This window comes from Pseudomonas sp. NPDC088890 (genome assembly GCF_044900155.1).
In the GTDB taxonomy this organism is placed as follows: domain Bacteria; phylum Pseudomonadota; class Gammaproteobacteria; order Pseudomonadales; family Pseudomonadaceae; genus Aquipseudomonas; species Aquipseudomonas urmiensis.
The window spans coordinates 1-56,462 of sequence record NZ_JBJDNG010000002.1; the positions used below are offsets into that span (position 1 = coordinate 1).

The 56,462-nt window shown below is 62.4% G+C and carries 51 protein-coding genes and 1 pseudogene (1 of these 52 running past the window's edge); 20 read left to right on the plus strand and 32 right to left on the minus strand.

Annotation, left to right across the window (positions count from 1 at the left end; all coding sequences use genetic code 11):
- Positions 1-193: 193 nt before the first annotated feature.
- On the minus strand, positions 194-1,057 hold the full coding sequence (locus tag ACI2JX_RS04865) for a universal stress protein (RefSeq protein ID WP_404689526.1): 864 nt from the start codon (positions 1,055-1,057) through the stop codon (positions 194-196).
- A 153-nt stretch (positions 1,058-1,210) separates the two neighbouring features.
- On the opposite strand from ACI2JX_RS04865, the gene ACI2JX_RS04870 reads away from it, so the two are divergent.
- A complete protein-coding gene (locus tag ACI2JX_RS04870) occupies positions 1,211-1,828 on the plus strand; it encodes a tRNA-(ms[2]io[6]A)-hydroxylase (protein ID WP_368973505.1) in 618 nt (205 codons plus the stop codon).
- A 31-nt stretch (positions 1,829-1,859) separates the two neighbouring features.
- On the opposite strand, the gene ACI2JX_RS04875 is transcribed toward ACI2JX_RS04870, so the two are convergent.
- Complete coding sequence (locus ACI2JX_RS04875; protein ID WP_368973504.1) at positions 1,860-2,180, minus strand: YqjD family protein; 321 nt, start codon at positions 2,178-2,180, stop codon at positions 1,860-1,862.
- Positions 2,181-2,311: 131 nt separating this feature from the next.
- On the opposite strand from ACI2JX_RS04875, the gene ACI2JX_RS04880 reads away from it, so the two are divergent.
- Entirely contained in the window at positions 2,312-2,575 is a 264-nt protein-coding gene (locus ACI2JX_RS04880; protein WP_368973503.1) for a hypothetical protein, read from the plus strand.
- A gap of 1 nt (position 2,576) precedes the next feature.
- On the opposite strand, the gene ACI2JX_RS04885 is transcribed toward ACI2JX_RS04880, so the two are convergent.
- Entirely contained in the window at positions 2,577-3,065 is a 489-nt protein-coding gene (locus tag ACI2JX_RS04885; protein ID WP_368973502.1) for an LEA type 2 family protein, read from the minus strand.
- Positions 3,066-3,199: 134 nt separating this feature from the next.
- On the opposite strand from ACI2JX_RS04885, the pseudogene ACI2JX_RS04890 reads away from it, so the two are divergent.
- The 3 genes and pseudogenes from ACI2JX_RS04890 to ACI2JX_RS04900 form a co-directional block, all read left to right on the plus strand.
- Positions 3,200-3,710, plus strand: a pseudogene (locus ACI2JX_RS04890) (RNA polymerase sigma factor); the annotation flags it as partial.
- Positions 3,711-4,592, plus strand: a complete 882-nt coding sequence (locus ACI2JX_RS04895) for a FecR family protein (RefSeq protein ID WP_404689811.1) — start codon at positions 3,711-3,713, stop codon at positions 4,590-4,592. It begins immediately after the preceding pseudogene.
- A 114-nt stretch (positions 4,593-4,706) separates the two neighbouring features.
- Positions 4,707-7,142 carry a TonB-dependent receptor gene (locus ACI2JX_RS04900; RefSeq protein ID WP_404689527.1) on the plus strand — a complete coding sequence of 812 codons (2,436 nt, stop codon included), beginning with the start codon at positions 4,707-4,709 and terminating at the stop codon, positions 7,140-7,142.
- A gap of 108 nt (positions 7,143-7,250) precedes the next feature.
- Here ACI2JX_RS04900 and ACI2JX_RS04905 read toward each other — a convergent pair whose 3' ends face one another.
- Positions 7,251-8,141 carry a LysR family transcriptional regulator gene (locus ACI2JX_RS04905; RefSeq protein ID WP_404689528.1) on the minus strand — a complete coding sequence of 297 codons (891 nt, stop codon included), beginning with the start codon at positions 8,139-8,141 and terminating at the stop codon, positions 7,251-7,253.
- Between the two features lie 101 nt (positions 8,142-8,242).
- Here ACI2JX_RS04905 and ACI2JX_RS04910 point away from each other — a divergent pair, with 101 nt between their 5' ends.
- The 6 genes from ACI2JX_RS04910 (at position 8,243) to ACI2JX_RS04935 (ending at position 13,847) form a co-directional block, all read left to right on the plus strand.
- The gene (locus tag ACI2JX_RS04910; protein WP_404689529.1) at positions 8,243-9,322 is read left to right on the plus strand and encodes a polyamine ABC transporter substrate-binding protein; all 1,080 of its coding nucleotides are present in this window, start codon (positions 8,243-8,245) and stop codon (positions 9,320-9,322) included.
- 27 nt (positions 9,323-9,349) lie between these two features.
- Positions 9,350-10,315 carry an agmatinase gene (gene speB, locus ACI2JX_RS04915; protein ID WP_264235837.1) on the plus strand — a complete coding sequence of 322 codons (966 nt, stop codon included), beginning with the start codon at positions 9,350-9,352 and terminating at the stop codon, positions 10,313-10,315.
- A 199-nt stretch (positions 10,316-10,514) separates the two neighbouring features.
- Entirely contained in the window at positions 10,515-10,832 is a 318-nt protein-coding gene (locus ACI2JX_RS04920; protein ID WP_404689530.1) for a hypothetical protein, read from the plus strand.
- A 24-nt stretch (positions 10,833-10,856) separates the two neighbouring features.
- Positions 10,857-12,008, plus strand: coding sequence for a PQQ-dependent sugar dehydrogenase (locus ACI2JX_RS04925; protein ID WP_404689531.1), 1,152 nt, complete (start codon positions 10,857-10,859; stop codon positions 12,006-12,008).
- Between the two features lie 136 nt (positions 12,009-12,144).
- Positions 12,145-13,251, plus strand: coding sequence for a cell division protein ZapE (gene zapE, locus ACI2JX_RS04930; protein WP_264236050.1), 1,107 nt, complete (start codon positions 12,145-12,147; stop codon positions 13,249-13,251).
- 11 nt (positions 13,252-13,262) lie between these two features.
- Positions 13,263-13,847 (plus strand): DinB family protein, encoded by a 585-nt coding sequence (locus tag ACI2JX_RS04935; protein ID WP_368973494.1) that lies wholly within the window; start codon positions 13,263-13,265, stop codon positions 13,845-13,847.
- 38 nt (positions 13,848-13,885) lie between these two features.
- Here the strand turns inward: ACI2JX_RS04935 and ACI2JX_RS04940 are convergent, their stop codons facing one another.
- The 6 genes from ACI2JX_RS04940 to yegQ form a co-directional block, all read right to left on the minus strand.
- The gene (locus tag ACI2JX_RS04940) at positions 13,886-14,884 is read right to left on the minus strand and encodes an alpha/beta fold hydrolase (RefSeq protein ID WP_264235841.1); all 999 of its coding nucleotides are present in this window, start codon (positions 14,882-14,884) and stop codon (positions 13,886-13,888) included.
- 75 nt (positions 14,885-14,959) lie between these two features.
- Positions 14,960-15,397 carry a YqaA family protein gene (locus ACI2JX_RS04945; RefSeq protein WP_404689532.1) on the minus strand — a complete coding sequence of 146 codons (438 nt, stop codon included), beginning with the start codon at positions 15,395-15,397 and terminating at the stop codon, positions 14,960-14,962.
- 10 nt (positions 15,398-15,407) lie between these two features.
- The gene (locus ACI2JX_RS04950; protein WP_264235843.1) at positions 15,408-15,836 is read right to left on the minus strand and encodes a DUF411 domain-containing protein; all 429 of its coding nucleotides are present in this window, start codon (positions 15,834-15,836) and stop codon (positions 15,408-15,410) included.
- Positions 15,837-15,849: 13 nt separating this feature from the next.
- A complete protein-coding gene (locus ACI2JX_RS04955) occupies positions 15,850-16,743 on the minus strand; it encodes a copper resistance protein B (RefSeq protein WP_404689533.1) in 894 nt (297 codons plus the stop codon).
- Positions 16,736-18,454: a copper resistance system multicopper oxidase gene (locus ACI2JX_RS04960; protein ID WP_404689534.1), complete on the minus strand. Its 1,719-nt coding sequence runs from the start codon at positions 18,452-18,454 to the stop codon at positions 16,736-16,738. The genes ACI2JX_RS04955 and ACI2JX_RS04960 overlap by 8 nt, the downstream gene beginning before the upstream one ends.
- Positions 18,455-18,642: 188 nt before the next feature.
- The gene (gene yegQ / locus ACI2JX_RS04965) at positions 18,643-19,977 is read right to left on the minus strand and encodes a tRNA 5-hydroxyuridine modification protein YegQ (RefSeq protein ID WP_404689535.1); all 1,335 of its coding nucleotides are present in this window, start codon (positions 19,975-19,977) and stop codon (positions 18,643-18,645) included.
- Positions 19,978-20,107: 130 nt separating this feature from the next.
- On the opposite strand from yegQ, the gene ACI2JX_RS04970 reads away from it, so the two are divergent.
- Positions 20,108-21,172 (plus strand): AI-2E family transporter, encoded by a 1,065-nt coding sequence (locus ACI2JX_RS04970; protein WP_264235847.1) that lies wholly within the window; start codon positions 20,108-20,110, stop codon positions 21,170-21,172.
- 43 nt (positions 21,173-21,215) lie between these two features.
- Here ACI2JX_RS04970 and ACI2JX_RS04975 read toward each other — a convergent pair whose 3' ends face one another.
- The 17 genes from ACI2JX_RS04975 to ACI2JX_RS05055 all read right to left on the minus strand — a co-directional run bounded on the left by ACI2JX_RS04975 (position 21,216) and on the right by ACI2JX_RS05055 (position 42,364).
- On the minus strand, positions 21,216-23,279 hold the full coding sequence (locus ACI2JX_RS04975; protein WP_264235848.1) for a TonB-dependent receptor domain-containing protein: 2,064 nt from the start codon (positions 23,277-23,279) through the stop codon (positions 21,216-21,218).
- A 240-nt stretch (positions 23,280-23,519) separates the two neighbouring features.
- Entirely contained in the window at positions 23,520-24,989 is a 1,470-nt protein-coding gene (gene nuoN / locus ACI2JX_RS04980; protein WP_264235849.1) for an NADH-quinone oxidoreductase subunit NuoN, read from the minus strand.
- 7 nt (positions 24,990-24,996) lie between these two features.
- On the minus strand, positions 24,997-26,529 hold the full coding sequence (gene nuoM / locus ACI2JX_RS04985; protein WP_186557158.1) for an NADH-quinone oxidoreductase subunit M: 1,533 nt from the start codon (positions 26,527-26,529) through the stop codon (positions 24,997-24,999).
- A gap of 49 nt (positions 26,530-26,578) precedes the next feature.
- Positions 26,579-28,432, minus strand: a complete 1,854-nt coding sequence (gene nuoL / locus ACI2JX_RS04990) for an NADH-quinone oxidoreductase subunit L (RefSeq protein WP_264235850.1) — start codon at positions 28,430-28,432, stop codon at positions 26,579-26,581.
- Positions 28,429-28,737, minus strand: coding sequence for an NADH-quinone oxidoreductase subunit NuoK (gene nuoK, locus ACI2JX_RS04995; RefSeq protein ID WP_008096201.1), 309 nt, complete (start codon positions 28,735-28,737; stop codon positions 28,429-28,431). Before nuoK ends, nuoL begins: the two co-directional genes overlap by 4 nt.
- A 3-nt stretch (positions 28,738-28,740) precedes the next feature.
- Entirely contained in the window at positions 28,741-29,241 is a 501-nt protein-coding gene (nuoJ, locus tag ACI2JX_RS05000) for an NADH-quinone oxidoreductase subunit J (protein ID WP_186557156.1), read from the minus strand.
- A 10-nt stretch (positions 29,242-29,251) separates the two neighbouring features.
- Positions 29,252-29,800, minus strand: a complete 549-nt coding sequence (gene nuoI / locus ACI2JX_RS05005; protein WP_027592814.1) for an NADH-quinone oxidoreductase subunit NuoI — start codon at positions 29,798-29,800, stop codon at positions 29,252-29,254.
- Between the two features lie 11 nt (positions 29,801-29,811).
- Positions 29,812-30,819, minus strand: coding sequence for an NADH-quinone oxidoreductase subunit NuoH (nuoH, locus tag ACI2JX_RS05010; protein ID WP_186557155.1), 1,008 nt, complete (start codon positions 30,817-30,819; stop codon positions 29,812-29,814).
- Positions 30,816-33,530, minus strand: coding sequence for an NADH-quinone oxidoreductase subunit NuoG (gene nuoG / locus ACI2JX_RS05015; protein ID WP_404689536.1), 2,715 nt, complete (start codon positions 33,528-33,530; stop codon positions 30,816-30,818). Before nuoG ends, nuoH begins: the two co-directional genes overlap by 4 nt.
- 133 nt (positions 33,531-33,663) lie before the next feature.
- Positions 33,664-35,043 carry an NADH-quinone oxidoreductase subunit NuoF gene (gene nuoF, locus ACI2JX_RS05020; RefSeq protein ID WP_186557153.1) on the minus strand — a complete coding sequence of 460 codons (1,380 nt, stop codon included), beginning with the start codon at positions 35,041-35,043 and terminating at the stop codon, positions 33,664-33,666.
- On the minus strand, positions 35,040-35,537 hold the full coding sequence (nuoE, locus tag ACI2JX_RS05025) for an NADH-quinone oxidoreductase subunit NuoE (protein WP_186557152.1): 498 nt from the start codon (positions 35,535-35,537) through the stop codon (positions 35,040-35,042). The genes nuoF and nuoE overlap by 4 nt, the downstream gene beginning before the upstream one ends.
- A gap of 2 nt (positions 35,538-35,539) precedes the next feature.
- On the minus strand, positions 35,540-37,321 hold the full coding sequence (gene nuoC / locus ACI2JX_RS05030; protein WP_404689537.1) for an NADH-quinone oxidoreductase subunit C/D: 1,782 nt from the start codon (positions 37,319-37,321) through the stop codon (positions 35,540-35,542).
- Positions 37,322-37,400: 79 nt separating this feature from the next.
- Entirely contained in the window at positions 37,401-38,078 is a 678-nt protein-coding gene (locus tag ACI2JX_RS05035; RefSeq protein ID WP_012313769.1) for an NADH-quinone oxidoreductase subunit B family protein, read from the minus strand.
- Positions 38,079-38,087: 9 nt separating this feature from the next.
- Positions 38,088-38,501: an NADH-quinone oxidoreductase subunit A gene (locus ACI2JX_RS05040; RefSeq protein ID WP_003251427.1), complete on the minus strand. Its 414-nt coding sequence runs from the start codon at positions 38,499-38,501 to the stop codon at positions 38,088-38,090.
- 381 nt (positions 38,502-38,882) lie between these two features.
- Positions 38,883-39,545 (minus strand): lysoplasmalogenase, encoded by a 663-nt coding sequence (locus ACI2JX_RS05045; protein WP_404689538.1) that lies wholly within the window; start codon positions 39,543-39,545, stop codon positions 38,883-38,885.
- Positions 39,546-39,779: 234 nt separating this feature from the next.
- Positions 39,780-41,105: an isocitrate lyase gene (aceA, locus tag ACI2JX_RS05050; RefSeq protein ID WP_264235855.1), complete on the minus strand. Its 1,326-nt coding sequence runs from the start codon at positions 41,103-41,105 to the stop codon at positions 39,780-39,782.
- 494 nt (positions 41,106-41,599) lie between these two features.
- Positions 41,600-42,364: a secretin N-terminal domain-containing protein gene (locus ACI2JX_RS05055; RefSeq protein WP_404689539.1), complete on the minus strand. Its 765-nt coding sequence runs from the start codon at positions 42,362-42,364 to the stop codon at positions 41,600-41,602.
- Positions 42,365-42,491: 127 nt separating this feature from the next.
- On the opposite strand from ACI2JX_RS05055, the gene ACI2JX_RS05060 reads away from it, so the two are divergent.
- A complete protein-coding gene (locus tag ACI2JX_RS05060) occupies positions 42,492-44,207 on the plus strand; it encodes a S8/S53 family peptidase (RefSeq protein WP_264235857.1) in 1,716 nt (571 codons plus the stop codon).
- Between the two features lie 148 nt (positions 44,208-44,355).
- Positions 44,356-45,798, plus strand: coding sequence for a SulP family inorganic anion transporter (locus ACI2JX_RS05065; protein WP_264235858.1), 1,443 nt, complete (start codon positions 44,356-44,358; stop codon positions 45,796-45,798).
- Positions 45,799-45,869: 71 nt separating this feature from the next.
- On the opposite strand, the gene fusA is transcribed toward ACI2JX_RS05065, so the two are convergent.
- Complete coding sequence (fusA, locus tag ACI2JX_RS05070; RefSeq protein WP_404689540.1) at positions 45,870-47,984, minus strand: elongation factor G; 2,115 nt, start codon at positions 47,982-47,984, stop codon at positions 45,870-45,872.
- Between the two features lie 100 nt (positions 47,985-48,084).
- On the minus strand, positions 48,085-48,513 hold the full coding sequence (locus tag ACI2JX_RS05075; RefSeq protein WP_404689541.1) for a hypothetical protein: 429 nt from the start codon (positions 48,511-48,513) through the stop codon (positions 48,085-48,087).
- A 433-nt stretch (positions 48,514-48,946) separates the two neighbouring features.
- Here ACI2JX_RS05075 and ACI2JX_RS05080 point away from each other — a divergent pair, with 433 nt between their 5' ends.
- Complete coding sequence (locus ACI2JX_RS05080; protein ID WP_186557184.1) at positions 48,947-49,246, plus strand: hypothetical protein; 300 nt, start codon at positions 48,947-48,949, stop codon at positions 49,244-49,246.
- Positions 49,247-49,249: 3 nt separating this feature from the next.
- Here the strand turns inward: ACI2JX_RS05080 and ACI2JX_RS05085 are convergent, their stop codons facing one another.
- Together ACI2JX_RS05085 and gcvA are read right to left on the minus strand one after the other, a co-directional pair.
- The gene (locus ACI2JX_RS05085; RefSeq protein ID WP_368972008.1) at positions 49,250-50,500 is read right to left on the minus strand and encodes an aspartate aminotransferase family protein; all 1,251 of its coding nucleotides are present in this window, start codon (positions 50,498-50,500) and stop codon (positions 49,250-49,252) included.
- Positions 50,501-50,711: 211 nt separating this feature from the next.
- On the minus strand, positions 50,712-51,608 hold the full coding sequence (gene gcvA / locus ACI2JX_RS05090; RefSeq protein ID WP_186557142.1) for a transcriptional regulator GcvA: 897 nt from the start codon (positions 51,606-51,608) through the stop codon (positions 50,712-50,714).
- Between the two features lie 258 nt (positions 51,609-51,866).
- Between gcvA and ACI2JX_RS05095 the strand changes: the two genes are divergently transcribed.
- The 5 genes from ACI2JX_RS05095 (at position 51,867) to ACI2JX_RS05115 (ending at position 56,294) form a co-directional block, all read left to right on the plus strand.
- Positions 51,867-53,273: an amino acid permease gene (locus ACI2JX_RS05095; protein ID WP_264235862.1), complete on the plus strand. Its 1,407-nt coding sequence runs from the start codon at positions 51,867-51,869 to the stop codon at positions 53,271-53,273.
- Between the two features lie 195 nt (positions 53,274-53,468).
- Complete coding sequence (locus ACI2JX_RS05100) at positions 53,469-53,966, plus strand: PaaI family thioesterase (protein ID WP_186557140.1); 498 nt, start codon at positions 53,469-53,471, stop codon at positions 53,964-53,966.
- A gap of 316 nt (positions 53,967-54,282) precedes the next feature.
- A complete protein-coding gene (locus ACI2JX_RS05105; RefSeq protein WP_264235864.1) occupies positions 54,283-54,669 on the plus strand; it encodes a DUF4398 domain-containing protein in 387 nt (128 codons plus the stop codon).
- A 12-nt stretch (positions 54,670-54,681) separates the two neighbouring features.
- Positions 54,682-55,467, plus strand: coding sequence for an OmpA family protein (locus ACI2JX_RS05110; protein WP_368972005.1), 786 nt, complete (start codon positions 54,682-54,684; stop codon positions 55,465-55,467).
- A 131-nt stretch (positions 55,468-55,598) separates the two neighbouring features.
- Positions 55,599-56,294, plus strand: a complete 696-nt coding sequence (locus ACI2JX_RS05115; protein WP_264235867.1) for a glutathione S-transferase N-terminal domain-containing protein — start codon at positions 55,599-55,601, stop codon at positions 56,292-56,294.
- A gap of 76 nt (positions 56,295-56,370) precedes the next feature.
- Here the strand turns inward: ACI2JX_RS05115 and ACI2JX_RS05120 are convergent, their stop codons facing one another.
- Positions 56,371-56,462: the final stretch of an inorganic phosphate transporter gene (locus ACI2JX_RS05120; protein ID WP_264235868.1), read on the minus strand. The gene runs 1,525 nt beyond the window's last position; only the last 92 of its 1,617 coding nucleotides appear in the window; its start codon lies off the right edge, out of view; its stop codon occupies positions 56,371-56,373.

Here is a 56,462-nt window from a genome sequence, read left to right on the forward strand (position 1 = left end):
TAGTGTGGGGTTTCCCCATGTGAGAGTAGGTCATCGTCAAGATTCATTTCGCAAAACCCCTATCTGCGCGAGCAGGTAGGGGTTTTGTCTTTTCCGCCTTCCGCCCAATCAGCCTAATCGATACCAGACTCAGTTGAGGCGAAGCATGCGTGGGAGCGGGCTTGCCCCGCGATAGCACCAGCACAATTACGATTCAGCCCTGAGCGAGCTCTACCAGGTGAGCTATGGCCTCTTCACTTTTAAGCACCAGAACATCCCCCTCCAGCGAATCAAGCACGACCTCGGCCGTATTGCCGATCAAGGCCCCGGAGATGCCCGTCCGGGCAACCGTACCAATCACTGTCACCACCGCATCACAGTGCTTCTCGGTATAGGGAATCAACACATCCGCTGGCCCTTCCGCGATGTGCAAGCGCTCATCACTGATATCGAACTCAGCCTGGAAAGCCTTGCAAGCCTCACGATAGCGCTGCTCAATGGTATCCGAGTTCTGATAAACCGGGTCTGCCGCTGAGAGCATGGGGGAGGGGTGGGCACTGATCACATGCAGTTCACCCTTCGCCAGCGCAGCGATGGCATAGCCATGGTCAATGATGTTGTTATGCAGCAGGCGGTGCGCCTCGTCATGATTGCCTACATCCACTGCCGCCAGGATCACCCCGCCAGTCCAAGGCCGCTCACTCTTGACCATCAGCACCGCAGACGGGCACTGGCGCAGCAGTTTCCAGTCGCTGGGCGTCAGCAATGCCTTTTTCAGCGGGTTGTCTGGCCGATGCTCCTTGATCACCAGATCACACCCTTCGGCTTGCTGCACAGCGATGATCGACTCGTGCAAAGTGTCGTGCCAGGCCTGTTCATGAGTCACGTTGTCGTAGCCGTCATCATGTAGTTGGCTCGCCAGCAGACTTAGCAGCGCACTGTGATCGTGCTTCTTGTCGCACATCAGCAGGTGCAAGCGGGCGCCGGTAACGCCTGCGATCAGTTTCGCCCGGGTGAGGGCGCGGCTATGGGCGTGATCGGGATCAAGTACGACCAGGATGCTACGGACCTGTTGCATGGACATGGGCTCCCCTCGGATGTTTGGCCTGTGCCTGACTATAGTCGGCGTCCCTATCAATGCCGCTTGATGTGTATCAAGCATAGTCGCTGGCGATCGCCGCCACCCCCGGTATAATCGCCGGCCCTGTCGTTGTTGCGTGATTGTGAGCCTATGTCCCTGATTCCCGAAGTCGACGCCTTTCTCGGTTGCCGCACCCCTGACGCCTGGATCGAAGCGGCGCTCGCCGACCAGGAGACCTTACTGATCGATCACAAAAACTGTGAGTTCAAGGCTGCAAGCACCGCGTTGAGCTTGATTGCCAAGTACAACACCCACCTTGATCTGATCAACATGATGTCGCGATTGGCTCGTGAAGAATTGGTCCACCATGAACAGGTGCTGCGCCTGATGAAGCGCCGTGGCGTGCCACTGCGTCCGGTTTCGGCAGGCCGCTATGCCTCGGGTCTACGCCGCCTGGTGCGCGCCCATGAGCCGGTCAAGCTGGTGGATACCTTGGTGGTGGGTGCGTTTATCGAAGCGCGCAGCTGCGAGCGATTCGCTGCCTTGGTGCCGCACCTTGATGAAGAGCTTGGGACCTTCTATCACGGTTTACTCAATAGCGAAGCACGGCATTTTCTGGGCTACCTCAAGCTGGCCCACCAGTACGGCGACGCGGCCGACATCGCTCGCGTCGTGGCGATAGTGCGTGAAGCTGAGGCTGAGTTGATCACTTCCCCAGATCAGGAGTTGCGCTTTCACAGCGGCATTCCGCTGGCCCAGGCGGCCTGAGCCTGATCTAGCGCCAGCGGATCGAACGAGATTAGTGACGACGGCCTAGCAGCAGGCCAATCACCAGTCCGAAGCCGGCCGAGACTGCCACTGTCTGCCAGGGATGGCCGCCAATATAATCCTGCGTAGCATCCACCACCGGTTGCGCCTTGTCGCGCACCGAGCCTGCTGCCTGGCGTGCTTGGCGCAGTTTCAAGCTGATCTGCGCGCGCAGGGTATCGGCTTCTTCGCCCACCAGGGTTGCGCTCTGTTCAAGCAGCTTCTCGGATTCTTCAATCAACGACTGCAATTCGCTGAATACCTGGTCCTTGATCTGATCGCTATCGGTTTGCGTGGCAGTTTTCCTAGCCATGAGCACGTCCTCGTCGATGGGTGGGTTAAAACAATGGATGCCGCAGCGTCTGGAAAGTTGCGCCAACGTTCCGGGCGCGCTCTGCATCAGTGTAAGATAGCGCCCAATTTCAAGCGGTAGGGTAGACCTTCATGAGTTTCAATCTGGCCAACAGAAGCTTCGAGGAACGGGCGCAGATCGAAGGCGAGAAAGCGCGGCTGTTCGAGTATTGGCAAAGTAACCTGGGCAAGGCCAAGGCCGAGGCCGGGCGGTTGATCGCCGAAAAGTCCCGGCGCAAAGGCAAGTGGGCCGAATGGGTACGTGCCGAGCTGGACGCCATGACCCCGGTCGATTTCGCCAATATGGTGCGCAGCGAAGTCAACAAGATGATGGCCGCTGCCAACAGCAACCGTTGATCTACCAGTTCGCACTGCTAGGCTGGGGCAGGTCGAGCTTGCCCTTGTCAGTGAAACGCACCGTCCCCAGCGGACCTCCGGCCAACTTGCCGCGCAGCACATAGGGCAGGCCCTGCAGCGATTGCACCTGGCTCAAGCCATAGGCCTGGCGCAGGAAAGCGAACGCGGTGACGCTGACCGGCACCACGATCACGGTCTCGTCATACCGGCCGATATGCCCGCGCTGATCGCTCACGCCCGCGGCCAAGGGCTGATCGTTGACTTCCAGATTGAGCGCGATGCCGTTGAAATCCACCGGCGTCTCGTTCGGGTTCTGCACGCGAATCTTCACTGCCATGCGTAGCTCCAACTCCTGGCCGGGCAGCGATTCTATGCCGATCACACTGATGTTCAACGGGTCGCGCGCCTGAAGCAGCGCGCACGCATTAACTGTGCAGGCCAACAGTACGACCAACAAAAGCCGCAGGTGACGGGATAAGCGCAGCGTCATGGGGAAGGGCCTTCTGCCTGACAGGTGAATGGCCAGTGTGGCAAATGCACGCCGACGTTGAAAGTGTTGGGCTTAATGAAAGATACTGTTTCTCATTAACGTCCGATAGTCTTTCTTACTGGCTTTTTTCCTTCATGCTGACGTCTCCCGTGTCTGGGCTGCTGGCAAGTTTCCAGGAGCACTACGACGACCTGTTGCAGTTCCTGACCCGCCGTATGAGCGACCGCCAGCGCGCCGCTGACGTGGCCCAGGAGACGTATCTGAAGCTGGTGAAAATCGAGCAACAAGCGATTCCGGTGCTGCACGCCCGCAGCTTCATCTTCCGGGTTGCTGGCAACTTGGCTATCGATGCGCTGCGCCGTGAACAGCGCATCGCCGCCAATCACCAAACCAGTGAAGCCACAGGCGAGCTGCCGTGCCCGGCGCCGCCACCTGAAGCGGCGCTGCTGGCCAGTGAACGCCTACAGATGCTGGACCAGGCCATGCTTGAGCTGTCGAGCAATGCGCGGCAGGCGTTGTTGCTCAATCGCGTCGAGGGCCTGACTCAGGCGCAAATCGCACAACGGCTGGGCGTTTCCGAGAGCATGGTGGCAAAATACATCGGCCAAGCCCTGCGCCATTGCCGCGACTGGCTCAAACACAACCATGACTGACTTATCTGCCATGCCCGAGCCACATCCGCTCAGCGGTCTTTCCGATGATGCTCTCGACTGGCAGGTATTGCTGCATTCGGGCAATGCCAGCGCGGCTGACCAGGCGCGTTACCAGCGCTGGTGTCAGTTGAGCCCGGCGCATGCCGAGGCCGCGAGGGAAGCTGAGGGGTTGTGGGCAGACATCGGGCAGACCAGCGCTGGGCAAACCTTCGCTGCCCAACCGGCGCCGCGCAAACGGCGTTGGCCACTGGCAATCGCTGCATCGGCGGTGCTCGCTGTGGCAAGCGTCATCGGTTGGCAGCAAGTGCCGGTGTGGACCTCCGATTACCACACCGCTATCGGACAGCGGCAGGTCATCACCCTGGCGGACGGCTCACGGGTCACGCTTAACAGTGGCAGCGCCTTGTCGCTTGCCTTTAGCGACAGCGAGCGCAAAGTCGTGCTCAAAGCGGGCGAGGCGTTGTTCGAAACGGCCAGCGACCTGCGTCCGTTCGTGGTCGAGGCCGGCGGCGATCCCGTGCAGGGCCGCGAGGCGGTGTTCAGCGTCCGGCGTTCGGCCAGCGGCCCTAGCGTGGTGCTGGCCGAGGGTGAAGCACGGGTTGGCACGCAAGCGGTGCCGGTCGCCAATGATGCTCGGGCGCTGACCGCCTGGCAGCGTGGCAAGCTGATCTTCAACGGCAAGCCCCTGGGCCAGGTACTCAGCGAGCTTGAGCGTTACCAGCATGGGCGCATCCTGATTTCCGATCACACCTTGGCTGCGCTAGAAGTCAGCGGGGTGTTCGATCTCGACGAGCCAGAAGCGCTCTTGCGCACCCTGGAGCAGCGCTACAACCTGAAAATCACCTACCTGCCGTGGCTCGCCGTGGTCCACTGAACCGATAAAGCGAAATATTTTACATTTCGCACTGCAAGTTGATGAAAGCCAGAACGTCGTAGTGGGACTGATCAGCAACCCATTCTCATTGACGCCTTGTCTGGAAGCTCTTTCGTGAAGGCCACGCTCAAACCCCTGCACCGCTGCGGCGGTCGTTTCAACCATGCCCTGTTGTCTTGCAGCGCCCTGGCCATGCTGGCCGGACCGCTGCACATCGCTGCGGTGCACGCCGCCGGTGATGCCCAAGTGGCAGCGCGTCATGTCCAGTTGGATCTGCCCGCCCAGGCTCTGGACCAGGCGCTGACCAGCTTCGCCGACCAGGCCGGTCTGCACTTGCTGTACACCACCAGCGAAGTCGCCGACCTGCAAAGCCCTGCGTTGCGAGGCAACTACAGCATCGAGCAGGCGCTGCAACAGCTGCTCGCAGGTAGTGGCATGAGCTGGCAATTCAGCGATGCGCGCACGGTAACGTTGCGTAAGGTCAATGCTGCGCCGCAGAGCGTCAGCCTTAAACCCACCGAAGTCACCGTCGCCTCGCGTACCAGCACTGCCATCAGTGAGATCCCCGGAACGGTCTGGGTGGTCGACCAACAGCAACTGCGCGAGCAGCTCGACAGCGGTGTAAGCCTCAAGGAAGCCATCGGCAAACTGGTCCCAGGCCTGGACTTGGCGCCGGAAGGGCGGACCAACTATGGCCAGAACATGCGCGGTCGCGATGTATTGGTGATGATCGATGGTGTCAGCCAGAACAGCTCTCGCGGGCTCTCGCGCCAATTCGACAGCATCTCGCCCTTCAACGTCGAACGGGTCGAAGTGCTGTCCGGCGCCAACGCCGTTTATGGCGGCGGCGCAACGGGCGGCATCATCAACATCGTGACCAAGAAAGGCGAGCCAGGAGCGGCCCGCTTCGAAACCCAGATTGGCGCCAGCAGTGGCTTCAACAACAGTGACGACCTGGCCACCCGCATCGCCCAGTCGGTCAGTGGCGGTAACGAGCGGATCAACGCTCGCCTGGGTATTTCCGCCGAGCAGAACGAAGCCTTTTACGACGGCGCCGGCGATCAGATATTCATCGACAATACCCAGACCGACCTGCAGTACAACCGGGCGATCGACGTCATGGGCAGCGTCGGCCTGAAGCTCACCGATGAGCAAAGCCTGGACTTGCTGGCCCAGTACTACGATTCCGGCAACCATGGCAGCACAGGTATCTATTTTCCCAACCTCAACTACAACGCGCCGTCGGACCTTGAAGATGCGCAGCTGCGTGGCGGCTACTCCTCTGACCTACAACCTCAGACCCGGCGCCTGCTACTCAACGCCAACTACCACCACAGCGATGTCCTCGGTCAGGATTTCTACCTGCAGGCCTCCTACCGCAAGGAGGACGACAACTTCTACCCGTTCCCCTACTACAACCGTGGTGGGGTGCCAGGTTCGCGCGGCGTGTATTTTGCGGCCTCGCAGCAAAATTTTGAGGTCAGCAGCCTCAAGGCGCTGTTCGCCAAGCAGTGGGACACGCTCAAGCTCACCTATGGCGTCGACCTGGATCGCGAGCGCTTCAACGCCCAGCAAACTACCTTCGACCCACTGACTTCCTCGGAAAGTGGCGGCCTTGACCTGGACAAACTCAGCGAGGCACCGCGCTATCCCAGCTATCGAGTCGATGGCGTCTCGGCCTACGCGCAGCTCGACTGGCGCCTGACCGACAACCTGACCCTGTCTGGCGGTGCCAGGCGTCAGCAGATGGACGTTGAGGTCAGCGATTTCAAGACGGTGCCGGGCGGCAACAACGACTATCAGGTCAACCTGTTCAACCTAGGCGCCATCTACGACTTCAAGAATGGCCACCAGGTCTGGAGCAATTACGGCGAAGGCTTCGAACTGCCTGACCCGGCCAAGTACTACGGCAAGCAAGGCCTGAGCGTTGACGATAACCCCCTGGCCGGGATCAAGAGCCGTCAGGTCGAACTGGGTTGGCGCTACGCCGACCTGGACTGGGACGCCCAGGCTGCGCTGTATTACATCTGGACCGACAAGACCATCACCACCGACCCTGCGACCTTGACCATTGACGTGGTGGACTTCAAGAAGCGCGACTTTGGTTTCGAAGGCGCGCTGACCCGTCATTTCCAGAGTGGCTGGGAAACCGGCGGCACCGTGCATGTGGTCAAGTCGCAAGAGGAAGATCGGGACGGCGACTGGATCAAGCGTGATGCCCGCTACGCCTCGCTGTCCAAGGCCACGGCGTTTGTCGGCTGGAAGGGCGATGGACGCAGCGCACGGCTGCAAGCCAACCATGCCTTCACCTTGAAAGACGATCAGGACCAGCAGATCGATGGCTATACCACCTTTGACCTGTTGGGCAGTCAGGACACCGGTTTTGGCACCTTCAGCGCCGGTATTCAGAACCTGTTCGACAAGCAGTACAGCACGGTCTGGGGGCAGCGGGCGACGCTGTTCTATTCGCCGACCTATGGGCCAGCCTACCTGTATGACTACCAGGGCCGTGGCCGGACCTATACCCTGACCTGGAGTTTGGCCTACTGATTGGGCTCGTCAGGGCCATTGTCATCGCCGGACAAGCGCGTCTACCGCATTGAAGTTGCCGAGTAGGCGCGGGCTTGTCCCGCGAAGACGACGACTGACACCTCAGTCTCAAGCGAACGCCGCCAACAGATCCTGCACAAACGCCTCCTGCGTGTCCCCCGGCACCTGCCCGCGATGACGCGCCAGGGTGAACGGCACGACGAAATCCAACCGCGAATCCAATCCCCGCAGCATCCCTCGCAGCAGCCAAGGCTCGGCATAGTGACAAGGCAGATACCCCACGTGCCGCCCCGACAGGATAAAGGTCAGCACGCTCTCGATCTGTTCGGCCTGGGCTGAACTGCGTTGGCTCTGAAACGCATCCGCCCCCTGCAAGAACCGATAGCCATGACGCACCTGGTCCGCCTCCAGCAGCTGTTCGCGGCTCACCGTCTCGGCCGTGAACAAGGGATGGCCCTGGCCGCAATACAACCGCTGGGTTTCTGCAAACAGCGGCTGGTAGTCGAACGCCGCCTGCTTGCCGGAAAAATAGCTGATGGCCAAATCCAGTCGCTGCTCCAGCAGCAAGCGTTCCATCTCGGCGGGCGGGGCGCTGATCAACTCCAGCTGCACCGCCTCCTGCCGTCGCCTGAAGCGGGCGATGGCATTGCCTAGGCGCAGGCTCACGGCGCTGTCCTGGTTTTCGGCAATGCCAATGCGCAGGGTGCCCAGCAGTTGCCCGGCAACACCATTGGCCTGCTGGCGGAACTGTTCGATCTGCACCAGCAATTCGCGGGTTGCCTTGAGCAGCAACTGGCCTTTGTCAGTCAGCGCAAAGCCGCGTTTGCCGCGGCTGCACAGGCGATAACCCAGGCGCGTTTCCAGGCGCGCCATCTGCTGGCTGATACTCGGCTGGCTCAAGCCCAGTACGCCTTGGGCGGCACTGAAGCCGCCGGCCTCGACTACAGTGACGAACAGCCGCAGCAGATGCAGGTCCGGGTCGTGCAGTTGTCCGAGCATCACATTGCTCCTGATGAATGTCAGCTTTGCAAACTTGCCATTCTTGCAATGTAACCCGGCTGGCATGCTGGCGGCATCCACCCATTGCCGAGGTGTCCGTCATGCGTCGATCGCTGTGCTTGCTGTCCCTGGTGCTGGCCCTGCCACTGCAGGCCGAAGAGAAGGTCGTCAACCTCTACAGCTGGGCCGACTACGTCGCCCCGCAAACCCTGGAGCGCTTCGAAAAAGAGACGGGCTACAAAGTGCGTTACGACACCTTCGATACCACCGAGGTGCTGGAAACCAAGCTGCTAACTGGGCGCAGCGGCTACGACGTGGTGGTGCCGTCATCCACGGTCCTGGCGCGGGCGCTGCAGGCCAACGCGCTGCAGCCACTCGACCCGCAAACGCTGCCTGGTTATGCCAACCTCGACAAGGACCTGCTAGCCAAATTGGCCGTGGCCGACCCTGGCAATCGCTATGCCGTGCCCTACACCTGGGGCACGCTCGGCCTGGGGGTGAATGTCGAGGCCGTGCGTCAGCGTCTGGGCGACGTGCCGCTGGACAGCCTCGACCTGCTGTTCAAGCCCGAGTACGCCAGCAAGCTCAAGGATTGTGGCATCGCCATGCCCGACTCACCACAGGAGGTGATTGGCCTGACCCTCAACTATCTGGGCAAGGATCCTTATAGCCAGAGCAAGGCCGACCTGGATGCTGCCCAGGCGCTGCTGCGCCAACTCAAACCGTCGATCAGCTACGTCGCCAATGGTCGCCAGATCAATGACCTGGCCAATGGCAGCGTGTGCCTGGCGCTGACCTACAACGGCGATGCCGCCATGGCCGCCGACCAGGCGCGGCGCGCAGGCAAGCGCTTTGAGCTGGTCTATCGCATTCCCCGTGAGGGTACGGTGGTCTGGCAAGACAACCTGGTCATTCCAAAGGATGCCCCGCACCCAGAAGCTGCCCGGGCCTTCATTGCCTTCATGTTGCAGCCCGAATCGGTGGCGGCGCTGACCAACACGCTGTTCTTCGCCAACGCCAACCAAGCGGCAACGGCGTTGGTCGATGAGGCTGTGCGCAGCGACCCGGACATCTATCCGCCCGCCGCCGTGCGTGAGCGGCTGTACGCCGACCGGGGCATGCAGCTGTCCGACCTGCGCCAGCGCAACCGGCTGTGGAACGCCCTGCGCAGCGGCCAGTGACCTCTTCTCATGACAAGGAGCACAACCGTGGACCAAGCCCAGCACAATGACCAGGCGATGACCCGCGACAGCTTGTACGGCACTGCTGCAGAAAGCACCTACGCCGGCATTACCAGTTTCTCCCGGCGTCGTTACAGCCGTGATTTGCGCGGCGTCGATGTGGTGGTCAGCGGCGTGCCGTTCGACACTGCCACCAGCAATCGTCCGGGTGCGCGCTTCGGCCCGCGCGCCATTCGCGCGGCCTCCGTGCAGCAAGCCTGGGCGCGGCACTGGCCGTGGACGTTTGATCCGTTCGACCACTTGGCCGTGATCGACTATGGCGATTGCGCGTTCGACAGCGGCACGCCGCAGAACGTGCCGGGCAGCATCGAGGCGCATGCCGAGCACATTCTCGAGGCCGGCTGCGCCATGCTCACCTTGGGCGGCGACCACTTCATCAGCTACCCACTGCTCAAGGCTCACGCCCGCCGCCACGGCCCGCTGGCACTGATCCACTTCGATGCGCACAGCGACACCTGGCCAGACGAGGAGGGCAAGCGCATCGACCACGGCACCATGTTCTGGCATGCGGCGCGCGAAGGCCTGGTCGACCCCGCGCACTCGGTGCAGATCGGCTTGCGTACCACCAATGACGACAGCCAGGGTTTTGCCATTGTCGATGCGCGCCAGGTGCACCGTCAGGGCACTGAGGCGGTGATCGCGGCGATTCGTCAGCGGGTTGGACAGCGGCCGGTTTATCTGACCTTTGACATTGATTGCCTGGACCCTGCCTATGCGCCAGGCACTGGCACGCCGGTGTGTGGCGGCCTCACCACTGTGCAAGCGCTGGAAATACTCGGCGGGCTACGCGGCATCAACCTGGTGGGAATGGACCTGGTCGAGGTGGCGCCGGCCTATGATCATGCCGATATCACCGCGCTGGCAGGGGCCACCTTGGCCATGGAGATGCTGTGCCTGTACGCAGCGCGGCATAAGCTCGACAAGCAGGTGTGAGGACTCAAGCCCGCTACCCACCTGCAGATGCTGGCACAGCCTGCGATGGGCCGCGCAGCGGCCTCCTATGATGGAGCAGGGAAAGCAGCACCGAAACATCAGGAATCATCTCCACACCAATTCCTACTTTTGTTACGAACCAGTCGCGCCTTAGGCTATCCAACGCTTGAGCGCGGCTTTTTCGTGCAGGAGGTAAAGTATGAATCCGACACTGCCAGTGCTGGCCCTGGGGCTGCTTGTCAGTCTTCCGCTGTCTGCGGCACCGCCTGCGCAGCCCCCGCTCGCGGCCAACGACAACAACCCCTATAACAGCCCGATCCAGCGCGCCAACCCCAACAGCCGCCAGGGCAGCATCCAGGCCACGCCACCGGTACGCGGGCCTTCTACCCAGCCGATCCCGCGCCCACCGACCCTGGACAACCGCGGCATTGGCAACGGCGAAAACCTGCGCCGCCAACAGCAGACGCCTAACCTAGAACCGACCCGGCCAGCGCGCGATAGCCAACGCGCGCCTTGAGCCCTCAACTGCAAGGAATCGCGCATGCCCCCACGTAGCTGGTTGACCGCCCTGGCCGCCGCCGCCCTGTTGCCGATGTTTGCCCACGCCGCCTCTGAACAGCGCTTGCCCAGCGAGGATGGCCAGTTGATCGTCAACACCGTCGCCGACGGTCTGCGTAACCCTTGGGCGCTGGCGTTCTTGCCCGGTAGCAAGGACATGCTGGTCACCGAACGCCCTGGCAACCTGCGTGTTGTCAGCGCCGAGGGCAAGGTCGGCCCACCGCTCTCCGGTGTCCCCAAGGTGTGGGCGCAAGGGCAAGGCGGCTTGCTGGATGTGGTGCTGTCGCCTGAGTTCGAGCAGGACCGCACGGTGTATCTGTCTTTTGCAGAAGAAGGCAGTGATGGCAAGGCCGGGACAGCGGTGGGGCGTGGCCAGTTATCGGAGGACAAAGCGCGCCTGGAAAACTTCACAGTGATCTTCCGCCAGATGCCCAAGCTGTCCGACGGCAATCACTTTGGCTCACGGCTGGTGTTCGACCGCAACGGCTATCTGTTCATCGCCTTGGGCGAGAACAATCAACGCCCCACCTCGCAGGATCTGGACAAGCTGCAAGGCAAGATCGTGCGCATCCTTCCTGATGGCGAAGTGCCCAAGGATAATCCGTTCGTCGGCAAGGATGATGTGCGCCCCGAGATCTGGTCGTTCGGCCATCGCAACCAGCAGGGCGCGGCGCTCAACCCCTGGACCGGCAAGCTCTGGACCCACGAGCACGGCCCGCGAGGTGGCGATGAGATCAATATCCCGCAGGCAGGTAAGAACTATGGTTGGCCGATAGCGACCCATGGCATCAACTATTCCTTGTTGCCGATCCCTGAGGCCAAGGGCAAGCACGTCGACGGCATGGTCGATCCGCACCACGTGTGGGAGAAATCCCCCGGCATCAGCGGCATGGCCTTCTATGATCGACCGACCTTCAAGGCTTGGGACCATAACTTGTTCATCGGTGCCCTGGCGACTCAAGAGTTGATCCGGCTGCAGCTCGATGGCGACAAGATCGTCCATGAAGAGCGCCTGCTGGGCGATCTGCAAGCGCGCATCCGTGATGTGCGGGTGGGGCCGGACGGTTACCTGTATGTGCTTACCGATGCCAAGGATGGAGCGCTATTGAAGGTAGGCCTGAGCCAAACCCCCTAAACAGTCAAAGGTTATCCCGGCTGCTTCGCGGTGGGCGCGCGCGTGGCCGCGAAGAGGCGGGCAGCGCTGATAGAGAATCTGCATGCTCGTCGCCGCCGCGTGCCGTAACATAAGCCTTTTGGGCACATACCTGGGCATGTCGACCAATCCGCAAGCGCTGTACCGCCAGGCTCTGGAGCATCAAGGCTTCGTTGCCGACCCTGCCCAGGCTCGCGCCGTCGCCGCGCTACAAGCCTGCTTTGCAGCCCTGCAAAGCGCCCAGCCGACTCAGGGTGTTTACCTCTGGGGGCCGGTTGGCCGCGGCAAAACCTGGTTGATGGACCAGTTTCATCAGTGCCTGGCGCTACCCTCGAGGCGCCAGCACTTTCACCACTTCATGGCCTGGGTCCACCAGCGCCTGTTCCAGCTCAACGGCACTGCCGATCCCTTGCTGGCGCTGGCTGCACAGCTGGCTGGACAGATCCGCGTACTGTGTTTCGATGAGTTGTTCGTCAACGACATCGGTGACGCGATCATTCTGGGGCGGCTCTTCAAAGCGCTGTTCGAGCACGGGGTGGTGATCGTCGCCACCTCCAACCAACCGCCGAACCAGCTTTACCACGACGGTTTCAACCGCGAGCGTTTCCTGCCGGCCATCGCCGCCATCGAACGGCACATGCAGGTGCTGCCGGTAGCCGGCGAGCAGGACCACCGCCTGCACCCAGGCGCTAGCCACCAACGCTTCTGGCTGAGCGCACCCGGTCAGCCCAGCGCGTTGCAGGCAGTATTTGCGCAATTAAGCCCAGACGATGCCGGCTCGGATCAGCCCTTGCAGCTCGGTTCGCGGCAGATCCGCGTGGTGCGCCGCAGCAGCCAGGCGATCTGGTGCCGTTTTAGCGAGCTGTGCGAACAACCCCTGTCAGCCCTGGAGTTCATGGCCCTGTGCGACCTGTTCCCGGCGATCCTGGTAGACGGCATTCCGGCCCTGAGCGGCGAGCAACGGCCCGGGCGCATTGCCCGTGGCACCGAGGATGGTGCACGCAGGGTCGAGGCAGGCGATCGCCAGTTGCCGGCACTTTCACCGAAAGATGACAGCGTGCGCCGCTTCATCGCCTTGGTCGATGAATGCTATGACCGGCGCATTGCGTTGTACCTGGAGGCCGAAGTACCGCTCGAAGCGCTCTACACTCAAGGGTATCTGGCGTTCCCGTATCAGCGGACCCTGAGTCGGCTACGGGAGATGCAACTGCAACGCTTCGCTTGAAGGAGCCGACCATGGAGCCGCTCTCGCATCATCTGCTGACCCAGGCCTATAACAATGGCTGGGCCAATCACCGTTTGTACAAAGCCTGCCTGCAACTGACCCAGGACGAGTTCGTCGCACCCCGTTGCAGCTTCTTCCCGTCGATCAAAGCCACCCTCAATCACCTGCTGACCGTCGACTGGTTCTATCTGCATGCGTTGGAGTGCGAACAGCGCGGCGAGGCGCCGGACCCGGATGGCGAGCGCTTTTTCGAACCGGAGCAGCCCTTTGCCACCTGCGCTGATCTGCATGCCGAGCAGGCCCAGGCCGACCATCGCTTGATCGCCTACTGTCGCCTGCTGCGTGACGATCAACTGCGGCGCTATGTCAGCATCGTGCGTCCTGAGCGGGTGCAGCGTGAACAGCGGCTGCGGTTGCTGGCGCATCTGTTCGAGCACCAGATTCATCACCGGGGCCAGGTGCATGGGATGCTCAGCGATACGGCTGTGCGGCCGCCGCAGTTGGATGAGTTCTTCTGTGAGGAAGAGGCTCATTTGCGGGCTGATGATTTTGCCGAGTTGGGTTGGAGCGAGGCGCTGGTTTGGGGGAGGGGCTAGGCTTGTGCGGTTGGGGCCGCAAAGCGGCCCCAACCATGCTAACGTCCGAGCCACTCGATCAGCGCCTGGTGAAACCGCTCAGGCTCTTCGATCTGCGGCGCATGTCCCAGCCCCTCGAAGGTCACCAACTCGCCCTTGGGTATCATCTTGGCCACCTGCGGCCCCAGCTCCTGGTACTTGCCCAAGCGCGCCTTGACCTCATCGGACGCGATATCACTGCCAATCGCCGTGCTGTCCTGATCGCCGATCAGTAACAGTGTCGGCATCTTCAAATCCTTGAACTCGTGGTACACCGGTTGGGTAAAGATCATGTCGTAGATCAGGGCCGAGTTCCACGCCACCCGCTCATGCCCAGGCCCTTTGTTGAGCCCCACCAGCATCTGTACCCAGCGCTCGTACTCAGGCTTCCAGCGTCCGGCGTAGTAGGTCTTGCGCTCATAGTTACGCACCCCTTCGGCATCGAGCTTGAGCTCGCGCGCATACCATTGATCCACCGTGCGGTAGGGCACGCCAAGCGCTTTCCAGTCTTCCAGGCCGATCGGGTTGACCATGGCCAGGCGCTCGACCTGCTGCGGGTACATCAGCGCGTAGCGGGTGGCGAGCATGCCACCGGTGGAGTGGCCGAGGATGATCGCCTGCTTGACACCCAGGTGCGCGAGCAAGGCATGGGTGTTGTCTGCCAGTTGCTGGAAGCTGTACTGGTAATAGCCGGGCTTACTGGAAGTGCAGAAACCGATCTGGTCCGGGGCGATAACCCGATAGCCGGCTTGGCTGAGGGCTTGGAGGGTGGTTTCCCAGGTGGCGGCGCAGAAGTTCTTGCCATGCATCAGCACCACGCTGCGGCCATTGGCTTGGCCCTTGGCGGGTACGTCCATATAGCCCATCTGCAGGTCTTGGCCCTGGGACTTGAAGTTGAAATGCTTGAGCGGGTGAGGGTAATCGAAGCCTTCGAGCTGCATACCGTAGGTGGGCGACTCGGCGGCGATGGCCGAGCTGCCCAGCAGGCAAGCGAGGGTCAGGGCGGTTGCGCGCAGCATTGGAGTACTCCGTGTAGCACCATGTAGGAAAAAGCGACTCTAACAGCCTGTAGACCGCCTGCTGCGGCAAAGGTGTTACTGGCCGTTAAACCAACCCAGGGTAATCAACGCCAACACCAGGTAGCGCCCGCCCTTGGCCACGGTGACCAGCAGCAGGAAGCGCCAGAACGGCTCGCGCATGATCCCTGCGATCAGTGTCAGCGGATCACCAATCACCGGCATCCAGCTCAGCAGCAACGACCATTGCCCCCAGCGCTGGTAACGCTGTTGGGCACGCTGCAGCTGTGCTGCGCTGAATGGGAACCAGCGGCGTTCGCGCAGGTGCTCGATGGCCCGCCCCAGCAGCCAATTGACGATCGAGCCCAAGACATTACCCAGGGTGGCCACCAGCAGCAGGGTCAGCCAGGCATCAGGGTCGCGCAGCAGCAGACCGACCAGCACCGCTTCCGATTGCAGCGGCAGCAGGGTAGCGGCGCCAAAGGCGCTGAGAAACAGCGCCCACACGCTCAGCATCGACGGCGTCTCAGTAGTTGGCCAGCACCTGGTCCTGGCCATCCTGGGTCAGGCCGATCACTTGGTAGGGATCTTTGTGATCGCCCATTTCCATGCCCGGCGAGCCCATCGGCATGCCCGGCACGGCGATGCCTTTGAGGTCGCTACGTTTGCTCAGCAGGCGCACCTGCTCGGCCGGTACGTGACCTTCGACGAACTTGCCGTTGATCACCCCGGTGTGGCACGACGCCAGCCGTGGCGCCACGCCCAGGCGCTGCTTGACCTCGCTCATGTTCGGTTCGACGTGATCGTTGACGGTGAAACCGTTGTCGCGCAGGTGGCTGATCCACAGCTTGCAGCAGCCGCAGTTGGGGTCGCGGTAGACGTCGATGACCTCAGCCGCCTGTGCCAGACCGGTGAAGGCCAGCAGGCCCAGGGTAATCAGGTGTTTGCGCAGCATGGTGAACAGTCCTCTAGAAACGTAGGCGGATGCCGGCGACCAGGCGGGTCTGGCCAATGTCCTCGGCATCGTCGCGGGCCATTTCGGCGCGCTGGCCGTGCAGGCGATTGAAGCTGACCCCGACATACGGGGCGAAGCCTCGGCTGATTTCGTAACGCAGGCGCACGCCGACTTCGCTCTCGGCCAGCCCTGCGCCTTGCTCGCGGCCGGCATCGTTGCGGCCGAAGAAGTTGGCCTCAAGGGTCGGCTCCAGTACCCAGCGATTGGTCAGCAGCATAGCGTAACCGGCCTCCAGGCGCAGCGCGGTCTGTTGCCGCTCGCCAGCATAGGCGGTGGCTTCCAGCTCCAGGCCATAGAGCGGCGTGCCCTGGATGCCGAAGGCCGCCCAGGTCTGGCCGCTGGCAGGCTTGAAATCCTGGCGCAGGCCGCCGACCAGTTCCCACCAGGGGCTGATGGCATGACCCCACAAGGCCTGCAGTTCGGCTTTGTGGGTCTTGCCCTGTTCCCGTTCCCCCTCGGTGCGCAGCCACAGCCGGTCGATATCGCCACCCACCCAGGCCGTGGCATTCCAGTTCAGCGCGCTGCTGCTCTCGAAGTTTTGATACTCCAGCTGGTCGACGATCACCGCCCAGTTGATCGCCCGGTCGTGCACCTGATGGCCTGGCAGTGGTGGGAAGGCGGCGCGGCGGTCGGCGTCGGTGATCACCGCCAGTGGCGTGCGCGGCTGCGCGCTGAGCGGCGCAGGAGGCCGCTGCTGGGGCATGGCGCCATGGTTCATCTGGCTGTGATCCATCGGCATCGCGCCGTGGCCGTGGTGGCTTGCCTCAGTGGCGAGGACGCGCTCGCTGGCCAGCAGTGCGGCCAAGGCGGCGCCCGCCAGCAAGCTGCGATTGATGACCTCATTCATCGACCCGTACCTCGCGGAACATTCCGGTTTCCATGTGATAGAGCAGGTGGCAGTGATAGGCCCAGCGCCCCAGGGCGTCGGCGCTGACCCGATAGCTGCGGCGGCTGCCAGGGGGGATATCCACGGTGTGCTTGCGCACCAGGAAGCGCCCGTGCTCGTCCTCCAGGTCACTCCACATGCCGTGCAGGTGGATCGGGTGGGTCATCATGGTGTCGTTGACCAGGGTGATGCGCACCCGCTCGCCATAGCGCAGGCGCAGGGGCTCGGCATCGCTGAACTTGACCCCATCGAACGACCAGGCGAAACGCTCCATATGGCCGGTCAGGTGCAGTTCGATGTCTCGCGAGGGCTGGCGCCCGTCGGGGTCGGCAAAGGTGCTGCGCAGATCGGCATAGGTCAGTACCCGCCGACCGTTTTCGCGCAGGCCAATACCCGGGTCGGCCAGGTTGGCGCGTGGGGCCATGGTCTGCATGTCGACCAATGGGTTGCCGGTCTCGCTGGCTGGGTGGTGCTGCATGGCCGACATCGTGCCATGGTCCATGCCGGCCATGCTGGCGTGGTCCATCCCGGCATGATCCATGTCGCCCATGCCGCCATGGCCCATGTCATCCATGCTCAGCACCGGGCGCGGATCCAGCGCGGGAACCGGTGCTTGCAACCCCAGCGCGCGGGCCAGGGTGCCACGGGCAAAGCCGGTGCGGTCCATGCTCTGGGCGAACAGGGTGTAGGCGGGCAGGTCGCCTACCTCCACCAGCACGTCGTAGGTCTCGGCCACGGCAATGCGCAGCTCATCGACTGTAACGGGGGTCACCGGCAGGCCATCGGCGGCGATTACCGTCAGCTTGAGACCCGGGATGCGAAAGTCGAAGTAGCTCATCGCCGAAGCGTTGATCAGGCGCAGGCGCACGGTTTCGCCGGGCTGGAACAGGCAGGTGAAGTTGCCGTCCGGCGGTTGGCCATTGAGCAGGTAGGTGTAGGTTGCCGCGCTGATATCGGCCAGGTCCGTGGGGCTCATGCGCATGCGCGCCCAGGCCAGGCGGTTGTCGACGGTTGCTTCCCAGCCCTTGGCGGCCACATCGTCGATGAAATCGCCGACCGTGCGTTTGTGATAGTTGAAGGCGTCGGACTGCTTTTTCAGGGTCGCCATCAACTGCTCAGGCGCCTGGTCGCTCCAATCGCTGAACAGCAGCACGTGATCGCGCTGATAACGGTGCGGCTCTGGCTCGCGCGGCTCGATGACGATGGCCCCGTAGACCCCGGCTTGCTCCTGCAAACCCGAGTGGCTGTGGTACCAGTAGGTGCCACTCTGGCGCAGGGTGAACTGATACAGGTAGTCGCCGCCTGGCTCGATGCCGGCGAAGCTCAAGCCTGGTACGCCGTCCATGTTGGCCGGCAGGATGATGCCGTGCCAGTGGATCGAGGTCGGTTCTGCCAGCTGATTGCGCACCCGCAAGCTGACCGTATCACCTTCGCGCCAGCGCAGCAGTGGCCCGGGCAGGCTGTTATTGACGGTCAAGGCGGTGCGCGGGCGGCCGGTGATGTTGACCGGGGTCTGGCCGATCGACAGGGCAAACTGTTGGCCCTGAAGGACTTGCCCAGGACGAGCGCCTTCAGCGGCCTGGGCCAGCGGGCGCCATAGGCCCAGACCGGCCAGGGCCGTGGCGGCGCCCAGGCCTTTGACGAAGGTGCGGCGGGAAGAAATGCATGGCATGACGTGGCCTCGTTGCAGGCTGCTGGCGTCCATCGCGGGGCAAGCCCGCTCCCACGTCAGTCCCCTTTGAGGACGATCAGCCTGGGAGCGGGCTTGCCCCGCGATGGGCGTCAGACTGCCCAAAGTGGATAGCCACCATCCTCGCTGCCAGTGCCTGTCAGCCGCCTGAGCGGCAGATTACAGATCCGTCAGGCGGGCACTGGCTCGCTGTTCAAGTCGCGCATCAACAGCCCGTATTCCAGCGATACCTGCTCGGGGATCGGCAGGTACACCACATGGCCATCACCCGGCGCCACCTGGATTTCCTGTTGCTGGCGATTGCACAGGCGGTCCAGGTCGAAGTGGTAGTTGCCGCGTGGGGTCATCAATTCCAGCTGATCGCCGAGGGCAAAGCGGTTCTTCACGTTGACCTCGGCCAGGCCATCAACCCGCACACCGGTCAGCTCGCCGACGAATTGCTGGCGCTCGGACACCGAATTGCCGCGCTGGTAGTTCTGATATTCGTCATGCACGTGGCGGCGCAGGAAGCCTTCGGTGTAGCCGCGTTGGGCCAGCGATTCGAGGTTGTCCATCAGGTCGCGGTCGAACGGCTTGCCGGCCACGGCGTCGTCGATCGCCTTGCGATAGGACTGCACCGCGCGGGCACAGTAGAAATGCGACTTGGTCCGCCCTTCAATCTTCAGCGAGTGCACGCCCATCTCGGTCAGCCGCTGCACATGTTGTACCGCGCGCAGGTCCTTGGCGTTCATGATGTAGGTGCCGTGTTCATCTTCGAACGCTGGCATCGCCTCCCCGGGGCGGTTGGCCTCCTGGAGCAGGAACACCTGTTCGGTCGGTTGACCGATGCCCAGGGTCGGCTCGACGTGCTGCACGATATCGCCAGTGAGGTTTTCGCGCGCCTCGCTGGCCTCATATTTCCAGCGGCAGGCGTTGGTGCAACTGCCCTGGTTGGCGTCACGCTTGTTGAGGTATCCCGACAGCAGGCAGCGGCCGGAATAGGCCATGCACAGGGCGCCGTGGACGAACACCTCAAGCTCCATATCGGGCACCTGCTGGCGAATCTCGCCGATTTCCTCCAGCGACAGCTCGCGCGACAGGATCACCCGGCTCAGCCCCAGTTGCTGCCAGAACTTCACGCTGGCCCAGTTAACCGTATTGGCCTGCACCGACAAGTGGATCGGCATCTGCGGGAAGTGCTGGCGCACCAGCATGATCAGGCCAGGGTCGGACATGATCAGCGCATCCGGGGCCATTTCGATCACCGGCGCCAGGTCCTTGAGGAAGGTCTTGAGCTTGGCATTGTGCGGGGCGATGTTGACCACCACGTAGAACTGTTTGCCCAGGGCGTGCGCCTCCTGGATGCCCAAGGCCAGGTTGGCATGGTCGAACTCATTGTTGCGCACCCGCAGGCTGTAGCGCGGCTGGCCGGCGTAGACCGCATCGGCGCCATAGGCAAAGGCGTAGCGCATGGTCTTCAGGGTGCCGGCAGGGGCCAGCAATTCGGGCATGGCGAGTGGGATCATGAGCGCACCGGGGCAAAAGGCGCGGATGGTAGGGGCAAGGCGGGTAGAGGGTATTGATCTGGATCAAGCAGAACAGGGCACTTTTTGCGAAAGCCTGCGCACTAACGTTGTGAATCCCAGAGGAATGCTCATGAACGAAACTGCTCTACAGAACAAGGCGCTGGCGGTGCTGCTGACCCTGGTGACCGTCGCCTTCGTGTGGATCCTGCTGCCCTACTACGGAGCAATTTTCTGGGCAGTCATCCTCGGCATCCTGTTCGCGCCCTTGCAGCGTAACCTGCTGATCCGCTTCAATCGGCGGCGCAACCTGGCGGCTGCCACCACCTTGATGGTCTGTCTGCTGGTGGCGATTTTGCCGGTGATCATCACCAGTGCCTTGTTGGTGCAGGAAGGCGCCACGCTCTACCAGCGAATCGAGAGCGGCCAGTTGGATATCGCCGGCTACGTCGAACGGGGCAAGGACATGCTACCGGCGTTTGCCCAGAACGGCCTGGACCGCATGGGCATGGGTAATCTCGATGGCTTGCGCGACAAGATCACCAAGTGGGCTACCCAAGGCAGCCAAGTCCTGGCCAGCCAGGCGTTCAGCTTTGGTCAGGGCACTTTCGATTTTTTGGTGAGCTTCGGCATCATGTTGTATCTGTTGTTCTTCTTCCTGCGCGAGGGCGCGGAGCTGGCGCGCAAGGTCCGCCTGGCCGTGCCGCTCCCGGAGCACCAGAAGCGTCGTCTGCAATTGAAATTCAACCGGGTGGTGCGCGCTACGGTCAAAGGCAATGTGCTGGTGGCGATTACCCAGGGTGCCTTGGGAGGACTGATTTTCTGGGTGCTGGACATTCCCAGTGCGCTGGTCTGGGCGGTGCTGATGGCGTTCTTGTCGCTGCTGCCAGCGGTCGGGGCAGGGATCGTCTGGGCGCCGGTGGCGGCTTACTTCATCCTCACCGGGGCGATCTGGCAAGGCGTGGTGCTGAGCGCCTTTGGCGTGCTGGTGATCGGCTTGGTCGACAACGTGTTGCGGCCGATTCTGGTGGGTAGGGATACGCGCATGCCTGACTACCTCATTCTGGTGTCGACGCTCGGTGGCCTGGCGGTGTTTGGGCTCAATGGGTTTGTCATTGGGCCGTTGATCGCGGCGTTGTTCATCTCCAGTTGGGCAATCTTTGCCGCGACCAAACCACAGGTGCAGTTGCCTTCGTAAGGGCCGCGCAGCGGCCCCAATTACACTTGGCCTGGATGGCTCATCAACGCAAGGTGTAGGACACCCCGGCATACACCCCGAAGCCTTCACCCGGCGTCATCCGTGGCATGTCTTTGCCAGCATCGTCATAGCCAGGCGTCACCGTCGCCGCGTAACGCTTGTTGGTCAGGTTGCGCAAATCCAGCCAGGTCTGCCAGTCCTGCTTGGGTGAGTCCCAACCCAGGCGCGCACCGAGCAACGCATAGGCATCGGCATGGCCGCTGTTGGCATAGTCGACCTGCACCTTGGACGCCATCTGCGTGTTGACCCCGGCATAGAAGCCGCTTGGCCAGTCGTAGCGCAATTCGGCCTGGTAGTAATGCATGGGGATGCCTGGCAGGCGGTTGTCGCCGAATTTGTCATCGTCGCGGTAGTGGAAGTCGCTGAAGGTATAGGCCTGGCGCAACGCCAGCTTGCCGACGCCGGCACCCTCCCACAGCACGCTGTCCAACGCAGCTTCGACCCCCTGGTGCACGGTAGGGCTGGCGTTGAATTCGGCCGCGGGTATGCCGGGCACGATCTCCACTGCCAACAGCTCGTGGCGCACTTGCGAGTAATACCAAGCCAATTCCCAGCGGCCAACAGCGGCCTCACCCCGAGCCCCCAGCTCAAGGGTCGTGGCGGTCTGGTTGTGCATCTCGATGGGCTGGATCTGCCCGCCACTCACGGCGGGCGAACTCCAGATCAGCGACCAGGGATGTGGCGGCTCGACCGAACGGCTGAGGTTGCCATAAACCTGCAGGTTGGGGTTCAGGTCATAGCGCAGGCCAACCCGCGGGGCATAGTCCCAATCATGCTGGCTGACCTTGCCGCCAGCGGCGGGGTAGCTGACATCGCTCTCGCGGCGGGTGTAGATCATCGCCAGGCCCGTGGTCAGCCACAGGTCGGGGATCAGCTCCAGGTCGTTGCCCATGTGCAGGACCGTGTCCGAACCCTGGTAGCTGAAGTCGCGGGTGCGCGCGCCGATCACGTCGCCGTTGCGTTTGAACTGCGAGGCGCCACTGTTGGGCAAGTGCTTGGTGGTGCGCCAGCCGACGGTGGTCTTGCTCTCACGGCCAAACAGGGTGTCGCGGCGCAGGTAGTTCAAGCTGCCGCTGACATCGGTGTAGGCGACCTTCAAGCGCATCGGGCCTTCGCGCAGGTCCATCGGATAGTCGTGATAGACCAGCCCGGCTTCCAGGCGCGAGTCATCGTCGAGGAACACCGTGGTCTTATTGCCGACCCAGGTGCTGCCCGGTTGCGGGCGACTGTCGTCGCGGGCCAGGTAGGCAGCGTTGGCTGCCCGTGGGTCGTGCTTGATCTGGTCTTTGCGCAAGCGCCCGGCCAGCTCGTTTTCAGTCTCCCGGTAGCGCAGGTAGAAGCGCGTTTCCAGGTTGGGGTTGAAGCGATAACCGACGTTAGCGGCGATCCCCTTGGCACTACCGCTGCTGTGCTGCTGGTAGCCGTCGTATTCGGCGTCGGTCAGTGCCACATAGTAGTCAAGGTTACCCAGCACCTGGCCGGAGCTGATGTGGCGTCGGGCATAGCCACGGCTGCCCATTTCATAGCGCAGTTGCAAGGGCGCGGCATCGTAGCCGGTATGGGTCACGTAGTTGATCGCACCGCCCAAGGCCAGCGCGCCTTGATCGAAACCATTGGCACCACGCAGGACTTCGGCGCGGCTCAGCCACAGCGGCTCGAACAGTTCATAGGGAGTGCCGCCGGGGCCGGTCAGCGGCAAACCATCGAACATCGTGTAGACACCGGAGCCATGAGCGCCGGGGGCGCGGTTGATGCCCGAACCGCGAATCGACAGCTTGATGCCGTCGTTACCGGCAGACTGGGCGAACACCCCCGGCTGATAGGCGAGCACGTCCTGGTTGCTGGCCACCCGACCTTGTCCAACCCGCTGCATATCCACCAGGTTGCTGGCGCCGGGGATCTCGAGCAGGCGCTCGCGGGCGGCGTCGAGCTCGCTTTGCTGCTGATCCTGGATCAGTACCTGGTCGAGTTCGATGCGGCCAGCGGCCTGGGCGTTGGTGCTGGCGACGAGCATTGCCAGCAGGGAAAGGGGCAGGGTGGGGCGCATGGCTTTAGAGAGGTTCCAGATCGAGTGCGGGAGTCTGACGCTGCAAATGGCAGACGAAGCACAGTGCTCGATCAGTAGTGAAATCACCGGCCTCATCGCGGGGCAAGCCCGCTCCCACGCCAGCCTGTAGTGCGTACTTCAGGCTGGCGTGAGAGCGGGCTTGCCCCGCAATGGGCCGCATAGCGGCCGCGAAAAAAAACACCCCGCCGAAGCGAGGTGTTTTGTACCGCCTTGAAGCAATCAGCCGATCAGTTGCAGACCCGCCTGCTGAACCATCTCCAGCAACGGCTGCGGATACACACCGAGGACGAAGGCGAGCAGGGCGATGGCCAGCAGCATCACGCCACCGGTGCGCTGCTCCCACTTCAGCGGGGCATCGTGGCGGCGCAGGTTCGGCTCGACCAGGTACAGGGTAACCATGACCCGCAGGTAGTAGTACACGCCGATGGCGCTACCGATGACCAGGGCACCGACCAACCACCACAGCTGCGACTCGACGCCGGTAGCGATGATGTAGAACTTACCGATGAAACCTGCAGTCAGCGGGATACCGGCCAGCGACAGCATCATCACGGTCAAAACCGCAGTCAGGTACGGACGACGCCAGAACAGGCCGCGGTACTCGTACAGGGCGTCGGCATCACGACCAGCGTACGGCGAGGACATCAGGGTGATAACGCCGAAGGCGCCAAGGCTGGTGATCACATACGTGACCAGGTATACGCCCATGGCTTCCAGGGCCAGGCCCTTGCTGGCGATCAGGGCGATCAGCAGGTAGCCGAAGTGGGCGATCGACGAGTAACCGAGCAGACGCTTGAGGTTGCTCTGGGTCAGCGCCAACAGGTTACCGATCAGGATCGAGGCCACGGCGATCACTGCCAGTACGGTGCTCAGCACGCCACTGCTAGCAGCAGGGGAGAGCATGAACAGGCGTACCACCACGGCGAACACCGCGACCTTGCTGGCGGTGGCCAGGAAGGCTGCGACCGGCGCCGGGGCGCCTTCGTAGACGTCCGGGGTCCACAGGTGGAACGGCACCAGCGACAGCTTGAAGGCCAGGCCAACCAGCATCATGCCCAGGCCCAGTTGCGCCAACAGGCTTGGCATGCCAGTGCTGGCCAGGGCCTTGCCGATGCCGTCGAAGCTCAGGCTGCCTGCATCGGCATACAGCAGTGCCATGCCGAACAGCAGGAAGGCGGAACCGGCCGCCGACAAGACCATGTACTTGATACCGGCTTCCAGCGAGCGCTTGTTGAAGAACGCGTACGCCACCAGCCCGTAGACCGGCACCGACAGCAGCTCAAGGCCAATGAACAGGCCCGCCAGGTGGTTGGCGCTGACCAGCACCAGTCCGCCCAGGGCCGACATCAGCAGCAGCAAGTAGAGCTCTTCGCGGTTGCCCGGATAGCCCTTGGAGCCTTCGCCCAGGTAGGCATGGGCGAGGGTCACGCAGGCCAGGGTGGCGACCAGCATGATCGCCATGTACAGGCAGGCGAACTTGTCGATGGTGATCAGCGGGGTGACCGCCAGCGGCGCAACTTTCAGCGCCGGCAGGATCGACAGCAGGGCCAGGTTCAGGCCGATGGTGGACAGCAGGAAGGTCTGTGAGTGATTGCGCTTCCAAGCGATCGCCAGCATCACCACGACTGTGGTGATGGTGGTGATCAGCATCGGCGCCAGTGCGATGAAGTGTTGAGTGGTGAATTCCATAGCGCTCTTACCGGGCCGAAGCGAGTTGAGTGAAAGCGGAGCCGAGCCACTGCTGCACACCGCTCATGGTGGCGGCAGAGGTGTCGAGGAACGGCTGCGGGTAGACACCGAGCAGAATCAGCAGCCCCGCCAGACCCAGCACCATGATCAGCTCGCGGCTGTCCATGCCCGCCAGGACGGTGTCGGACTTGGCCGGACCGAAGTAGGCGCGGTGGATCATGATCAGCGAGTAGACCGAACCAAAGACCAGGCCGGTGGTGGCGATCACGGTGATCCAAGGCACGTGGACGAAGCTGCCGATCAGGATCAGGAACTCGCCAACGAAGTTACCCGTGCCTGGCAGGCCCAGCGATGCCGCAGCGAAGAACAGGCTGATGGCCGGCAGGTAGGCGATGCGGTGCCACAGGCCACCCATCTGGCGCATGTCGCGGGTGTGCAGGCGCTCGTACAGCTGGCCGGACAGGATGAACAGCGCGGCAGCCGACAGACCGTGGGCGAGCATCTGGATCACTGCGCCTTGCAGCGCTTGCTGGCTGCCGGAGTAGATACCGATCAGCACGAAGCCCATGTGCGAGACGCTGGAGAAGGCGATCAGACGCTTGATGTCGGTCTGCGCGAAGGCCAGGAACGCACCGTAGAAGATGCCGATCAGGCCCAGGGTCATGGCGATCGGGGCGAACTCGGCCGAGGCATTGGGGAACAGCGGCAGGGCGAAACGCAGCAGGCCGTAGGCGGCGGTCTTCAGCAAGATACCCGCCAGGTCCACCGAACCTGCCGTTGGCGCCTGGGCGTGGGCATCAGGCAGCCAGGAGTGGAACGGCACTACCGGCAGCTTGACCGCGAAGGCGATGAAGAAGCCCAGCATCAGCAGGTATTCGGTACCGGCTGGCAGTTCGGCCTTGAGCAGGTCGCTGTAGTTGAAGGTGATCACGCCGGTGGTGTTGTAGTTGACCAGCACCAGGCCGAGGATCGCCACCAACATGATCAGGCCGCTGGCCTGGGTGAAGATGAAGAACTTGGTCGCCGCGTAGATCCGGGTCTTCTTGCCATCTGCCGAGCTGTGGCCCCAGAGCGCGATGAGGAAGTACATCGGCACCAGCATCATTTCCCAGAAGAAGAAGAACAGGAACAGGTCCAGGGCCAGGAACACCCCGACCACGCCGCCGAGGATCCACATCAGGTTGAGGTGGAAGAAGCCGACGTGGCGCTGGATCTCTTTCCACGAGCACAGCACCGAGAGCACGCCGAGCAGGCCGGTGAGCAGGATCATCAGCAGCGACAGGCCATCGAGCGCCAGGTGGATGCTGATGCCGAAGCGCTTGATCCACTCGACCTTGTATTCCAAGGTCCAGGCAGGTTCAGCGCCCGGGGCAGGGGCCAAGGTGTAGTCGCCGGTGCCCCACAGCCAGAGGCCGATACCGAGCAACAGGGACATGGTCAGCAGCGCAATCCAGCGCGGCAGGGTCGAGCCGAAGCGCTCGCCCAGCCAGCACAGGAAGCCGCCGATGAAGGGGATCAGGATCAGCCAAGGCAAAATCATGACGGGTTCGTTTCCTTTGGCAAAGTCGCAAGGTTCGCAAGATTCATAGTCATACCGCAGCCGCCAGCACGGCGCCGAGCACGAGTACTGCACCTACGGCGATCGAAGCGGTGTACCAGCGCAGCTGGCCAGTCTCGGTCTTGCTCATGGCGACGTGGCCGCCACGCGCCATCCGAGGAATCAGGCCGATGCTGCGGTCCACCGGATCCTTGCGCAGGATGTGGCAGATCAGCAGGTAAGGTTTGACGAACAGCTTGTCGTAGATCCAGTCGAAGCCCCAGGCGGCGAACCACCAGGCCGACAGCGCGCGGCCGATGCCGCTGTTAGCGATCGCGGTGACCAGGCGACGCTTGCCCAGGAACAGCACCGCAGCCAGCAGGATACCGGCGATGGCGATGGCGCCCGAGGCGATTTCCAGGCTGTGCTTGGCTTCGCCGCCAGCGTGACCAGCGCTCTCTGGCAGAACACCTGCCAGCGGCGGATGGATCCAGGCGCCGACGAAGGTCGACAGCACGATCAGGGTACCCAGGGGCAGCCAGTGGCTAATGCCGTGGCCAGCGTGGGCTTCGGTCTTGGCTTCGCCGTGGAAGGCGATGAAGATCAGGCGGAAGGTGTACAGCGAGGTCATGAACGCACCGACCAGGCCGGCGTACAGCAGACCGGTGTTACCGCTGGCGAAGGCTTCCCAGAGGATCTCGTCCTTGGAGTAGAAACCGACGGTGACGATTGGCAGGGCCGCCAGGGCCGCACCACCGACCACGAAGCTGGCGTAGGCCAGCGGCAGTTTCTTCCACAGGCCGCCCATCTTGAAGATGTTCTGCTCGTGGTGGCAGGCCACGATCACCGCACCGGAAGCAAGGAACAGCAGGGCCTTGAAGAAGGCGTGGGTCATCAGGTGGAAGATCGCCGCGTCCCAGGCACCTACGCCCAGGGCGAGGAACATGTAGCCGATCTGGCTCATGGTCGAGTAGGCGAGGATACGCTTGATGTCGGTCTGGACCAGCGCGGCGAAGCCGGCCAGGACCAGGGTCACGCCACCGACGATGCCGACCAGGTGCAGGATGTCCGGCGCCAGGGCAAACAGGCCGTGGGTACGGGCGATCAGGTAGACGCCTGCGGTCACCATGGTCGCGGCGTGGATCAGGGCCGAAACCGGGGTAGGACCGGCCATCGCGTCTGCCAGCCAGGTCTGCAGCGGCAGCTGCGCCGATTTACCCACCGCACCACCGAGCAGCATCAGGGTGGCCAGAACCATCCAGGTGTCGCCAGCCTGGAACTTCTGCGGTGCCAGCACCAGCAGTTCCTGCACGTTCAGGGTACCCAGCTGGGCGAACAGGATGAACAGGCCGATGGCCATGAACACGTCGCCGATGCGGGTGACGATGAACGCCTTGAGCGCGGCGTTACCGTTGTTGCGGTTGCTGTAGTAGAAACCGATCAACAGGTACGAGCACAGGCCCACGCCTTCCCAGCCGAAGTAGATGAACAGCAGGTTATCGCCCAGTACCAGGAACAGCATGCTGGCGATGAACAGGTTGGTGTACGAGAAGAAGCGCGAGTAGCCGGCTTCGCCACGCATGTACCAGGAGGCGAACAGGTGGATCAAAAAGCCTACGCCAGTCACCACGCCGAGCATGGTCACCGACAGGCCGTCCACGTACAGGGTGAAGTTCGGCGCAAAGCCGTCCACCGACATCCACTGCCACAGCAGCTGGCTGTACGCGCCGCCTTCCGGCGGGGCGACGTTGAACTGCCAGATCACGTAGGCGGCCGTCGCGGCCGAGAGGCCCACCGAGCCGACGCCGATCAGCGCGGACAGGTTCTCCGAGAACCGTCCACGGGAGAACGACAGCAGCAAGAAGCCGATCAGGGGAAAGACGAAAGTCAGGAAGATAAGGTTCATCCGCGCATCTCACTGGCAGCATCGATGTCGAGAGTGTGGAAGCGGCGATACAGCTGCAGCAGGATTGCCAGGCCAATACTGGCCTCGGCGGCTGCCAGGCTGATCACCAGAATGAACATCACCTGGCCGTCGGGTTGCACCCAACGGGCACCGGCGACGATGAACGCCAGGGCAGAGGCGTTCATCATGACTTCCAGGCTCATGAGGACGAAGAGAATGTTGCGGCGGACCATCAGGCCAACCAGACCTAAGCAGAACAGGATGCCGGCGACCGCCAGACCATGCTCGAGAGGGATAGCACCCATGATTTACTCCTTCGCCTCGTTGCGGCCCAGGTGGAAGGCGGTGACGGCTGCGGCGAGCAGCAGCATCGAGGCCAGTTCGACCACCAGCAGGTAAGGGCCGAACAGGCTGATGCCGACGGCCTTGGCGTCCACGGTGGTGCCGCTGATGCCGGCGCCGCTTGGCGCGACGAACAGCACGTAGAGCAGCTCGAGCAGCAGCAGGGTGCCGAGCAATACCGGCCCTGCCCAGATGCCTGGCTTGAGCCAGCCACGTTCCTGGGCGACCGAAGCCGGCCCAAGGTTGAGCATCATCACCACGAACACGAACAGCACCATGATGGCGCCGGCGTAGGCGATCACTTCCAGGGCACCGGCGAACGGCGCACCCAGGCTGAAGAAGATCATGGCCACGGAGATCAGCGAAATGATCAGGTAAAGCAGGGCATGCACAGGGTTGGTACCGGTCACCACCCGAAGGGTGGAGACCACGGCGATCCCGGATGCGAAGTAGAAAGCGAATTCCATCTTTCTGTCCTTATGGGAGCAAGCTCTTCACGTTGATCGGCTCAGCTTCGTTCTGTGCAGAGCCTTTCGGCTTGCCAGCGATGGCCATACCCGCAACACGGTAGAAGTTGTAGTCAGGGTTCTTGCCGGGGCCGGAGATCAGCAGATCTTCTTTCTCGTACACCAGGTCCTGACGCTTGAACTCGGCCATTTCGAAATCCGGCGTGAGCTGGATCGCGGTGGTCGGGCAGGCTTCCTCACACAGGCCGCAGAAGATGCAGCGCGAGAAGTTGATGCGGAAGAACTCCGGGTACCAACGACCGTCCTCGGTCTCGGCCTTCTGCAACGAGATGCAGCCAACCGGGCAGGCCACCGCGCACAGGTTGCACGCTACGCAGCGCTCCTCGCCATCGGGGTCGCGGGTGAGGACGATGCGCCCGCGGTAGCGCGGCGGCAGGTACACAGCTTCTTCGGGGTACTGCAGGGTGTCGCGTTTGCGGAACCCGTGGGAGAACACCATGGCCAGGCTGCGCAGCTGGGTGCCGGTGCCCTTAACGATGTCGCCGATATACTTGAACATGGGTCAAATCCTCACTGGGCCGCGACGGCTGGCGTGTTGTAAAGCACGAGCGCAGCGGTCACCAGCAAATTGATCAGGGTCAGCGGCAGGCAGAACTTCCAGCTGAAGTCCATCACCTGGTCATAGCGTGGGCGCGGGATCGAGGCGCGCAGCAGGATGAACAGCATGATGAAGAACGCGGTCTTCAGGGCGAACCACAGGAACGGTACTTGCGGCAGGATGCCGAACGGACCGTGCCAGCCACCGAAGAACAGGGTTACCAGCAGCGCCGAGATGAGGATGATGCCGATGTACTCACCGACGAAGAACATGCCCCATTTCATGCCGGCATATTCAATGTGGTAGCCGTCGGCCAGTTCCTGTTCTGCTTCCGGCTGGTCGAACGGGTGACGGTGAGTCACGGCGACGCCCGCGATGAAGAAGGTGCAGAAGCCAAAGAACTGCGGAATGATGAACCACAGGTTCTGCGCCTGGTAATCGACGATGTCGCGCATGTTGAACGAGCCAACCTGCACCACCACGCCCATCAGTGCCAGGCCCAGGAACACCTCGTAGGAGACGGTCTGTGCCGAGGCCCGCAGGCTGCCGAGCAGGGCGTACTTGTTGTTCGACGACCAGCCGGCGAACAGCACGGCGTAGACCGACAGACCGGCCATGGCGAAGAAGAACAGCAAGCCGATGTTCAGGTCGGCAACGCCCCAGGTCGGGGTGATCGGGATGATCGAGAAGGCAATCAGCAGGGCGCTCATCGCCACCACCGGTGCCAGGGTGAAGATCATCCGATCGACGAAGGGCGGGTTCCAGTCTTCCTTGAAGAACATCTTCAGCATGTCTGCAGCGATCTGGAACATGCCGAACGGGCCAACCCGGTTCGGACCGTAACGGTCCTGCCACCAGCCCAGCAGGCGCCGCTCGACGAAGCTGAGCAGCGCGCCGCAGACCACCACGGCCAGCAAGACCACCACGGCCTTGACCACGGCGATGATCGCATCGATCACTTCGGGGGTGAACCAGCTCATTGTGCTGCCTCCTGCAGGCCTTCTACGGATGCACCGAAGATGGCTGGCGGAATGCCGGCCAGGCCTTTCGGCAACGCGACCAGGCCTGCGCCCAGCTGTTCATTGATCCGCAGCGGCAGGCGCAGTGCCACACCGGCCACGGTCAGGCTCAGCATTGCACCGTCGTTGACGCCCAGGCGATCGGCTTCGGACTTGGCCAGGGCCACGTAGGGGGCCGGGATGCGCTCTTGCACGGGCGCGGCGCGCGAGGAGCTCTCTTCGCTGCCGAACAGGTGGAAGAACGGTACTGCAGTCCAGCTACCACGGGCCGGGTTGAAGGCGCCCGGAATGGCGTTGAACCAGTTCAGGCGATCACCCTGCGACTCGATCAGGCGGATGCCTGGGTCACCGGCACGCAGGTGGCCACCGACTTCGTCCTGGAACTTGTTCCAGGCCTGCGGCGAGTTCCAGCCCGGCGACCAGGCGAAGGGCACCTGCTGACGGGGCTCGACCGAGCCCGAGTAACCTTCCATGGAGAAGGCGAACGCGGAGTCTTTGTCTTGCGGGGTGCGCGGTTCGTGCACGCTGATGTTGGCGCGCATGGCAGTACGGCCGGAGTAGCGCAGCGGCTCACGGGCAAGCTTCATGCCCTTGATGCGGAACGCAGCACTTGGCGCGGCGTTGACGATCCCGGCCAGTTGCGGCGCGGCTTCGGCGCAGGCGCTGGTGACGTGGTCCAGCTGGGTCCAGTCGACCGGCTTGTTGAGCAGGGTGGCACGCAGGGCGTGCATCCAGCGCCAGCCTTCGTGGATCTGGATGCTGCTGTCCAGGTAGGTCGGATCGAACACCTGGAAGAAGCGCTGGGCACGGCCTTCCTGGCTGACCAGGGTGCCGTCGCCTTCGGCGAACGATGCCGCTGGCAGGACCAAGTGGGCGCGATCGCTGGTGGCGGTCTTGGAGTGGTCGGCGACGATCACCACCTTGGCCGCAGCCAGGGCCGCGTCGACCTTGGCGGCCGGGAGGCGGGCGTACAGGTCGTTTTCCACAACCACGATGGCGTCGGCTTTGCCGCTGATCACTGCATCCAGCGCGGCATCCACCGAATCACCGCCGAGCATGGCCAGGCCGAGGCTGTTGGCCTCAGGCACGACCAGGCTCAGCGAGCCGTTCTTCTCGCGCAGCTTGAGCGCCTTGGCGATGTTGGCGGCCGCTTCGATCAGGGCCGGGTCGGCCAGCGAGGTACCGGCAACCACCAGCGGACGCTGGGCGGCGACCAGGGCATCGGCGATGCGCTGGGCCAGGGCCTTGGCGTCATCGTCCAGGCCTGCTACGGCCGGAGCGCTCGGGTCGATGGCATGGGCCACGGCAAAGCCCAGGCGCGCCAGGTCGGCGGGAGCTGCATGCACGCACTCTTCGGCGACGTCGTCGAGCTTGGTTTCAGCAAGGCTGGCGATGAACAGCGGGTACAGCGCGTGCTGGCCGATGTTTTTCACCGCAGCGTCGAGCCAAGGCTGTACGCGCATGGCGTCGGCCATGGCTTCGGCCTTGCCCTTGGTGGCCTGGCGCACGGCCAGGGCAACGCGGGCGGCGGTCTGGGTCAGGTCTTCACCGAGCACGAACACGGCGTCGTGATCTTCGATCTCACGCAGGGTCGGCACGGGCAGGGGGCTGGCGTTGAGTACATTCAGTGCCAGGCGGACACGGGCCAGTTCGCCGGCTTCCATACCCGAATAGAAGTACTCGGCACCGACCAGCTCGCGCAGGCCGTAGTTGCTTTCCAGGCTGGCGCGTGGCGAGCCGATACCGACGATGGTACGGCCGCGCAGCAGGTCGGCGGCCTTGTCCAGGGCGGCGTCGAGGCCCAGCTTGGTGCCATCGGCCAGCTGTGGCTGGCGCGGGCGGTCCTTGCGGTTGACGTAGCCATAGCCGAAGCGGCCACGGTCGCACAGGAAGTACTGGTTGACCGAGCCGTTGAAGCGGTTCTCGATCCGGCGCAGTTCGCCGTAGCGCTCGCCCGGGCTGATGTTGCAGCCGCTCGAGCAGCCATGGCAGATGCTTGGGGCAAACTGCATGTCCCACTTACGGTTGTAGCGCTCGGAGTGGGTCTTGTCGGTGAACACACCGGTCGGGCAGACCTCGGTGAGGTTGCCGGAGAACTCGCTTTCGAGCACGCCGTCTTCAACGCGACCGAAGTACACGTTGTCGTGGGCGCCGTAGACACCCAGGTCGGTGCCGCCAGCGTAGTCCTTGTAGTAACGCACGCAGCGATAGCAGGCGATGCAGCGGTTCATTTCGTGGGAAATGAACGGGCCGAGGTCCTGGTTCTGGTGAGTACGCTTGGTGAAACGGTAACGGCGCTCGTTGTGGCCGGTCATCACCGTCATGTCTTGCAGGTGGCAGTGACCGCCTTCCTCGCAGACTGGGCAGTCGTGCGGGTGGTTGGTCATCAGCCATTCGACGACGCTGGCGCGAAACGCCTTGGACTCTTCATCTTCGATGGAGATCCAGGTGCCGTCGGAGGCAGGGGTCATGCACGACATGACGATACGACCACGGGTGTCGTTCTCGTCGGTGTACTGCTTGACCGCACACTGCCGGCAGGCACCGACGCTACCGAGCGCCGGGTGCCAGCAGAAATAAGGGATGTCGAGGCCGAGCGACAGACAGGCCTGTAACAGGTTGTCCGCACCGTTGACTTCGAGCGCTTTGCCGTCTACGTGGATAGTGGCCATGGTTCAAAGTTCTTCGTTGGCCCGCGTGAGCAGGCGTGGCTAATGGAAATCGGTGTGCCTGCGGCTCTGCCCGAGACACTCGGACGAGCCTGCGAGGCTGGCGGATGGCACGGACCACCCGCACGTGATCTTGTTATGCGCCGACCACGATCGGCCCGGTCGGGATTGGCTTGGCCAGGTTCGGGCGCAGGGCCTCGCTAGCGGATTGGCTGGCGACGCCGGCCTCGAACTCGGACCGGAAGTACTTGATGGCACTGCCCAATGGCTCGACGGCACCGGGTGCGTGAGCACAGAAGGTGCGGCCAGGGCCGAGGAAGTTGACCAGTCCCAGCAGGGTCTCGATGTCTTCGGCGCGGCCTTGGCCTTGCTCCAGCGAGCGCAGCATCTTCACGCTCCAGGGCAGGCCGTCACGGCATGGGGTGCACCAGCCGCACGATTCGCGGGCGAAGAACTCTTCCATGTTGCGCAGCAGCGAGACCATGTTGATGCTGTCATCGACTGCCATGGCCAGGCCCGTACCCATCCGCGTGCCGACCTTGGCGATGCCGCCGGCGTACATCTGTGCATCCAGATGTTCTGGCAGCAGGAACCCGGTACCGGCGCCGCCAGGCTGCCAGCACTTGAGCTTGAAGCCATCGCGCATGCCACCGGCGTAGTCCTCGAACAGCTCGCGGGCGGTAACGCCGAACGGCAGCTCCCACAGGCCGGGGTTCTTCACCTTGCCGGAGAAGCCCATCAGCTTGGTGCCGTGGTCTTCGCTGCCTTCGCGGGCCAGCGACTTGTACCAGTCGACGCCGTTGCCGACGATGGCCGGAACGTTGCACAGGGTTTCGACGTTGTTCACACAAGTCGGCTTGCCCCATACGCCCACGGCGGCAGGGAAGGGCGGCTTGGAACGCGGGTTGGCGCGGCGGCCTTCGAGCGAGTTGATCAGGGCGGTTTCTTCACCGCAGATGTAGCGCCCGGCACCGGTGTGCACGAACAGCTCGAAATCAAAACCGCTGCCCAGGATGTTCTTGCCCAGCAGGCCTGCGGCCTTGGCTTCATCGATGGCGCGGTTGAGGTTCTTGGCGGCGGTGGTGTACTCGCCACGCAGGAAGATGTAGCCACGGTAGGCCTTCAGGGCGCGGGCGCTGATCAGCATGCCCTCGACCAGCAGATGGGGCTGTTGCTCCATCAGCATGCGGTCCTTCCAGGTGTTTGGCTCCATTTCGTCCGCGTTGCACAGCAGGTAGCGGATGTTCATGGATTCGTCTTTGGGCATCAGGCCCCACTTCACCCCAGTGGGGAAGCCAGCGCCACCACGGCCCTTGAGGCCGGCGTCCTTGACGGTCTGGACGATATCGTCCTGGGACATCTGCGCCAGTGCCTTGCGGGCGGCGGCGTAGCCGTCCTTGGCCTGGTACTCGTCGAGCCAGACTGGCTCGCCGTCGTCACGCAGGCGCCAGGTCAGCGGGTGGGTTTCGGCTGCGCGCGCGATGCGGTTGGCCGGGCCGAAGGAAGTGATGGTCATACGTAACCCTCCAGCAGTTTGGTGACGCCAGCAGGCTGTACGTCGCCAAAGGTGTCATCGTCGATCATCAGCGCCGGGGCCTTGTCGCAGTTGCCCAGGCAGCACACCGGCAGCAGGGTGAAGCGCCCGTCTGCGGTGGTCTGGCCCAGGCCGATGCCCAGCTCGCTCTGGATCTGGCTGACGACCGATTCATGGCCGCCGATGTAGCAGACCATGCTGTCGCACACGCGAATGATGTGGCGGCCAACCGGCTGACGGAAGATCTGGCTGTAGAACGTAGCCACACCTTCGACGTCGCTGGCCGGGATGCCGAGGATCTCGCCGATCGCGTAGATGGCACCGTCTGGCACCCAGCCGCGCTGTTTCTGGACGATCTTCAGGGCTTCGATGGACGCCGCGCGCGGGTCCTCGTAGTGGTGCATCTCGTGCTCGATGGCCGAGCGCTCGGTTTCGCTCAGGGCGAAACGGTCGGTTTGGATAAGCGTGCTGTTCATGCTTAGCGGTCCACGTCAGCCATAACGAAGTCGATACTGCCCAGGTACGCGATCAAGTCCGCGACCATGCTGCCTTTGATCACCGAAGGGATCTGCTGCAGGTGCGGGTAGCTTGGGGTACGAATCCGGGTGCGGTAGCTCATGGTGCCGCCATCGCTCGTCAGGTAGTAACTGTTGATGCCCTTGGTCGCTTCGATCATCTGGAACGACTCGTTGGCCGGCATCACCGGGCCCCACGAGACTTGCAGGAAGTGCGTGATCAAGGTCTCGATGTGCTGCAGGGTGCGCTCTTTCGGTGGCGGCGTGGTCAGCGGGTGGTCCGCCTTGTACGGGCCTTCCGGCATGTTGCGCAGGCACTGGTCGATGATGCGGATACTCTGGCGCATCTCCTCGACCCGGACCATGCAGCGATCGTAGGCATCGCCGTTGTGGGCCAGCGGTACTTCGAACTCGAAGTTCTCGTAGCCGGAGTAGGGGCGGGCTTTCCGCAGGTCGAAGTCGCAACCGGTGGAACGCAGGCCGGCACCGGTGGTGCCCCATGCCAGCGCTTCCTGGGTGTTGTACGCGGCAACGCCGATGGTCCGGCCTTTGAGGATGCTGTTCTGCAGGGCCGCCTTGGTGTACTCGTCGAGACGCTTGGGCAGCCATTCGACGAAGTCCTTGACCAGCTTGTCCCAGCCACGCGGCAGGTCGTGGGCGACACCACCGATGCGGTACCAGGCCGGGTGCAGGCGGAAGCCGGTGATCGCTTCGATCACGGTGTAGGCGCGCTGGCGGTCGGTGAAGGTGAAGAACACCGGGGTCATGGCGCCGACGTCCTGGATATAGGTACCCAGGAACAATAGGTGGCTGGTGATGCGGAAGAATTCGGCGAGCATGATGCGAATCACGTCGACTTTCTGCGGCACCTGGATACCGGCGAGTTTCTCAACCGCGAGCACGTACGGCAGGTTGTTCATCACCCCGCCGAGGTAGTCGATACGGTCGGTGTAGGGGATGAAGCTGTGCCAGGACTGACGCTCGGCCATCTTCTCGGCACCCCGGTGGTGGTAGCCGATGTCCGGGACGCAGTCGACGATCTCTTCGCCGTCCAGCTGCAGGACGATACGGAACGCACCGTGCGCGGACGGGTGGTTGGGGCCAAGGTTGAGGAACATGTAGTCCTCGTTGGCGCCCTGGCGCTTCATGCCCCAGGCTTCCGGGTTGAAGCGAGCCGATTCCTCTTCAAGCTGCTGCTTGGCCAGGGTCAGGCTGTAGGGATCGAACTCAGTGGCGCGGGCAGGGTAGTCCTTGCGCAGCGGGTGACCTTCCCAGGTCGGCGGCATCATGATCCGGCTCAGGTGCGGGTGGCCGGCAAAGTCGATGCCGAACATGTCCCAGACTTCACGCTCGTACCAGTTGGCGTTTGGCCAGATGCCGGTCACGGTCGGCAGGTTCAGGTCGCCTTCGCTGAGCGCGACCTTGATCATCACGTCGCTGTTACGCTCGACCGACAGCAGGTGGTAGAACACGCTGAAATCGGCGGCGGGCAGGCCGCGGCGCTGGGTGCGCAGGCGTTCGTCGACGCCGTGCAGGTCGTACAGCATGCTGTAGGGCTTGGCGACGCCGCGCAGGAAGGTGAGCACCTCTTTGAGCTGGGCGCGCTTGACCCACAGCACTGGCATGCCGGTGCGGGTCTCTTGGGCGACGAATGCTTCGGCGCCAAAACGGTTGTTCAGTTCGACGACCACATCTTGGTCGTCAGCCTTGTAAGGCGGAATGAAAATAGCGTTGTCCGCTGTCATGGTCTCGGTCGCTTTGGGTCAACGTAGAGAATGAAGCCAGGCCGCCGGCTCCAGGGGGAGCGGGCGGCAGGTCGCTGGATCAGACTTCGTCGGGGCTGCGCAGGTTGGTTACCGCGATACGCTGTTCGCGACGCAGGTCTTTCTGGGCAGGCATCTCGGCACGGTAAATGCCTTGATCACCAACCACCCAGGAAAGCGGGCGTCGCTCCTGTCCGATCGATTCCTGCAGCAGCATCAAGCCTTGCAAGAACGCCTCAGGGCGTGGCGGGCAGCCAGGTACGTAGACATCCACGGGGAGGAACTTGTCGACCCCCTGAACGACCGAGTAAATGTCGTACATGCCACCGGAGTTGGCGCACGAACCCATGGAGATGACCCATTTAGGTTCGAGCATCTGCTCATACAGGCGCTGGATGATCGGCGCCATCTTGATGAAGCAGGTCCCGGCGATGACCATGAAGTCGGCCTGACGCGGCGAGGCCCGGATGACTTCGGCGCCGAAGCGGGCGATGTCGTGGGGTGCCGTGAAGGCCGTGGTCATTTCCACGTAGCAGCAGGACAGGCCGAAGTTGTACGGCCAGAGGGAGTTCTTGCGCCCCCAGTTGACCGCGCCACGCAGGACATCTTCGAGTTTCCCCATGTAGATGTTCTTGTGGACCTGGTCCTCTAGCAGTTGGTCGGTGACGGTTTCCCGCTCACCGACCGGATACTGCTCGTTGGGCGCATCCGGATCGATTCTGGTGAGATTGTATTGCATGCCAAAGCCTCATTGTTTCAGCTTCGCTTGCCGCTTGCGGCGACCTTCGGGAGCCCAATCAAGTGCCCCGACGCGCCATAGGTAGACAAGACCTGCCAACAGAATTGCTATGAAAACGAGTGCTTCGACGAATCCGGTCCAGCCGCTTTCGCGGACGGACACAGACCATGCAAAGAGAAAGAGGGCTTCGATATCGAAGATCACGAACAGCATCGCGACCAGATAGAATTTGGCGGACAGGCGCAGGCGGGCGCTGCCTACGGGCAGCATGCCGGATTCGAAGGGTTCGTTCTTGGCGCGGCCCCAGGCCTTGCTACCGAGCAGGCTGGACAGACCGAGCATGAAGGCGCACAGGCCGACGACACCCAGGAGGAAGATGGCAAAGCCCCAGTTGTGGGCGATGAGTCCTGCCGAATCGGACATGCTAGAGATCCTTATACAGAGACCCAGCTCTGCAGTCTGAAATAAGTAAAGCGGCGACGTGGTGTCGCAGGTGCAGTGACCAAATGTCGCAGCTGAATCAATCGCGCTGATTTTATGGGTAAACCCAGTGCAAGTAAAATTTCTGTCGCAAATTTATTCGTAGGATTAAGAACAAAAAACTTTTGTAACTGGCTGAAAGCCTTGGTATTCGGGCATTACGCCTGCTTTTGTTAATTATGTTTCTTGCCTCGCGTAACGACTTGTAAGTTGCGTAATGATAATCAATATCATTTGATTTGAGCCGGTTAACTTTACCGGGTCTGAGCCTTGCAAAGTTCATTGGGCACACCTCGCTACTTGCAAATGCGAAAAACTCTCGTTCTAGCAGTTTTGCGCACCGCGTGCCCCGCTCTGGATCAATACTTTACCGATTAAGCCGCGTGCGGCCGACGACGCGATCGCCCATTGGCCGAGCCAGTAGGCGAGGATGATAAGGTACTGCGCCGCAGGAAACGGGCTGACGAAGCGGTCGATCCCGATCAGGCTGTCGGAGAACACGAACAGGCAAGCACCTAGCGCTGCCAGGCCACCGCAGGCCAGAGCGCGCCAGAGCATTGCGCTGATCACCAGGGCGTACAACGCCACCGGTAGCAACAGGGGACCTAGGCCGTGGCTGGCGAGCAGGTAGAACAACCCGCTGCCAGCGACCGCGGCGAGCAACAGGGCGGGCAGGGTGCTTTGGCGGTTTTGGCTGTAATAGCCGCGCAGGTAGGCCAGGTGAGCAAAAAGAAACGCGCCCAGACCGAACACGAACAGATCCGCTGGAATAGCCAGGAATATGTCGCCCAGTACCGAAAAACCAAGGCCGATCATGATCCAGCGGCGGTAGGTCGTGGCCGGAGTGGTTCGCAGCCAGAGGATCAGGGCTAGCACCGGGACCGGTTTGGCCAGCAGGGCGAGCACAGCGTTGCCGCTGGCCAGCGCATATAGATAGAGGGCAGCGGCGACCAGGGCCAAAACCAACAGGCTGAATGGGCGGGACATGGGCAGTCCTTGCTGTAGTTATGGGGCAAGCATAGACCCTAACCTCTGTTGCTGCCCGTATCCGCCTCGACACGGGCAAGCCCGCTCAGGTCATGCGCCGATGTCAAATGTGGCGCATGACCTGTAGCGGCGGGCTTGCCCGCGATGAGGCCAGTACAGACGCAGACGACAAAAGGCCCGGGCACCTCAACGGTGGCCCGGGCCTTCTTCATTTCAGCAGCAAGCCACTCTCTATCAGTGGAACTGCTCTTCCTCAGTCGAACCGGTCAGCGCGGTCACCGACGAAGCGCCACCCTGGATCACCGTGGTCATGTCATCGAAGTAACCGGTGCCCACTTCCTGCTGGTGCGCGACGAAGGTGTAGCCTTTAGCCGCGTCAGCAAACTCTTGCTCTTGCAGTTTGACGTAGGCGGTCATGTCGTTGCGGGCGTAGTCGTGCGCCAGGTTGAACATGCCGTGCCACATGTTGTGGATGCCAGCCAGGGTGATGAACTGGTGCTTGTAGCCCATGGCCGACAGTTCGCGCTGGAACTTGGCGATGGTGGCATCGTCCAGGTTCTTCTTCCAGTTGAACGAAGGCGAGCAGTTGTACGACAGCAGTTGGTCTGGGTATTCCTTCTTGATCGCCTCGGCGAAACGACGCGCTTCGTCCAGGTCCGGCTTGGCGGTCTCACACCAGATCAGGTCGGCGTACGGCGCGTAGGCCAGGCCGCGAGCAATGGCCTGGTCGAGGCCGGCACGCACCTTGTAGAAGCCTTCACGGGTGCGCTCACCGAGCACGAACGGCTGGTCGTACGGGTCGCAGTCGCTGGTCAGCAGGTCGGCTGCGTTGGCGTCGGTACGGGCCAGGATGATGGTCGGTACGCCGGCAACGTCGGCAGCCAGACGTGCAGCGACCAGCTTTTGTACGGCTTCCTGGGTCGGTACCAGTACCTTGCCGCCCATGTGACCGCATTTTTTCACCGAAGCCAGCTGGTCTTCGAAGTGCACGCCAGCGGCGCCCGCTTCGATCATGTTCTTCATCAGCTCGTAGGCGTTCAGCACGCCGCCGAAACCGGCTTCAGCGTCGGCCACGATTGGCGCGAAGTAGTCGATGTAGCCTTCGTCACCTGGGTTCTTGCCCGCTTTCCACTGAATCTGGTCGGCGCGGCGGAACGAGTTGTTGATGCGCTTGACCACGGTCGGAACCGAGTCGACCGGGTACAGCGACTGGTCGGGGTACATCGACTCGGCCGAGTTGTTGTCGGCGGCAACCTGCCAGCCGGACAGGTAGATAGCCTGGATGCCGGCCTTGACCTGCTGAACAGCCTGGCCGCCGGTGAGGGCGCCCATGCAGTTGACGAAATCTTTTTCAGGGCGGAAAGAGGGGTGGGCACCTTGGGTGACCAGCTTCCACAGTTTTTCTGCACCCACCTGGGCCAGGGTGTGCTCCGGTTGCAGCGAGCCACGCAGGCGAACGACATCAGCGGCCGTGTAGGTACGGGTCACGCCTTTCCAGCGCGGGTTCTCGGCCCAGTCTTTCTCGAGGGCTGCAATTTGCTGTTCGCGTGTCAGTGCCATGGAAATAAACCTCGTCGCATCGATCTTGGGGTAATTGTGCTGATGCTCAAAAGTCGCGGATCAGAGGCCTGGCGGCTGTCCTGTTCGGCGGTGTTGCGACGGCGAACGCGAAGGCTCGAAGGGGAAGGAGGTGCAGCGTGGGTCAGCGATGGCTGCAGGTCGGCTCGTGGATGCCTTGCTGCGGTGCGACATGGCTTGCCTGGTGACTGCGGTGATGCGCTTCCGTCCCTCGGGACAACTTCTCGTTGCAGTCGCAATCCGGTCGAACCGCCTTGTGGGCCGTATAGACACGAGGCGCCTCCAGGGGTGGGAGGAACGCGCCTCGAAGACCCTTGCCAGGGCCTCTGATTAGCGGGAGCGAGGCCATCATGCCCTTGGCAAAAAGTACCTGTCAAATGTTTTGTAGTGCTTTTTTCTGGTTACTACATCTTTGGTCTAATGCGACTCGGCAGTCAGTTTCAAGGCCTTTGGTCGAGGCCTTGAATTGCCTGGGATCAGTCCAGAAGGTCGACTTTGACACGCAATGTCATGTTTTCACCGCGCTGGGTGCTGTAACTGAGGCTTGACGGGTTGCGCTCGGCTTGGCTTTGCTGATTGAACCCGGCCAGGGTGATCCATTCGCCGAGCTTGCCGGTAACGGTTGTGTCGGTGCTTTGCACTTTCACTACATCGGGACGTTCGCTACTCATTCGATCATTATTGCTGCTGATTGCCAGGCGAACCGTCTCACCGCTGAGGCTCGGCGTGACGTAGAAACCCTGGGTCACGTTGCGGTATTCGGTGTTGGTCTGGATGCGCCCGTAGCCGTCGGTACTGCTGCTGGTGATGGGGATGCTTTGGCCGACCTGGATCAATGCCGGCTGGCCTTCGCTGGCCTGCACTTGCTGCATGCCGCCGTCGCGATTGGCGGTGCCATAGCGGATGACCCGGGCGGTGCCGCGGTTGTCCTGGAAGTTGCTGTCGTTGTTGTCGACGCTGATCAGCAGGCGCTTGGGGGCGGTATCGAGTTGTTGCAGCAGGGTGCGCAGGTCGTCGATGCGCTCCGGCTCGGCGTTGACGATCAACTTGTTCTCGAAGGCGCTGACGCTGCCGTCCTTGCCCAGGAAGGCCTGGGCGGTGGGCAGCAGTTCGGCGCTGCTGCGGTGCTGAAGCGGCACGACCTCGGTGGCGGCCTGGGCGTTGAGGCTCGCAGCCAACAGCAGGGAAGCGATGAGGGGGCGTAGCGGCATGTCCATGATCTCCGCGGGTGGAATGGACATGATGGCAAATTTGTACGGGTCTTGCCGGGTGTGGATCACACCGAAACGCTTTTATGTCGGCACTGCCCGCTCTGAACCTTTGTCTTGCCCAGGCAGTCGCAGCCAATGTGGCAACAGGGTCCTCATTATGAAGCGCTATCCAATCTTGCTGTTCTGCCTGCTCACCCACGCCGCCTTGGCGGCCCAGGAGCCGTTGCGCATCAAGTCGCTGCAGCGCTGCGCCGATTTGCTCAGCGAAGACCGGCAACAATGGTGTCTCCATGCCCAGGGCCTGGGCGTACAAACGCCTACCGTCTGGCTTGCCGGTCAGCGCCTCCCTGACGGCGATGTCCAGCGCCAGGGCGATAACCTGACATTTACCCTCACCGGCGCACACCAGCCCAGCGCACCGCTGTGGCTGGAATCTGCCGGTGAGAAGAGTAACCCCGTCTGGCTTAGCCGCCAGCGCAGCCATGTAGTGGCCGCCACTGCTGATGAAGTGGCAAAGAACATGGATGGCCTGACCACCTACCTGGACCTGGTCAGCCTGCTGATCGAGGAAAAACACCCGGGCTTGCAGGAAGCCCAACGCATCGCCGACAAGTACGGCGCCAAGGTGGTCGGCGCCATCGCGCCACTCAACGTCTATCAGTTGCGCCTACCTGTGCATGACTTGATCCAACGTGACGCGATGATCCTGCGCATGGGCAGCGAGGCCAGTGTCGATGCGCTGATCATCGAAGAGTCAGCCCCGGAGCGTGGCGAAGAAAGCACAGGGCCGTCTCGGCAGGCGATCAACCAGGCAGACGAGTGGGCCGCCAACCGCTTCATGGACGCGCTGTATTTCTACCAGCGGCGGATCCAGGCCTCGGCAATACCGGTCAAGCCGGTACGCATTGGCGTGATCGAGCGTGAGGTCGACTTCGATGCCCCAGCCTTTACCGGCTATCGCGGGCCTTGCCCGCAGGGGCAAACCTGCGTCTACGCCCGCGACGGTGACAAGGCTGAAAGCCACGGCAGCCATGTTGCTGGAATCCTCGCCGGACAGGGCGCCGAAGGTGGCTTTCTGACTGGCCTTGGCAAGGCCAGCCCAGGCTTCGAGGTCATCGTCGAACGTAACTCCGACGCTGGGATCACCGCCAACATCGCCGCTTCGGTGAACTTGGTCGAGGATGGCGCACGGGTGCTGAACTGGAGCTGGGGTATCCATCGGGTCGGGGCGAAGGACGTGCAGGGCGATGAGGTCGATTCGCTGGTGCGCTCGGGGCTTGCCATGAGCGGCTATGAAGAGTTGCTCGAGGAGTTCTTCCTGTGGCTGCGCAAGGCCCATCCCGAGGTGATCGTGGTCAATTCGGCGGGCAATGGCGCGTCTTGGTCGGGCACTGACGAATACCGCCTGCCGTCGTCGTTCGTCACCGACCAGTTGCTGGTGGTCGGTGGTCATCAGCGCAGTGACAAGGGCGTGCCAGTGACCGATCCGCAGCATGTGCGCAAGCGGCAAAGCTCCAACATCGATATGCGCGTGGATGTCAGCGCCGCCGCCTGTATCCGTTCGGCGCAGGCCAGTGAGGCGCATTGCGGTACCTCCTATGCCACGCCGCTGGTGACCGCCACGGTGGCGGCGATGCTGTCGATCAACCCTAGCTTGACCCCCGAGCAAGTGCGCATGCTGCTGCGGCGCAGCGCGCTGACCCTGGGCCTGGAGCAAGACTTCGAGGCCATGGACGCCGAGGACCTGACTGCGCCGATTTTGCCGTCGGAGCGCAATGGCCAGCTCAATCACCCAGACTTGGGCCGATCGGCGCGGCTGGACATGCAGCGCGCCCTGGATCTAGCGGTGCAGAGCCTGCAGCGGGTGCGCTGAGCCGCGCAAGGGTGGCCGCTGTAGGACAAATTCCGTAACATCGCTGACCCTGTCGCGGGGCAAGCCCGCTCCCGCGCTGTCGCTTGAGATCGTGGGAGCGGGCTAGCCCCACGATGGGGTCAGCCACAGACACCTTCGCAGGAACTTCATGAAACCCGCCCGATTACGCGCCGACATCCTCGCCGGCCTGACCACCTCTTTTGCCCTGGTCCCGGAATGCATCGCCTTCGCCCTGGTCGCCCATCTCAACCCGCTGATGGGCCTGTACGGCGCCTTCATCATTTGCACCTTGACGGCATTGTTCGGCGGTCGTCCCGGGATGATTTCCGGCGCTGCGGGTTCCATGGCGGTGGTGATCGTCGCCCTGGTGGTGCAGCACGGCGCCCAGTACCTGCTGGCCACGGTACTACTGGGAGGGGTACTGATGATCCTGTTCGGCGCGCTACGCTTGGGCAAGTTGGTGCGCCTGGTGCCGTATCCGGTGATGCTGGGCTTCGTCAATGGCCTGGCGATTGTCATCGCCTTGGCCCAACTTGAGCATTTCAAGAGCGGCGAGCAGTGGCTCAGTGGCTCGCCGCTGTACCTGATGATCGGTCTGGTGGCGCTGACCATGCTGGTGGTCTACGTCTTGCCGCGGCTGACCCGCGCCGTGCCGCCGGCGTTGGTGGCGATCCTCGGGGTGGGGCTGCTGGTGTACCTGCTCGATCTACCGACCCGCACCCTGGGCGATATGGCCCATATCGCGGGCGGCCTGCCCCAGCTGGCCTGGCCGGACGTGCCATGGACTCTGGAAACCCTGAAGATCATTGCTCCTTACGCGCTGCTGATGGCCATGGTCGGCCTGCTGGAGACCCTGCTGACCCTCAACCTGACCGATGAGATCACCGAAAGCCGCGGCTTTCCCGACCGTGAGTGCGTGGCCCTGGGTGCGGCCAACATGGTTTCGGGGATGTGCGGTGGCATGGGCGGCTGCGCGATGATCGGCCAGACCGTGATCAACCTCAGCTCCAACGGCCGTGGCCGGCTGAGTGGGGTGGTCGCCGGGGGCATGATCCTGCTGTTCGTGCTGTTCCTGTCGCCGCTGATCGAGCGCATCCCGCTGGCGGCGCTGGTCGGGGTGATGTTCGTGGTGGCCCAGCAGACCTTCGCCTGGGCCTCTTTGCGCGTGCTGCACAAGGTGCCGGTCAGCGATGTGTTGGCGATCATTGCGGTCACCGTGGTCACGGTGTTCACCGATCTGGCTACAGCGGTGCTGTTCGGGATCGTCATCGCGGCGGTCAACTTTGCCTGGCAGCATGCCCGTGAGCTGTATGCCGACAGCCATGACGATGGTGAAGGCGGCAAGCGTTACCAGGTGCATGGCACGTTGTTCTTTGCCTCGACCACGCCGTTTCTCAATCAGTTCGACCCGGCGGGCGATCCGCCCAGCGTGACGCTCGATTGCAAGCACCTGAGCTTTGTCGACTACTCGGCGGTGGCGGCGTTGCAGACCTTGCGCGAACGCTATGCCAAGGCCGGCAAGCACCTGCGGGTGGTGCATCTGTCGGAGCGCTGCAAGAAACTGTTGAAGCGCGCGGGCGAGCAGCACTGATGCATCGCGGGGCAAGCCCGCTCCCACGCAGCCACAGGTAGTGCGTGGGGCGGGCTTGGACCGCGATGGGTTCAGGATTCCCCGCGGTTCTTTTTCACGATCGCCTCGGCGATGTTCGCCGGCGCCTCGCCATACTTGGTGAACTCCATGGTATAGCTGGCCCGCCCCTGGGTCATCGAGCGCATCTGCGTCGAATAACCAAACATTTCACCCAGTGGCACTTCGGCGCGGATGACCTTGCCGGCCGGGGTTTCCTCGCCTTCCTGAATCATCCCGCGACGGCGGCTGAGGTCGCCAATGATGTCGCCCTGGTACTCCTCAGGCGTAACCACCTCAACCTTCATCACCGGCTCCAGCAGCACCGCGCCGCCTTTGCTGGAAAGCTGCTTGGTGGCCATCGAGGCGGCGATCTTGAAGGCCATTTCGTTGGAGTCGACATCGTGGTACGAGCCGTCGAACACGGCGGCCTTGAGGTTGATCAGCGGATAGCCGGCGAGCACGCCGTTTTGCATCTGCTCCTCGATGCCTTTCTGGATCGCCGGTATGTACTCGCGTGGAATCACCCCGCCGACCACCTCGTTGATGAACTGCAAGCCTTCCTTGCCTTCTTCTCCTGGGGCGAAGCGAATCCAGCAATGGCCATACTGGCCACGGCCACCGGACTGGCGGACGAACTTGCCTTCGATCTCGCAGGTGTTGCGAATTTTCTCGCGGTAGGCCACCTGTGGCTTGCCAATGTTGGCCTCGACGCCGAACTCGCGGCGCATGCGGTCGACGATGATGTCCAGGTGCAGCTCACCCATGCCGGAGATGATGGTCTGCGCGGTTTCTTCGTCGGTCTTGACCCGGAATGAAGGATCTTCCTGGGCCAGCTTGCTCAGGGCGATGCCCATTTTTTCTTGGTCGGCCTTGGTCTTTGGCTCCACCGCCACCGAAATCACCGGATCGGGGAAGTCCATCCGTTCGAGAATGATCGGTTTGTTGATGTCGCACAGGGTGTCGCCGGTGGTGACATCTTTCATGCCGATCAGCGCGGCGATATCGCCAGCGCAAACGTCCTTGATCTCGGCACGCTGGTTGGCATGCATCTGCACCATGCGGCCGATGCGTTCCTTCTTGCCCTTGACCGAATTGAGCACGGCATTGCCGGAGCTGAGCACGCCGGAATACACCCGGGCGAAGGTGAGGGTGCCGACGAACGGGTCGGTGGCGATCTTGAAGGCCAGCGCCGAGAACGGCTCGTTGTCGTCGGCATGACGTTCCAGATGCTTGTCTTCGTCGTCGGGGTCGGTGCCATTGATCGCCGGAATTTCGCTAGGCGCGGGCAGGTAGTCGATCACCGCGTCGAGCATCAGCGGCACGCCTTTGTTCTTGAACGAGGAGCCGAGCACTGCCGGCACGATCTGGTTAGCGATGGTGCGCTGACGCAGGCCGGCCTTGATCTGCTCGGTGCTCAGCTCTTTGCCGTTGAGGTACAGCTCCGTGAACTCGTCGTTGGCCTCGGCGGCGGCTTCGATCATGTGCGCACGCCATTCGTCGGCCAGCGGCTTGAGCTCTGCGGGGATTTCTTCCTCGCGATAGCTGGCGCCGTTGTCGGTGTCGTTCCAGTAGATGGCTTTCATCTTCACCAGGTCGATCTGGCCGATGAAGTTTTCCTCGCTGCCAATCGCCAGTTGGATCGGCACCGGATGGTGGCCCAGACGCTGGTCGATCTGTTTGACCACGCGCAGGAAGTCGGCGCCCTGGCGGTCCATCTTGTTGATGTAGGCCAGGCGCGGCACATGGTACTTGTTGGCCTGGCGCCAGACGGTCTCGGACTGCGGCTCGACCCCGTCGGCGCCACTGAATACCACCACCGCGCCATCGAGCACGCGCAACGAGCGCTCCACCTCGATGGTGAAGTCGACGTGACCGGGGGTATCGATGATGTTGAAGCGGTATTTGTTGGCGAACTGCTTGGTCGAGCCCTGCCAGAAGGCGGTGGTCGCCGCTGAGGTGATGGTGATGCCGCGCTCCTGTTCCTGGGCCATCCAGTCCATGGTCGCGGCGCCATCGTGCACCTCGCCCATCTTGTGGTTGACCCCGGTGTAGAACAGGATGCGTTCGGTGGTGGTGGTTTTGCCGGCATCGACGTGGGCGACGATGCCGATATTGCGGTACAGCTCAATGGGCGTAGTGCGGGCCATGGTCAGTCACCTGTGGGTGAATGCGCGGGGAGGGGTACTCCCAAGGTAGCAGACCGTTGACGGCCTGTTGCCCGTTGACCCGATCAAGCGAGGAGCGGTCTCAGTCAGCTTGCGCTTGCAACTGCCAGATGCCGTCGACTTCACGTGCCAGACCGCTAGCGGCCAGCAAAACCACCAGGCGTGGGTGCAGGGCGGCATCGGTGAAGCCCTTGACGCAGTTAAGGTCGAGCTCGCCGGTCAGTTTCATGTCGGTCTTGGTGTACGACAGCCAGGCCTTTTTAAGGAATTGCAGCACGTCACTGCCCGCAGTGTTGGCAAAGCGGCGGTGGGCTTGGCGGCCGTCGAACTCGAAGCTGTGTTGATGGCTGTAGCTGCTTTCGTCGCCATTGCCTTCGACGCAGCGGTGGCAGCGGCACGGGCCATCGGCAAAGGCAGTGCGCAGGTAGCTGTTGAAGTCCACTACGGGCTTGAGGGTCAGGCGTTTGTCGACCTCGAACAGGTCGGCGATCAGGGGTTCTTCGGCGCTCACTCGGTGTCCTCGTGTGGTGTGGCGTGCATCGGCGGGCACCCTAACAGATCGGCGCTTTGCAGGCCATGCGCTTGGTCTGGCGATCGATGTCGTCAGCGCCGCCTTCATCGCGGGGCAAGCCCGCTCCCACGAGGCTTGCGTATCCCACCGCTGATGAGTAGCCAGCACGCCACCGGTCGAGGCGCAGGCATTCATGAGGCTCAAGCGTGTGTCGTAGGAGGCGCAGGCTTTCACGAGGCTCAAGCGTGTGTCGTAGGAGGCGCAGGCATTCACGAGGATCAAATGTGTGATTGTGTGATGTAGGAGGCGCAAACGTGTGTCGTGGGAGCGGGCTTGTCCCGCGATAGGGGGCTAGAGACAACAGGTGACAGCTGCCGTACCCTATGCGCCCCCGGCGTGGAGCACGCCGATCCCTATCGATGAGGCAACCCGATTGAGCAAGTACCCGTATATCGCCACCGTGACCGTCAGCACCGAAGACCGCGGAGGCGACGTCGAGGCGTCGGAAAATGCCAACATCCGTGTTGGCCTTGAGGCTGTGACCGAAACCCTGAAGAAGGTGCATTTCGTCGGCGCCCTGGCAGCCCCGGAAAAGCCGGCTACCCACATCTGCGTCACCCTGGAAAACGGCCTCGTCTATTACGGCCCGATCGTCAACGGTCACGCCGAACTCGAAGGCGGCTGGATCGCCTTCGAATCCGACATGCTCACCCCTGAAGAGCTGGGCCTGTAAGCCTCAGTCCAACTGCGCCAGGCACTGCTCGAGGATATCCAGGCCCTCTTCGAGCACTGCCGGCTCGATGGTCAGCGGTGCCAGCAGGCGAATGATGTGCCGCGCCTTGCCACTGGGCATCAACAGCAGCCCCTTGGCCCGCGCCGCTTGCAGCAGCTTGGCCAGTTGCGCAGGCGCCGGGCTGCCATCGGCATTGACCAGTTCGATGCCGCGCATGGCGCCAACGCCGGTCAGGCGGCCGAGCGAAGCGCTCAACCCAGATGACTTCCAGCGTTGATAGCGGCTGACGATGGCTTGCTCCTGACGCTCGCCCCAGGTCGCCAGGTTCTCATCGCTCATCTGCGCAAGGCTGGCCAGGGCCGCCGCGCAGGCAATTGGGTTACCTGAATAGGTGCCGCCCAGCCCGCCCTTTGGCAACGCGGCCATCAGCGCCTTGCGCCCGACCACCGCACCCAACGGCATGCCGCCAGCGATGCTCTTGGCCAGCAGCAGCAAATCCGGCTCGATGCCCAGGCGTGGGAAAGCAAAGCGCTGCCCGGTGCGGCCAAAGCCCGATTGGATTTCATCGATGATGATCAAGATCCCGTGCTCGTCGCACAAGCGCCGCAGGGCTTGGGCGAAGGCCGGATCAAGCGCCAGGAAACCGCCTTCGCCCTGTACCGGTTCGAGAATGAACGCAGCCACGTCTTCGACCGCCAGCTCGACACTGAACAGCCGCTCCAGGGCTTTTAGCGCCTGCTCGCAGGTGACCCCGGTGTCGGCGCTGGGGTAGGGCAGGTGATAGACCGGCCCTGGCAAATCACCGACCCGTTGCTTGTACGGAGCGACCTTGCCATTGAGGTTGAGGGTGGCCAGGGTGCGACCGTGGAAGGCGCCGTCAAAGGCGATGATGGCGCGTTTGCCGGTGGCGCCACGGGCCACTTTCAGGGCGTTTTCCGCAGCTTCCGCGCCGCTGTTGGTGAGCATGCCGGCCAGCGGGTAGCTGACCGGCACGAACGCGCGCAATTGCTCCATCAGTTCAAGGTAGGGGCCATGCGGTGCAGCGTTGAAGGCGTAGTGGGTCAGACGCGTGGCCTGGGTCTGGATCGCCTCGACCACCGCCGGGTTGCAGTGGCCCAGGTTAAGCACACCAATACCGCCGACAAAGTCGATGTAGCGTTTACCGTCGGTATCCCAGACTTCTGCATTACGCCCATGGGAAAGTGTAATGGGGTGAACTATGGCAATCGATTGGCTGATACTTTCCAGATTCATGAGCACGCGGACCTTGTTCGAGTTTGTTGATATCCAAACGCGACTTGGGGGGTGTCGGCAAACGAATTATTCGATTGCGATCATTCCATAGATTCTGGAAGTCAGGGCCGTTCGCTTCGCGGGCAAGCCCGCTCCTACAGGTACTTCGCCGCCCCTAGAGCGACGCCGAACCTGTAGGAGCGGGCTTGCCCGCGAAAAGGCCAGAAAAGACTCAGCCATCCTCAGCCACTCCTTCCAGAATCCACTGCACAAAGGCCCGAACCTTCGGCACCTCGGCGGCATGCTCGGCATGGGCAATGAAGTGCCGGCCATTGCTCGGCACCGGATGGTCCCAGGCCACCACCAGCTTGCCTTCGCTCAGCTCTTCGGCCACCAGATAGCGTGGGATCAGCGCGATCCCGCAGCCGGCGATGGCGGCGCGAATGCACAGGTAGAAAGTGTCGAAACGCGGCCCGTGGTAGCTGTTCTGGCTGTGCAGGCCAAGCCCGAGAAACCACTCATGCCAAGCCTCTGGCCGTGAGGCGCATTGCAGCAGGCGATGTTCGGTCAGCGCCTGGGCGCTGTCAAAGCGTGAGCGCGCCAACAGCTCTGGCGCGCACACCGGCACGACTTCTTCGCTGAACAGCTCGATGCAGGTGGCGCCCGGCCAGGTGCCCTGGCCAAAGAAAAACGCGATGTCAGCCTTGGCCTGCACCAGGTCAAAGGGTTCCAGTTCATTGCGGATATCCAGGTGGATCCGTGGGTAGCGTTCGCCAAAGCCCTTGAGCCGGGGTACCAGCCAGCGCGCGCCAAAGGTTGGCTGGGTGGCGATGCGCAGCACTTCGGTTTCGTCGCCGTAGCTGAGGATGTAGCGGCTGGAGATGTCGATCTGGGTGAGGATCTTGTTCACCTCGGCCAGGTACAACGCCCCTGCCGGGGTGAGGTGCAGGCGCCGGCGAATGCGCTGGAACAGCGCGTGCGAGAGCATGTCCTCAAGCTGCGCCACCTGCTTGCTGACCGCGCTTTGGGTCAGGTGCAGCTCTTGCGCCGCGCGGGTGAAACTCAGGTGACGGGCAGCGGCCTCGAAGCATTGCAGGGCTGTGGTGGAGGGCATCAGGCGTTTGGACATGATGGGTCTATTACCGAGCGAAAAAGGAAGAAGTTCATTCCGAACCGGAATCATGTACGTCGAAAAGGTCGTTTGTTGGTCACGCCCTATAGATTAATACTGACCCGGATCAATGATGACAACCGCTTATGGCAAGAGGAGGCAAAAGGCGCATCGGCGGCATCCTCACAACAACAAGAAACGCGCGATAACGATTAATAAGAATTCTGCTCCAAGTTCAGCCGCCCGTGCGGCGGCCGACCCATTCGAGGGTTTTTCATGGCTTCGCTACAAAACAAAAAACAGCGTTCCCTGCAACACGGCTTGACCTCCCGCCAGGTGTCGATGATCTCCATCGCCGGCATCATCGGCGCTGGCCTGTTCATCGGCTCTTCCAACGCCATCGCCACCGCCGGCCCGGCGATTCTGATTTCCTACGCCATGACCGGCCTGCTGGTGCTGCTGGTGATGCGCATGCTTGGCGAAATGGCGATTGCCAACCCTAACAGCGGCTCCTTTTCCACGTACGCAACCGAGGCCATCGGCCCGTGGGCGGGCTTTACCATTGGCTGGTTGTACTGGTGGTTCTGGGTATTGATCATTCCGGTCGAGGCCATCGCTGGCGCGGACATCCTGCATGCCTACTTCCCGGGCGTGCCCTCGTGGTTGTTCGCCTTTTTGATCATGATCGTGCTGTCGTGCACCAACCTGGTCAGCGTGAAGAACTTCGGTGAATTCGAGTACTGGTTTGCCTTGATCAAGGTGATTGCCATCGTCGCCTTCATCGGCATCTGCAGCATGGCCGTCTTTGGCGTCTGGCCATTGGCCGAGCGCTCCGGGGTCAGCCAGCTGTGGGCTAACGGCGGCTTCATGCCCAACGGATTTGGCACGGTGCTGGGTGGGGTGTTGATCACCATCTTCTCGTTCTTTGGCGCTGAGATCGTCACCATCGCCGCCGATGAAACCGCCAACCCGAAAGACAAGATCCGCCGCGCCACCAACCTGGTGGTGTACCGCATTGCCATCTTCTACCTGGCGTCGATCTTCCTGGTGGTGTCGCTGGTGGCGTGGAATGACCCAGGCTTGAAAGCCGTTGGTTCATTCCAACGGGTACTGGAAGTGCTCAACGTGCCGGGGGCCAAACTGGTGGTCGACCTGGTGGTGTTGGTTGCCGTCACCAGCTGCATGAACTCAGGCCTCTACACCGCCTCGCGGATGCTCTACTCGCTGGGCTCGCGTGGCGAAGCACCGCGGATGATCAAGCGCGTTTCGGGCAATGGTGTACCGACCGTGGCGGTGCTGCTGTCGACTTTGGCAGGCTTTGCTGGTTGCCTGGTCAACTACGTGTTCCCTGGCAAGGTGTTCGGCTTCTTGCTCTCGACCACTGGCGCCATTGCCTTGCTGGTGTACCTGGTGATCGCTGTGTCGCAACTGCGCATGCGGGCCCGGGCTGATCGTGACGGCACTGAGCTGGCCTTGAAGATGTGGCTGTTCCCATGGCTGACCTGGCTGGTGATCGGCACCATCGTCATGGTGTTGGGCTATATGCTGTTCAGCGATGCCTACCGCTACGAGACGCTGATGACGGCGGGGGTTACGCTGTTCATCCTGCTCATTTCGCTGACCCGTCGGCGGCACACTGCGCCATCGTCACAAGCTGAGCTGGCCAGCAGCGAGGGCGCTTGAGCTGAGGCGCAGGGCGTAGTTGGGCTTTAGGGCTTGCAGTGAAGCTGCAGGCCTCTTCGCGGACAAGCCCGCTCCCACAGGTCCTTGTGGGAGCGGGCTTGTCTGCCAATAGCGGCTTGAGATCTAGACAGCACGGCCCGGTATAGCGCTACCATCACCCGGTAACCTTCCCATTCCAACAAGTCCAGGAAGCGTATGAACGATCCAATCCTTTCCCTCCAGGAGCGCGCAGCCCCGGACGGAGTCTGCTACGGCTGTGGTTGCTCACACCCCAGCGGGCTGCACCTGAAAAGTCATTGGGATGCCGATGGCATCCACCTGTTGTGCCGGCACTCCCCCGACAGCACCTTCCTCGGCTGGCCCGGCCTGGTCTATGGCGGACTGCTGGCGATGCTGGTCGACTGCCACTCCAATTGGACCGCCATGGCCTACCACTACCGCGCCGAAGGGCGTGAGCCCGACAGCCTGCCGCGCATCGACTGCGTCACCGGCACCCTCAGCCTGAACTACCTGAAGCCTACTCCGATGGGGGTCGAGTTGTTGCTCAAGGCACGCGTTGAAGGTGAGGTCGGGCGCAAGACGCGGGTCATCTGCGAGGTCTGGGCAGGCGAGGTACTGACAGTCACGGCCGATTCGCTGTTCGTGCGTGTCGACACCGAGAAGCTCAAGCACAAGGCCCACGGCCAAGCGTGAGACGCCAGGGTGGGGCGGCAACCGGCCGCCCGCTGGTTGTAGACCGCTCTCAGTGATGTTGAAAATTCCTACAGAGCCTGACGAAGAGTCCTATAGGGACTACGTGAGTATCGGAATAGTCTGACCGCGTTTTCACCGCAGGCTGTCCGAGATGCTCGACTCTACTGATTTATCTCTATGCACCCGCTGCCGGCTTGCCGAGCTGCAGGCTGGCGCATGGACATCTCGGCTCACTTTTCCCCCGAAGCAAACACTGCCTGATCGCGGCAATCGCCGTGTACTCGGACGTTCGCGGACGCACTAAAGGAGATGTCCCATGCGTGCCAGATTCAACCCTAAAACCCTGACTGTCGCAGGCTTGCTGCTGGTGCTCTCCGGCTGCGCCAGCGTGGTTGTACCCAACGAGCAGATCGAGCTGACGCGCAGTGCGGTCAACCGTGCTGTTTCGGCAGATGCAACCCAGTATGCACCCGTTGAAATGCGCTCTGCCCAAGACAATCTGCGTGCCATGGAAAGGGCGCTGGGTGAGAAGAAGTTCAAGGAGGTGCGCATCCTCGCCGAGCGAGCCGAATCCGATGCCCGGCTAGCCGAGACCAAGGCGCGGGCCAGCAGAACTCAAGACCAGCTGAAGGTCGCCCGCGAGGGCATCCAGGTGCTGCGCAAAGAGTTGCTGGAAGACCCGATTCTCAAATCCGCCCACTAACAGGAGCCGATCATGTCGAAATTGTACATTCTGCCTACCGTGTCGATCCTGAGCCTGCTGTTGGCCGGTTGCGGCACCACCCCAGAAAACCCCACGCTGGTGGAAGCCCGTGAAGGATTCTTGGCGCTGCAAGGTAAGCCTGAATCCAGCCGTATCGCCGCTCTGGAAACCCAGGAAGCCTCGGTGGCGCTGACCAAGGCTGAGCAGGCTTCGCTGAAAAACCGCAAAGGCGATGATGTCGAGCAGCTGTCCTATCTGGCCAATAACCGGGTCAAGGCAGCTGAAGAGACCATCAAGTTGCGCCTGGCTCAGGCCGGCATGAAAAACATCGAGGCCGAGCGCACCCAGGCGCGGCTGGATGTGCGTTCCGAGCAACTCAAGGCGGCGTTGGCCAACAACGCCCCCAAGGGTAGCAAGGAGACTGAGCGCGGCACGGTAGTGACCTTTGGTGATGTGTTGTTCGCTACCGGGCAAGCCACATTGAATCCACGCAGCCGTGACAACATCCAGGAACTGGGGCGTTACCTGCGCGATAACCCCACTCGTAGGTTGCTGGTAGAAGGCCATACCGACTCCACTGGCGGCGATGCGCTCAACCAGCGTTTGTCGGAAGCTCGCGCCGCCTCGGTGGCCAACGCCCTGCGTCGTGAGGGTATTGCCGCCAATCGAATCGTCACTGCCGGCTATGGCAAGGATTACCCGGTGGCTTCCAACGCCACCGCGCACTCCCGCCAGCTCAACCGGCGTGTTGAAGTGATCATCTCCCGCGACGACCAGGAAGTCGTGCGTCGCCGCTAAGCAGTACAAGGCGCGGCCAGTGGTCGCGCCTTTGCTTTGCCTTCTCCTGCAACGGGAGATAGTCAGCGCCCGTCGTTATGCCTAAAGTGTTCGGTCGATGCTTCCCGCTTCTGCCACCAAGGGCACCCACCATGACCGATCTGAGCGCATTCCCCATCACCCGCAAATGGCCCGCGCACCATCCCCAGCGCCTGCAGTTGTATTCCCTGGCCACGCCCAACGGCGTCAAGGTTTCGATCATGCTCGAAGAGATCGGCCTGGCCTATGAGGCACACAAGGTCAACTTCGACAGCGATGAACAGCTGAGCCCCGAGTTCATCTCCCTGAGCGCCAACAACAAGATCCCTGCCATCCTCGACCCCGACGGCCCGGGTGGTAAGCCGCTGGCGTTATTCGAGTCTGGGGCGATCTTGCAGTACCTGGCGGAAAAAACCGGGCAGTTGCTCAGCGACGACCTGGCTACTCGTTACCAGACCATTCAATGGCTGATGTTCCAGATGGGCGGCATTGGGCCGATGTTTGGCCAGGTGGGGTTCTTCCATTTCTTCGCCGGCAAGGACTTTGAAGACAAACGCCCGCGCGACCGCTACGTCAACGAGTCGCGCCGCCTGCTTGGGGTGCTCGATCGGCACCTGGCAGGGCGCCAGTGGATGGTCGATGAGTACAGTATTGCCGATATCGCCATCTTTCCCTGGGTGCGTAACCTGGTTGATCGGTATAACGCGCGGGAGCTGGTCGGGTTCGAAGAGTTCGCCGAGGTGCAGCGCGTATTGGCGGCATTCCTGGAGCGGCCAGCCGTGCAGCGCGGGCTGAAAATTCCTGGTTGAGCCTTCTGTGTCGTGTCTGTCAGAGCCTCATCGCGGGACACGTCGCAGCGGCGTGATGAGGCCCTGGCGGGCAATTTCAAAACAATTGATTCAACAACCAGTACAGACTCCCCGCCAAGATCATCGCCGCCGGCAAGGTCAGCACCCAGGCCATCATCAGATTGATCA

What these genes read in the sequence shown, in the direction of transcription:
- ACI2JX_RS04865 (WP_404689526.1), bottom strand. Translation starts at nt 1,057, where the DNA reads ATGCAACAGGTCCGTAGCATCCTGGTCGTACTTGATCCCGATCACGCC.
- ACI2JX_RS04870 (WP_368973505.1), top strand. Translation starts at nt 1,211, where the DNA reads ATGTCCCTGATTCCCGAAGTCGACGCCTTTCTCGGTTGCCGCACCCCT.
- ACI2JX_RS04875 (WP_368973504.1), bottom strand. Translation starts at nt 2,180, where the DNA reads ATGGCTAGGAAAACTGCCACGCAAACCGATAGCGATCAGATCAAGGAC.
- ACI2JX_RS04880 (WP_368973503.1), top strand. Translation starts at nt 2,312, where the DNA reads ATGAGTTTCAATCTGGCCAACAGAAGCTTCGAGGAACGGGCGCAGATC.
- ACI2JX_RS04885 (WP_368973502.1), bottom strand. Translation starts at nt 3,065, where the DNA reads ATGACGCTGCGCTTATCCCGTCACCTGCGGCTTTTGTTGGTCGTACTG.
- ACI2JX_RS04895 (WP_404689811.1), top strand. Translation starts at nt 3,711, where the DNA reads ATGACTGACTTATCTGCCATGCCCGAGCCACATCCGCTCAGCGGTCTT.
- ACI2JX_RS04905 (WP_404689528.1), bottom strand. Translation starts at nt 8,141, where the DNA reads ATGCTCGGACAACTGCACGACCCGGACCTGCATCTGCTGCGGCTGTTC.
- ACI2JX_RS04910 (WP_404689529.1), top strand. Translation starts at nt 8,243, where the DNA reads ATGCGTCGATCGCTGTGCTTGCTGTCCCTGGTGCTGGCCCTGCCACTG.
- ACI2JX_RS04920 (WP_404689530.1), top strand. Translation starts at nt 10,515, where the DNA reads ATGAATCCGACACTGCCAGTGCTGGCCCTGGGGCTGCTTGTCAGTCTT.
- ACI2JX_RS04925 (WP_404689531.1), top strand. Translation starts at nt 10,857, where the DNA reads ATGCCCCCACGTAGCTGGTTGACCGCCCTGGCCGCCGCCGCCCTGTTG.
- zapE (WP_264236050.1), top strand. Translation starts at nt 12,145, where the DNA reads ATGTCGACCAATCCGCAAGCGCTGTACCGCCAGGCTCTGGAGCATCAA.
- ACI2JX_RS04935 (WP_368973494.1), top strand. Translation starts at nt 13,263, where the DNA reads ATGGAGCCGCTCTCGCATCATCTGCTGACCCAGGCCTATAACAATGGC.
- ACI2JX_RS04940 (WP_264235841.1), bottom strand. Translation starts at nt 14,884, where the DNA reads ATGCTGCGCGCAACCGCCCTGACCCTCGCTTGCCTGCTGGGCAGCTCG.
- ACI2JX_RS04945 (WP_404689532.1), bottom strand. Translation starts at nt 15,397, where the DNA reads ATGCTGAGCGTGTGGGCGCTGTTTCTCAGCGCCTTTGGCGCCGCTACC.
- ACI2JX_RS04950 (WP_264235843.1), bottom strand. Translation starts at nt 15,836, where the DNA reads ATGCTGCGCAAACACCTGATTACCCTGGGCCTGCTGGCCTTCACCGGT.
- ACI2JX_RS04955 (WP_404689533.1), bottom strand. Translation starts at nt 16,743, where the DNA reads ATGAATGAGGTCATCAATCGCAGCTTGCTGGCGGGCGCCGCCTTGGCC.
- ACI2JX_RS04960 (WP_404689534.1), bottom strand. Translation starts at nt 18,454, where the DNA reads ATGCCATGCATTTCTTCCCGCCGCACCTTCGTCAAAGGCCTGGGCGCC.
- yegQ (WP_404689535.1), bottom strand. Translation starts at nt 19,977, where the DNA reads ATGATCCCACTCGCCATGCCCGAATTGCTGGCCCCTGCCGGCACCCTG.
- ACI2JX_RS04970 (WP_264235847.1), top strand. Translation starts at nt 20,108, where the DNA reads ATGAACGAAACTGCTCTACAGAACAAGGCGCTGGCGGTGCTGCTGACC.
- ACI2JX_RS04975 (WP_264235848.1), bottom strand. Translation starts at nt 23,279, where the DNA reads ATGCGCCCCACCCTGCCCCTTTCCCTGCTGGCAATGCTCGTCGCCAGC.
- nuoN (WP_264235849.1), bottom strand. Translation starts at nt 24,989, where the DNA reads ATGGAATTCACCACTCAACACTTCATCGCACTGGCGCCGATGCTGATC.
- nuoM (WP_186557158.1), bottom strand. Translation starts at nt 26,529, where the DNA reads ATGATTTTGCCTTGGCTGATCCTGATCCCCTTCATCGGCGGCTTCCTG.
- nuoL (WP_264235850.1), bottom strand. Translation starts at nt 28,432, where the DNA reads ATGAACCTTATCTTCCTGACTTTCGTCTTTCCCCTGATCGGCTTCTTG.
- nuoK (WP_008096201.1), bottom strand. Translation starts at nt 28,737, where the DNA reads ATGGGTGCTATCCCTCTCGAGCATGGTCTGGCGGTCGCCGGCATCCTG.
- nuoJ (WP_186557156.1), bottom strand. Translation starts at nt 29,241, where the DNA reads ATGGAATTCGCTTTCTACTTCGCATCCGGGATCGCCGTGGTCTCCACC.
- nuoI (WP_027592814.1), bottom strand. Translation starts at nt 29,800, where the DNA reads ATGTTCAAGTATATCGGCGACATCGTTAAGGGCACCGGCACCCAGCTG.
- nuoH (WP_186557155.1), bottom strand. Translation starts at nt 30,819, where the DNA reads ATGAGCTGGTTCACCCCCGAAGTGATCGATGCGATCATCGCCGTGGTC.
- nuoG (WP_404689536.1), bottom strand. Translation starts at nt 33,530, where the DNA reads ATGGCCACTATCCACGTAGACGGCAAAGCGCTCGAAGTCAACGGTGCG.
- nuoF (WP_186557153.1), bottom strand. Translation starts at nt 35,043, where the DNA reads ATGACCATCACTTCCTTCGGCCCGGCCAACCGCATCGCGCGCGCAGCC.
- nuoE (WP_186557152.1), bottom strand. Translation starts at nt 35,537, where the DNA reads ATGAACAGCACGCTTATCCAAACCGACCGTTTCGCCCTGAGCGAAACC.
- nuoC (WP_404689537.1), bottom strand. Translation starts at nt 37,321, where the DNA reads ATGACAGCGGACAACGCTATTTTCATTCCGCCTTACAAGGCTGACGAC.
- ACI2JX_RS05035 (WP_012313769.1), bottom strand. Translation starts at nt 38,078, where the DNA reads ATGCAATACAATCTCACCAGAATCGATCCGGATGCGCCCAACGAGCAG.
- ACI2JX_RS05040 (WP_003251427.1), bottom strand. Translation starts at nt 38,501, where the DNA reads ATGTCCGATTCGGCAGGACTCATCGCCCACAACTGGGGCTTTGCCATC.
- ACI2JX_RS05045 (WP_404689538.1), bottom strand. Translation starts at nt 39,545, where the DNA reads ATGTCCCGCCCATTCAGCCTGTTGGTTTTGGCCCTGGTCGCCGCTGCC.
- aceA (WP_264235855.1), bottom strand. Translation starts at nt 41,105, where the DNA reads ATGGCACTGACACGCGAACAGCAAATTGCAGCCCTCGAGAAAGACTGG.
- ACI2JX_RS05055 (WP_404689539.1), bottom strand. Translation starts at nt 42,364, where the DNA reads ATGTCCATTCCACCCGCGGAGATCATGGACATGCCGCTACGCCCCCTC.
- ACI2JX_RS05060 (WP_264235857.1), top strand. Translation starts at nt 42,492, where the DNA reads ATGAAGCGCTATCCAATCTTGCTGTTCTGCCTGCTCACCCACGCCGCC.
- ACI2JX_RS05065 (WP_264235858.1), top strand. Translation starts at nt 44,356, where the DNA reads ATGAAACCCGCCCGATTACGCGCCGACATCCTCGCCGGCCTGACCACC.
- fusA (WP_404689540.1), bottom strand. Translation starts at nt 47,984, where the DNA reads ATGGCCCGCACTACGCCCATTGAGCTGTACCGCAATATCGGCATCGTC.
- ACI2JX_RS05085 (WP_368972008.1), bottom strand. Translation starts at nt 50,500, where the DNA reads ATGAATCTGGAAAGTATCAGCCAATCGATTGCCATAGTTCACCCCATT.
- gcvA (WP_186557142.1), bottom strand. Translation starts at nt 51,608, where the DNA reads ATGTCCAAACGCCTGATGCCCTCCACCACAGCCCTGCAATGCTTCGAG.
- ACI2JX_RS05095 (WP_264235862.1), top strand. Translation starts at nt 51,867, where the DNA reads ATGGCTTCGCTACAAAACAAAAAACAGCGTTCCCTGCAACACGGCTTG.
- ACI2JX_RS05100 (WP_186557140.1), top strand. Translation starts at nt 53,469, where the DNA reads ATGAACGATCCAATCCTTTCCCTCCAGGAGCGCGCAGCCCCGGACGGA.
- ACI2JX_RS05105 (WP_264235864.1), top strand. Translation starts at nt 54,283, where the DNA reads ATGCGTGCCAGATTCAACCCTAAAACCCTGACTGTCGCAGGCTTGCTG.
- ACI2JX_RS05110 (WP_368972005.1), top strand. Translation starts at nt 54,682, where the DNA reads ATGTCGAAATTGTACATTCTGCCTACCGTGTCGATCCTGAGCCTGCTG.
- ACI2JX_RS05115 (WP_264235867.1), top strand. Translation starts at nt 55,599, where the DNA reads ATGACCGATCTGAGCGCATTCCCCATCACCCGCAAATGGCCCGCGCAC.